This window comes from Oryzibacillus soli (genome assembly GCF_051594765.1).
Lineage (GTDB): Bacteria > Bacillota > Bacilli > Paenibacillales > NBRC-103111 > Paenibacillus_AR.
Map to the genome: position 1 here is coordinate 230,687 of NZ_JBPPGJ010000006.1, position 57,671 is coordinate 288,357.

The following is a 57,671-nucleotide window of genomic DNA, read 5'->3' on the forward strand; positions in this document are numbered from 1 at the left end:
CGGGCCTACGGCGTCAGCGTGGAATCCGTGGAGGAAGGGCTCCTCTGCTTGGAGCAGCCGGGCGTGCAGGCGCTGCAGGTCATCTTCAACCTCTTCAGGCAGAAGCCGCTGGAGCAGCTTTTTCCGCTGGCGCGGGAGCGGGGTGTGGGAATCCTGGTCCGGCTTCCGCTGGCCAGCGGTCTTCTGACGGGCAAGTTCACGGCGGCCTCCACCTTCGCGGCGGACGACCACCGGAGCTTCAACCGGAACGGGGACAGCTTCAACGTAGGCGAGACCTTCGCCGGCCTTCCCTTCGAGAAGGGCGTGGAGCTGTCGGAGGAGCTGCGCTGGATCGCCGAAGGGCGCGGCAGCATGGCAAGAGCCGCCCAGCGCTGGATTCTGGAAGCGCCTGAGGTCAGCTGCATCATCCCCGGCTTCAAGAACCGGACCCAGGTGGAGGAGAACCTGAAGGCGCTGGATACGCCCGGCTATTCGGAGGAAGAACGGCAGCGGCTGGCAGGCTTCTACCGGGAGCGGGTGCTCCCGCATATCCGGGGGCCTTACTGATCGGCTGAGAGGTGTATGGAATGAGAGAGGAGCTGGGTGACAACAGATGGACAAGAAACCGGTCCCCGCTTTGCGGGATACGTATAGGGAGTATTTTGACATCGGGGCAGCCGTTAATCTGGAGACGATCGTCTCTCAGAAGGATGTGCTGACGGCCCATTTCAACAGCATTACGGCGGAGAACGACATGAAGTTCGAGCGCGTCCATCCGGAGGAGGACGTGTACACCTTCGAGGCGGCGGACCGGATCGCGGACTTCGCTGCGGCCCACGGCATGAAGCTGCGCGGGCATACGCTGGTGTGGCACAACCAGACGCCGGACTGGGTATTCGCCGGCAAGGATGGGCGGCCGGCGGACCGGGAGACGCTGCTGGCCCGCATGAAGGACCACATCGACACCGTCGTGGGACGCTATAAGGGCATTGCCTACGCGTGGGATGTGGTGAACGAGGCGGTGGAGGACAAGGCGGACGTTTGGCTGCGCAGGTCCCCGTGGCTGGATCTCATCGGAGAGGATTTCATCGCCAACGCCTTCGAGTTCGCCCATGCCGCCGATCCCCAGGCCGTTCTGTTCTATAACGATTACAACGAGTGCCAACCGGAGAAGCGGGACAAGATTATTCGGCTGGTCCGCGGGCTGAAGGAGCGGGACGTGCCGATCCACGGCGTGGGGCTGCAAGGGCATTGGAACCTGTATGGCCCGTCGCTGGATACCATCCGTGAGGCCGTCGAGCAGTATGCTGCCCTGGGGCTGCAGCTGCAGATCACCGAGCTTGACCTCTCCGTCTTCGAGTTCGAAGACCGGCGGACGGACCTTCTGGCGCCGACGCCGGAGATGGTGGAGCGGCAGGAGGAGCTGTACGAGAAGGTGTTCGCCCTGTTCCGCGAATACAAGGAGGTGCTGACGGCCGTGACCTTCTGGGGCGCCTCGGACGACTACACCTGGCTGGACGGTTTCCCGGTCCGCGGCCGGAAGAACTGGCCCTTCGTCTTCGACGTGAACCATCAGCCCAAGGGCTCGTTCTGGAAAATATCGGACTTCCGGTAGACCGCCGGTTGTCCGACCCGCACCCCGGGACCGGAGAAGCCTCCGGTTGCGGATAAGGACGGAGAGTGCGCCGGCTTCAGCCTGCGGGACCGAATTTAAGGGAGGGATTGTAATGAAGTATCGGAATCCGGTGCTGCCGGGCTATTATCCGGACCCCAGCGTCATCCGGGTGGGTCTGGATTATTACATGGTGACCAGCACGTTCGAATACTTCCCGGGCGTGCCGGTGTTCCACAGCCGGGACCTGGTGACTTGGCGGCAAATCGGCCATGTGCTGACCCGACGGAGCCAAGTGGACCTTCTGAGCCGCAAGAGCTCCGCAGGCATCTACGCCCCGACGATTCGCCATCATAACGGGACGTTCTACATGATTACAACGGACGTTCGGGGCATCGGCAATTTCTACGTGACGGCGTCAGACCCGGCAGGCCCTTGGTCGGACCCCGTGCCCGTGCCACACGGCAATATCGATCCCTCCCTCTTCTTCGATGACGACGGGAAGGTGTATGTCACCACCCAGATGGGGGAGGGGCTCGACTCCCATATCATTCAGTACGAGATCGACATCAAGACGGGGGAAGCGCGGTCGGAGCCGGTGGCCATCTTCCACGGGGACGGCGGCGTATGGTGCGAAGGCCCGCACTTGTACAAAATCCATGGCGTCTACTATCTGATCGCCGCCTCGGGCGGTACGGGCAAGGACCACCGGGAGATCGTGGGCCGCAGCACTTCGCCCTACGGTCCCTTCGAGCCGATGTCCCGCCCGATGCTGACCCATAACGGATTGCCGGAGCATCCGTTCCAGAATCTGGGGCATGCGGAGCTGGTGGAGGACCACCGGGGCGGCTGGTGGGCCTTCTTCCTGGGCACCCGTCCGGTAGAGGGACGCTACAGCGTACTGGGCCGGGAAACCTTCCTGGCCCCGGTAACCTGGACGGAGGACGGGTGGCCGATGGTGGACTCCAACGAGGGCACCGTTGGAGCGTTGATGGAGGCGGAAGAGCTGCCGGAGCGGCTTCCGCCCGGGTATGATGCCGATGCGCCGTCGGTGCATCGGACGGTATTCTCGCCGGACCAGGAGCTGGGTCCGGAGTGGTGTTATGTGCGCCGGGAGCCGGAGGCGGGAGCCGTGTCCCTGGCAGCGCGGCCCGGGTGGCTCGCGCTGGCCGGGGGCCGGGACACGCTGTCCGCCGGGGCCGGACACGCGGCGCACTACCTCTGCCGCAGGCAGCAGCACCGCCGGGCCCGGCTGGAGACGGCGATGGATTTTCGCCCGCTGCAGGCAGGGGACCGGGCGGGGCTGGCGGTCCGCATCAGCGACCGGACCCACTACACGCTGACGCTGGGGCAGGCGGAGGAGCCGGGCGGCGGGTTAGCCGTCACGGTGGCGTCGTCCGTCCGGGGAGAGGTCCGCACGGAGGCCGTGGCCCCGGTCTCCCCGGGATCGGACGGCGCTCCGCTTCGGCTGGCCATCCGGGCTGATGCGGAGGTCTACGAGTTCCTCTGCTCCGGTGACGGGGAGACCTGGACCCGCTTATGCGCGCTGCCGGCCTGCCACCTATCCTCCGAGTATGATTCGGGCTTCACGGGCGTGACTCTGGGACTCTATGCGGTCAGTCCCGGGTCCGGCTCTGAGCGGGCCACAGCGTATTATCGGTACGCGGAGTACTTGGGCGCGAATGAGGATTGAACGGCGGGACGCCTATAGCGAGGCGCTTCCGAATCGATGGGGCTGAACCGGTGCTTGCCGGTTCGGCCTTTTTTGTACCTTCTCTGCGGGAAGCACGGTTCCGGGCCGAAGCGTAATCCAGCCAAAGGCATGAATGCCGTTGGTTGCCCGGTTCGATCACAAAGTCTGAGATCAAGGGCAAATATGCCGCTTGTCACCCTATAGAGTGAGAATGGGGATTCCCGCCACCTGATGAAAGGCAAAAATACCGTTCATCGCGTCCGCTGAAGGGGAACAGGATGAACGAGGGGCAAATATGCCGTTGATCCGACGGCAGAGCTAACCCGTGACCCTTCGCGGTGGGGAAGTCCCTTCAGAGCCCCTTCAGGTGACGGCCAGTCGGGTTGACCGAGTGTTTGCAGAACCTCCATTTGACGGGCCTCCCGGGCTTCCGCATAATGAGGAAGATATGGATGAAGATGGAGCGGAGCTGATGACGATGAAGCAAGCGGTTAACGGCACCAAGAGTATCCTCGACGTGATCCGGGTGCGCCGGTCGGTGCGGAACTTCGAGAACGTCCCGGTCACCCCGGAGGATTACCGGCGGATGGAGGCAACCCTTCGGGATGACGCCCTGCTGAAGGGGCCGCTGGGTACCCAAGTGCGAGTGGAGCTGGTACGGGTCACCAAGGACGTGTCGGATAAGGGCGTCAAGCTGGGCACGTATGGCATCATCCGGAACCCGAAGGCCTATCTGATCGGCATCATGACCGGCAAAGGGAGGAAGGAGCTGCTGGACTTCGGCTGGGCGTTCGAGCGCCTGATTCTGGCCCTGACGGAAATGGGCATCGGCACCTGCTGGATGGGAGGCACCTTCAACCGGAATTCCTTCGAGAAGGAGCTGGAGCTGGCCGACGGGGAATGGATCCCCTGCATCACGCCCGCCGGGTATACGAAAGAGCAGAAGGGGCTGCTGGAATCCGCCATGCGCTATATGGTGAAGGCGGATCAGAAGAAGGAATGGAGCGAGCTGTTCTGCCTTGGCTCCTTCGGTAATATACTGACCGAGGAACTGGCCGGACCATGGGCGGTTCCCGTCGAGATGGTGCGGCTGGGACCCTCCGCATCCAACAAGCAGCCCTGGCGGCTGGTGGTGGCGGAGGACCGGAAGGCGGTCCACTTTTATCTGGCGCATACCCCTCGGTACAGTGAGGTCATGCAGCAGATTGACATGGGCATAGCCATGTGCCATTTCGAGCTGGCCTGCCGGGAGCTGGGGCTGGACGGCGCTTGGTCGGAGACTGACCCGGGCATCGGGCTCCCCAACGGACAGACGGAATACGTCATCAGCTGGAAGCAAATCTAGCATCGTCTAAAAAAGGAGAGGACGCGTCTATATGTTGCTCACCCGTGAAGAGACTCTGGCCTACCTGCGGAGGATCGGCATCTCCGGCATGGAAGCCCCAAGCCTGCCGTTTCTGTTCGAGCTGCACCGGGCTCATGTGTCGCACCTTCCGTGGCAGACCCTGGATATCTATGCCGGCCGGCCCGCCACCATGGACGTGAAGGAATCCGTCGGCCTGATCCTCTCCAACCGCAGCGGGTACTGCTTTCAGTTGAACGGCGCCTTCGGCACGCTGCTCCGGACACTCGGGTACCGGGTTGCCTGGCACCGAGCTGGCGTCCAGCCGCTTGGGAAGGAGCCCCGCGTGGATTCCTTTCATCTGGGCATGACCGTCGAGCTGGAAGGGCAAGACGGAGGGACCGAGAGATGGATCGTGGATGGGGGGCTGGGCGATATGCCTTACGAGCCGCTCCCCTTGAAGGCAGGAAGCTGCGTTCAGGGGCCGTTCACCTACCGGGTTGAAGACTCTGCCGCCGTCATGGGCGGCTGGCGCATGGTGCACGACCCACAGGTCTCGTACACGGGAGTAGACGTGGCGCCGGAGGCGGTGACCGACCTGTCGGTCTTCCATGAGAACCATGCTTTCTACAGCCGCTCCCCCCAGTCGCCTTGGGCCGATGTGTTCCTGCTGCGGCTCAGGAACGAAGACGGGATGAATGAGCTGCGGGGCTGCGTGTGGAGAAGCTGGAGCCGGGACGGTGCCGCCACGGTGGAGCTGGAGTCCAAGCGGAATTGGCTGGAGGCGCTGGGGACCGTGTTCCGGGAGCCGCTGGTCCGCTACGGCTCCGCCGACCGGGACGCCCTGTGGAACCGGGTCAGAAGCAGCCACGAGCGCTGGAAAAGGGAAGTGCGCTGACCGGTATGGACGCCTGATGTGGTTCGTCCGGAGGGGAGATGCCTGCATGAGGGAGCAGGACACCACCGGATCAATCAGAAGCAGCACTGGATACGTCCGGTGCTGTTTTTTTTCAACCTGAACGGTGGTACTTAGGGTCGTCCGGTTCCCGAATAAATGACAGAGGAACACTGTTTTTTGCATTGTAGGGGAGACGGGAGGCCGATACAATGGGGGTATCCTGTTCAAAGCTCAATTGCCGTATAATTCCAGAAACAAAGGAGACAACAATCATGAAGCGAGAATTCAAATTCGATTTCGGCACCGCCTCCGCAGGCGCGGCAGAAGGGTATACGAAGATCACGGCCGATACCGTCTACGATCCGACCGCAGGCTGCGGTTTTGTTGCCGGTGCCGGCCGCGTCTACGCTAAGGACCGGGGAGAATCCGCTGCAGCCTTGAAGCGTGACTTCGTCATCCCGCTCGAAGCGGTGTTCCTCGTGGACGTTCCGGACGGCACCTACCAGGTGACCCTGATGGCCGGAGACGACATCACAGAGACCGAAACCACCGTGAAGGCCGGCGAGGGACGTCTCATGGTGCTGAAGCACCGCACCTCCGCCGGGCAGTATGCGACCCATGCCTTCTCCGTGTGGGTGACCGACGGCAAGCTCCGCTTGGCCTTCAGCGGTCTGGCCCCTCGGGTGAACGCCGTGGAGATCGCGCCGCGGGACACAGCCGTGACCCTGTTCCTGGCAGGCGATTCGACCGTGACGGACCAGCCGGCCGAAGGGTGGCCGTACACCGGCTGGGGACAGATGCTCCCCAAGTGGCTCAAGGCTGACGTCGCCGTCGCCAATTATGCCTTGTCCGGCCGCAGCTCCAAGAGCTTCATCTCCGAGGGTCATCTGGACAAGATCTGGGCTCGTATGAAGCCCCAGGATTACCTCCTGATCCAGTTCGGCCATAACGACCAGAAGGCGGACGAGGAGCGTCACACCGATCCGTTCACCACCTACAAGGAGACGCTCAAGCTTTACATCGACGGCGCCCGGTCCCGCCAAGCCGTTCCGGTGCTGGTCACCTCGGTTCAGCGGCGCTTCTTCGATGCCGAAGGACGGTTGATCGACACCCACGGGGACTATCTGACGGCCATGCGGGAGCTGGCGCAGGAGGAAGGCGTTCCCCTCGTGGATCTGGCCGAGAAGAGCCGGCGCCTGTTCGAGGAGCTGGGGCCGGAGGAGACCAAGAAGCTGTTCCTCTGGGCGGTGCCCGGAGAGTATATCAACCATCCGAACGGCGTGGAGGACAATACGCACTTCCATGAGCTGGGCGGCATACGCGTGGCGGAGCTGGTGGCCGAGAGCTTGAAGGAGCTGGGGCTCCAGCCGCTCCGGATGTATCTCAGATTCTGACAAGGAGGATTAGGGGGTCTTCCGTTGAAGAAGATAGGAGCGTCCGAAGGCACCGCAGCCGCGGACCCGGAAAGGAGACAATCCCTTGAAACGCTCCCTCTTCTCCATCGGCCCCTTATTCCGGAACATGAGAATCAAGCATAAGCTCTTCGTTCTGATCCTGTTCATCATGGCCTTCAGCTACGCCATGACCTATACAGTGCTGCAATATGCTTATTCCATCTATGACGAGCAGCTGTACGGCAAGTCCTCCCAGGTGCTGAATCTGTCCTCCAGCAGCATCGAGAACGAGCTGCGCCGCATTGAGAACCTGACCTTCAACATCGTGACGGACCCGACCATCCAGACCAAGCTCCTCGAGGTCATGAATACGCCTTCCGAATATGAGCAGTTCAAGTATCGTGAGAAAACCGTGGAGCGCCTCGCCCAATTTGCCGGCACCGAAAAATACGCCATCTCCGCCAATCTGTTCGATCTCGAGGGCTATGTCTACACGGGCGGCCGGGTGCCGAACTGGACCGAGGAGATGAAGAAGGACATCTGGGATGCGGCCAACGCGGCTTCGGGCGGCATGGCCTGGGTCTACCCGGAGGATTCGGATACCGGCCTGTTGGCCGTCCGGCTAGTCCGCTCCTACAATTCCAACCTGTCCTTGGACCTGCAGACCTTGGGCGTGGTGGCCATCCGGGTTCGGTTGAGCCAGATCGCCGAGGATGTGCTCCGGGGCACCGAGGTTGGCTCAGGTGAGCTGCAGATCGCGGCCGGGTCCCGATACATCTATCCCCGCGGGACGAGCCAGACTCCGTGGCCCCTTGCCGCGACGGCGAGCCAGCCCGGCTCCGGCTATGAGATCAAGCATATCAACGGCCACCAGGTTTTCGTGTCCCGGGTGAATTCTCCCTATACGGGGTGGACGTACTACAGCACGATCCCTTTTGACACCATATTCGAACGGATCGTCTGGATGAAAAGCATGCTGGTTATCGTCTTCTCTATCAGCCTGGTGGTGATGATTGTCATCGCCATGCGGGTGGCTCGTAATATTACCGTGCCCATCGAAGGCTTGATCGGGCGGATGAAGCAGGTGCAGAAGGGGGACTTCACCCTGGCGGATCTTCAAGAGCCGGCACCGGGGACCCCGCTGCCGAAGGACGAGGTGGGCCAGCTCCACCGGACCTTCCGCATCATGATCCAGCAGATCGACGAGCTGATTACGGAGAACTACGCCAAGCAGCTGACGATCAAGGACTCTCAATTCAAGGCGCTCCAGGCGCAGATCAATCCCCACTTTCTGTACAACACCCTTGAATCCATCAACTGGGAGGCCAAGGTGGCGGGCCAGCAGCAGATCTCCCGGATGGTGGAATCCTTGGGCTTCCTGCTGCGCAGCTCCATCAGCCAGAAGCAATCCATCATCACGGTGGGCCAGGAGCTGGATATCATCCGCCACTACCTGACGATCCAGATGACCCGGTTCGAGGACAGGCTGGTGTTCGAGCAGGATGTGTCGCCTCTTGTCTATTCCTGTCCGATCCCCAAGCTGACGCTCCAGCCGCTGGTGGAGAACGCCATCGTCCATGCGCTGGAGCACATGGTGGACCCTTGTACGATCTCCATCCGCTCCTACGAGCGCGAGGATGGGGTAATGATCAGCGTGGAAGACAACGGACCGGGCATGTTTCCCGAGCAGCTGGAGCGGGTGGCCCGGGGCGAGGTCCAATCCAAGGGCAATGGCATCGGAATGTCCAATATCCGGGACCGGCTCCAGCTGGCCTTCGGGGAGGCGTACAGCCTCCAGATCGAGAGCGAGCCGGGCCGGGGAACCCGGGTTTCCATCCTAATCCCTTATGAACGGAGTGATTCGTGATGTACCGAGTACTCCTCGTCGACGACGAGAAAATCATCCTGAACGGCATCTCCCGTATCGTCAACTGGGAAGCCTGCGGCACCGAGCTGGCCGGTACGGCACGCAACGGGCTTGAGGCCTTCGACTTCATCGGACAGTCCGCGCCCGACATCGTGATCAGCGATATCCGGATGCCGGGGATGGACGGACTGGAGCTGGCGGCGAAGATCCGGGAGCGGCATCCTGAGATCAAGATCATCCTCTTGTCCGGGTTCAGTGAATTCGATTACGCCAAGGCCGCTATGCAGTACGGGGTGCGCCATTACCTGCTGAAGCCCTGCAATGAGAACCAGATTGAAGAGGCGCTGCGGGAAGTCGTGGAGGAGCTCCGGCAGACGGAGGGGCGGGAGCAGTTCATTCAGAACCTGAAGTACGGTCTGGAGAAGGTCATGCCCCACGTGAAGGAACAATTTCTGAAGGAATTCGTGACCAATAAGACATATGGAAGCCGGGATTGGGAATATTATTGTAAGCTGTTCGATTTGAAGGTGGACGGCCGTAAAGTCCGGTTGGCGCTTTTTCAGCTGGAGGGGAGCTTCGAGTTCGAGCATCTGTTCGCGGTCAAGAATATTGCGGAGGAGATTCTGGAGCGCCCGCTGCTCAGCTCTACGGTGGGCGAGCACGTGCTGATTCTGCTGGAGGACGAAGGCCCGTCCTCGGATCTGCTGCAGCGGCTGTCGAAGGTGCGGGATACTTTCCGGCAGTACTACAAGATCGATCTGACCATTGCGCTGAGCGAGCCGGGAGAGATGTCCCGGACGCGCAGGCTGTATAAGCAGACGCTGGAGTGCTTGAACCACCGCTTCTATCTGGGCGAGGGAAGCCTGATCACGGCCCGGGATATCGAGATTGCGGATACGGGGGTGCCCAAGGAGCTGATCTTCGACGAGGAACAGCTGCTGCTGGCCGTGAAATCCGGCCACTGGGAGGACGCGGAGGCCGAGCTGGACCGGTTCTTCCGGCAGCTGGCGGAGCTGCGGCTCGACATGCATACGGCCAAATCCTATGTGATCCAGACCTACACGGCGGTCATCCGCTTGTCCGGACAGGAGAACATCAACCGGTACATGGCGGAGCTGGTGCCGCTGCTCGGACTGGATACGCTGCAGGGCATCCAGCAGCTGTTCAAGGGAGTGGCGAAGGAGATCTCCCTCCGCTTTTATGAACAGAACCGGACCAAGCATTCGGCCATCATCGACAAGGTGCTGGACATCATCGGGGAGCACCTGGGGAACCCGGAGCTGTCGCTCAATTGGGTGGCGCACAAGATGCTCTATATGAATGCCGATTACCTCGGGAAGCTGTTTAAGAAGGAGACGGGGGAGAAGTTCTCCAACTATGTGATCAAGATGCGCGTCGCGAAGGCGGCTGAACGGATCGCCCGGCAGGATGATATCCGGATTTTCGAGCTGGCGGAACAGCTGGGATTCGGCGACAACCCCCAATATTTCAGCCAAGTGTTTAAAAAATATGTCGGATGCACCCCCTCCGAATATATGAAATCCCCCTCACAACTCGGTTTTTTAAACAAGGATGACGGTTTTTTGGATTAAAAACGGTGGCGAAATCGGGGATAATAAGGACTGTAAGCACTTTCAACAAACGAAGCGCCTATTACGGGGGAGGAATGAAAGTGAAAAAGACAATAACGGCACTGGTATCTGCAGCCTTGCTGGTAACAGCTGCAGGCTGCGGCAGCAGCGACAAGAATGATAAATCCGCAAGCAGTGCGGCTCCGGCAGGTACAGCAGCAGCTACGAAGGCACCTGACAAGAAAGAGCCCGTCAAAATCCGCATTGCCTGGTGGGGAGGCCAATCCCGCCACGATTATACGTTGAAGGTTATCGAGATGTACAAGCAGTTGAATCCGCATGTGACCATCGAAGCGGAATACGCACCTTTTGATGACTATTGGAAGAAGCTTGCCCCCCAAGCGGCGGCCAACCAACTTCCCGACATCATCCAGATGGACGTCTCCTACCTGACCCAATACGGCGGCCGGGACCAATTGGAAGACCTGACCCCCTACATCAAGAGCGGCTCCTTGAACGTCGCTGACGTCAGCGAGAACGCCCTGTCCGGCGGTAAAGTCGGCGGCAAGCTGGTCGCAATGAACCTGGGCGTTAACGCGCTGTCCACCATGATGGACACCACCCTCTTGAAGAAGATCGGCGTTGACGTACCGAAGGAAGGCTGGACTTGGGACGATCTGGACAAGATCGCCGAGAAGACCAAGGCGGCGGGCAAGATCATGGGCGGCATGCGCCATGACGTATTCTTCCCGTACTACCTGCGGACGCAAGGCCAGAAGATGTATGCAGAAGACGGCACTGCGCTGGGCTACTCCGACGACAAGCCGTTCGTGGAATACTTCAAGCGTTACCAGAAGTGGTATGATTCCGGCGTGCTGCTGACCCTGGACAAGGAAGCTACCAAGAAGGGCACCCCGGAAGAGGACGAAATGGTTATGGGCAACTCCATCTCCTCCGTCCAATGGTCCAACCAGTACCTGGGCCTCGTGAACGCTGCCAAGCGCGAAGGAATCGAGCTTCTTCCGATGGCGGGTCCGAATGCCAACAAAGGTTTGTACCTGAAGCCGTCCATGTACTTCTCCATCACCAAGAACTCCAAGGTGAAGGAAGAGGCCGCCAAGTTCATCAGCTACTGGATCAACGACGTCGAAGCGAACAAGATCATCAAGGCGGACCGCGGTATTCCGGTTTCCTCCAAGGTGAAGGATGCTCTGAAGCCGACGCTGTCCCCTGCTGAAGCCAAGGTATTCGACTATGTAGCATGGGCTGACAAGAACTCCAGCCCGATGGATCCTCCGAACCCGGTCGGTTCCATTGAGGTGGAGAAGCTTCTGAAGGATATCAGCGAGCAGATCCTCTACAAGAAGATCTCCGTCGAAGACGCTGCCGCCAAGTTCCGCAAGGATGCCAACGCCATCCTGGCGAAGAACAAAAAATAATCGCGCCGCCCGGTTCCGGGCGCGTACAACAAGACGCCTTCGTCCCCAAGGGGATGAAGGCGTCTTTGTTTGTGCGCCGTGAGGGGGGCGGTGGCGCGGGACAGCGGGATGCAGTCTCCGCTGCTCGCAGCGGAAGCGGGGGCGGAGCTTGGTGCAGGCGAGTAGGCGCCCGCGCTGTAGGTGCTGCGCAGGCTGTACGTCGGCGGGAGCCTCGTGCCAGAGGGCGGAGCGCACCCTTTTTCGGACCGTCGCCGGGCGTTGCGATTATTGTTGCGCGTGTGGAGGGTGCTAACGGTTGTGAGCGTGGCTATTTGGCCGATGGAGGCCCGTTCGGATGGCTAACGGTTGTGGGAGGCGCTATTCGCATGATGGCACGAGCTGGATCGTGCCGGAGTCATGAATAAGCGCTGCTGCAACCGTTAGAATCCGAAATCGCCTCCCACGGGGCAAATAGCGATCCTAGCAACCGTTACGCAGCCTCCCGCCACGGAGAGGGCGGGGAAGCGGGGCCAGGTCAGCGCGCATGCCAGCCGCAGCGGCGCCTGCTCAGCGCTCGATCAACTGCTGGCGGTCCGGGCCGACGGAAACCCAGCGGATGCGGACGCCGATCCGGCGCTCCAGCTCCAGGACATAGTGCTGGGCCGCCGGCGGCAGGTCCTCGAAGCGCCGGGCTTCCCGGATGTCCGTTCTCCAGCCGGGCAGATGCTCCAGCACCGGCTGCGCTTGGTCCAGCTCGGCCGTTACGGGGAAGCGGCTGACGGTCTTTTCGCCTAGGCGGTAGGCGGTGCAGATGGGGATCTCGTCCAGGTACCCCAGGACGTCCAGATTGGTCAAGGCCACCTCCGTCGCCCCTTGGAGCATGCAGCCGTATCGTGTGGCCACCGCGTCGAACCAGCCCACCCGGCGGGGGCGTCCGGTCTTGACCCCGTACTCCCCGGCGTCGCCGCCTCTTCTCCGAAGCTCCTCGGCTTCCGCACCGGCCAGCTCCGTTACGAAGGGGCCGGCGCCGACGCAGCTGGAGTAAGCCTTCGTCACGGCTACGATGCGGCGGATGGACTGCGGCGGCAGGCCGGCTCCAACGGCGGCATACCCGGCGAGCGTGGAGGAGCTGGTGGAGTACGGATAGATGCCGTGGTCCGGGTCTCGGAGAGCGCCCAGCTGCCCCTCCGCCAGGATGGTTTCCCCCCGGGCCAGAGCATCCTGCAGCAGCTCCGTCGTGTCGCAGACATAAGGCTTAATCCGCTCCGCCTGGGCGGTGAGCTCCGGCATCAGTCGATCAGAATCCAGCGGAGGCTGGCCGTACAGGTGGGCCAGCAGGGTGTTTTTGGATTCGAGCGCGGCCTCGAGCCTGCTCTGCAGCCGGTCGGTGCGATACAGGTCCGCCACCTGGATGCCCAGCTTCAAGTACTTATCGGAATAGAAGGGTGCGATGCCGGACTTGGTGGAGCCGAAGCTGCGTGCCCCCAGCCGTTCCTCCTCCAGCCGGTCAAAGAGCAGATGGTAGGGGAGCACCACCTGGGCTCTGTCGGATACCCGGAGTTGGGGCTCTGGCACTCCCCGGCCGATTAAGGCGTCGCGCTCCTCCAGGAGCTGGCCCATGTCCAGGGCGACCCCGGGGCCGATAACGTTGCACACGCCGGGATAAAAGACCCCGGACGGAAGAAGATGCAGGGCAAATTTACCATACGGGTTGATGATGGTGTGCCCCGCATTGCTGCCCCCTTGATACCGCACCACATAGCGGGCCTCTGCCGCCAGAACATCCGTCATCTTGCCCTTGCCTTCGTCTCCCCAGTTGGCTCCTACGATTGCCGTTACCGTCATCGGTTAACACTCTCCTCTTGCTCATGTTCGAACAGCATCAGTATAATCAGGATATTGACATAAGAAAAATGAATATATCTGATATCTGATATAAGCGGAGGTTATGACATGCTGGATTATCTGGAAGGGTACCGGGTCTTCTACCGGACGGCCTTGGCCGGAAGCTTCACGAAAGCGGCAGAGCAGCTGTTCATCTCGCAGCCCGCCGTTACTCAGGCCATCAAGCAGCTGGAGAGACAGCTGGGCGGGCAGCTTTTTTTCCGGACGTCCAAGGGGGTCAGGCTCACGGCGGAAGGGGAGGTCCTGTTCCGCTATCTGGAGCAGGCCTTCCATCTGGTGGAGGAGGGCGAGCGCCGGCTGGCGGATATGCACCAGCTGGTGAGCGGGGAGATCAAGCTGGGAGCGGGAGATACGCTGTGTAAGCATTTTCTGCTGCCTTATCTGCAGGAGTTCCACGCTGCGTATCCGGAGATCAAGATCCAGGTGGCCAACCGCACGACGCCGGAGACGGTGGCGCTTCTGAAGGCAGGGCGGATCGATCTGGGCATCGTAAGCTTGCCCTTGTCCGACAGCCAGCTGGAGATTCGGAAATGTATGGAGATCCGCGACGGCATGGTGGCCGGTGCTTCTTACCGGAGGCTGCAGGAGGATGCTCTGACGCTGGCAGAGCTGACCGACTATCCGATTCTAACACTGGAGCGGGGAAGCCATTCCCGGTCCAGCCTGGATGCTTATGCCGCCGGCCAGGGGGTGCCGCTTCAGCCGGAGATTGAGCTCGGCAGCTTGGACCTGCTGGTGGAGTTCGCCCGGGCCGGCTTCGGGATCGCCCATGTCATCCTGGATTTCGTGCGCCGGGAGCTGGAATCAGGCGAGCTCTTCGAGATTCCCCTACGGGTACCGATTCCGCGGCGGCAGGTCGGGGTGGCCTACCTAAGGGACGTTCCCCTGCCTTCCGCGACAAAGGAATTTCTCCGCCGGCTGCCGGACCGGACCGGCGCTTAGCCCCCTCCGGATAGTCCCCAAATTGGTCACGATTGGAAGTTCGGAAATATGGTACAATCAGGGGCAAAGGTGGCATTCGGGGGGACGGAAATGGGCTGGAGCAGCATGGTTATACGCCGGGCGTTGTCGAGCGACAGCCGGATCTTGACGGAGATATCCTACGCAGCCAAGAGAGTTTGGAGCTATCCGGAGGAATATTTCCGCATCTGGGAGAAGGAGCTTACCATTACGGAGGAATACATCGAGAACCACTGGGTGTATCTGGCGGACGTGGTGGGACGGACGGCAGGGTATTATTCCATCGGGAAGGTGGATGCGGACTTCTGGGCAGGGCGTACCTTCGTGCAGGCGGGCTATTGGCTGGACCACGTGTTCCTGGACCCGGATTATATGGGCAGAGGGCTGGGAACAGCGCTAATGAAGCATGCCATGGAGCTGTGCAGACAGGAGGGCGTCCGGAAGCTATATATCTTCTCCGACCCGAACGCAAGAGGCTTTTACGAGAAGCTGGGCGCCGTGTGTCTGGGTGTGTCCCCTTCCAGCATCGAGGGCCGGCTGATCCCGCTGTTTGAACTGGAGGTCCGGTGAGGAAAGCCGAGATGTGGGATGCCCATCAGCTTCTGCAAGGGCGAACAAACATTCTGTCCAAAGCTGGATGATTGTGGTAAAATGGGTTCGTGCCCGTACTGCTGTTCCTAAGCCGAGTGCCTGCGCACTCGGATTTTTTGGTATAAGGAGGTTTCAGACATTGGATTTTTTTTGGGATCCGGTAGGGGTCGTGCCCCTGCTATTCATCGTGTTCTACTTGTCGATGCTGGGAATTGGAATCTATTGCATAGTGCTCTTTATCCGCCTCGCCCACAGAGGCATCAAGGCCTTGGACCTATATATCGCGGATAAGTCGAACCGGTTGAAATAAGGGAGGGAGCACAACCGATGCGCAAGAAATCGGAGCTGGACCTGGTGATCTTCGATATGGACGGCTTGATGCTCGACACGGAGAGCGTCTCCTTCTACGCTTGGCGGGAGGCGGCCCGGGGATTCGGATATGAGATCACCATGGATCTCTTCAGGTCGACCATCGGCACCAATGCCGCGATGACGCAGGCGTTCTACCGGAGCCAATTCGGAGAAACGTTCCCGGTGGAGCAGGTCTATGAACAGAGAGTCCGCATTGCGGAAGAGTGGATCGAGCAGAATGGACTGAACGTCAAGCCCGGGCTCTTCGAGCTATTGGATACTCTGAAGGAAGCCGGCATCCGGCGGGCGGTGGCTACCTCCACCCACCGGACGAAGGCGAAGCGGCATCTGGCCGCGGCAGGCATCGCGCCTTACATGGAAGCGATGGTATGCGGTGACGAAGTGACAAGATCCAAGCCGGATCCGGATATCTTCCTGAAGGCCGCATCCCTGCTGGGGTGTCATCCCGGCAGATGCCTGGTCCTGGAGGATTCGGAGGCGGGTATCCGGGCGGCCAGTCTGGCCGGGATGGTCTCGATCATGGTTCCGGACCTGAAGCAGCCGGATGAGACGACGAAGGCTCTGGCATTCCGGCTGTGCAGCAGCCTGACGGAGGTTAAGGCGCTGCTGGATGGGCTGGAGTAGGAGCGCCCGGATCGGGGGCCAGCACGACCTCCACTCCCGCATCCATGATGGCCGTAAGCTCCTCGTCCAAGGCCTCCCAATCGGTGATGAGCAGATCGAACCGTTGGGCATCCACCACCTTTACGAACCCTTCGAAGCCGATCTTGTTGTGGGTGGCAAGACAAATATTTTTGCGGCTGCTCTCAATCACCGCCCGCTGGAACGCAGCCGTTTCATGGGTGCCGTTGCTCAGGCCGAACTTGGCCGAATAGCCGGCTCCCGTCATGAAGCAGAGGTCAAGGCGCATGTTGCGGATGAACTCGACCGCCAGGGAATCCACCATGTGGCCTCTGCGGCGCATCTTGCCGCCGATGACGTAGATCTCGATATTCTCCCGAAGCTTCAGTTCGTCCGCAATGACGATGGAGTTGGTGACCACGGTGAAGGGGATGTCGGACGGAAGATACTTGGTCATCAGGTAATGGACCGAGGCGGAGCCCAGATAGACGGTGTTGTCCTTGCGGATGTACTCCGCCGCTTTCCGTGCCACTGCATTGTAGTGGACGGTACCTTCGCCGATATCGCGAACGCTGCAATGATCCGGAATCTTGATTCGGACGTCCGTTGCCGGAATGGCGCCTCCATGGGTTCTTTTCAGCAAGCCCTTTTCCTCCAGGATCCTCAGGTCCCGTCGGGCCGAGTCCAAGGAAACCCCGAAGCGCTGTACGATCTCCGCAACCGAGATGCGGTGCTGCTCTCCTAGCAGGCGCATAATCTCTTGATGGCGTTCATCGATAAACATGATATCATCTCCATTGGGAATTTTTTCCGGCAGGTTAAGAATACGTCTTTTATTCATGTTTGTAAATGTTCATTCACGAAATTAGTTCATGATTATTCCTGTTTATTAACATTATGTGAACAGGTGGTGTTATTGTCGATGAAAATCAGAATTATAGGCCCTTGCGGCAGCGGTAAATCTACGGCAGCCCGAATCCTCTCCGAACAATACGGAATGCCGGCCTATGAGCTGGACAACATGGTCTGGGACCGAAGCACGCCGGTGAACAAGCGGTACCCCGTTCCCATCCGGGATGCGCTGCTGAAGGCGGCCATGAGCCAGGAGAGCTGGGTGATTGAAGGGGTGGACAGCGGCTGGACGGGCGATACGTTCCGGGAAGCGGACCTGATCTTCGTTCTGAATCCGCACGTGCTGGTTCGGGATTACCGGATCGTCCGGAGGTTTGTCCGGTCCCGGACCGGGGTGGAACCTTGGAACTACAGGCAGAGCTTCCGGAATCTCTGGAAGATGATCTTCCAGTGGAACCACGGCTACGAATGGGACAAGGTGTTCGGCAGAACGGATGCGTTCTATCCGAAACGGTTCGTCGTACGTTCCCTGAAGGAGATGAAGACCCACATGGATGAATGGGTGCAGGAGGAAGGCTATGATCGCAAAATCGGTTGACGGTATTTCCTTTTCGCTGCAGGAGGATCATCCGTTCGAATGGCTGGCGCCGCTTGGACGGGTATTCCGGGTGTTCGATCTTCAGGATTCGGGGAATCTTTCGTTTGGTGTCGAGGACGGGGAGCGGCGGCTCTTCGTGAAGTATGCAGGCGCCCGGACCGTCCGATGCTCCGGTGAGCCGGAGGAAGCCGTTCGGCGGCTTAAGCAGGCGGTGCAGGTGTACCGAGAACTGAGCCATCCGTCGCTGGTGCGGCTGGTCACGGATCTGGAGATGCCGGGTGGATATGCGGCCGTCTTCGAATGGTTTCCCGGCGAGAATCTGTACATCCGGGCACCGCTGCCTGAAGAGCTGGACTCCGGGGAGGATCCCCCCTTTTGGAGGTTCAGGAGGCTCGACTTGGAGCATAAACTGAATGCGTTGGACACGGTATACGCCTTTCATACCTACGTCGAGGAGAAGGGCTATGCCGCGGTGGATTTCTACGATGGAAGTCTCCTCTATGACTTCGGTACCCATCGGTTGATGGTATGTGACATCGACCATTATCAGCCGATGCCGCTCATCAACACGATGGGCCGGATGTGGGGCTCCAAGCGGTTTATGTCCCCCGAGGAATTCGAGCGGGGTGCAGTGATCGATGGAGTCACCAATGTGTACGGGATGGGGGCGGCGGCTTTTTGCCTGCTGGGCGGGGGGACGGACCGTTCCTTCGGCAGCTGGGAGGCGGGAGAGCGGCTGTACCGGGTTGCCGCCCGGGCGGTTCAGGAGGAGCGGCAAATGCGATACGGGAGCGTAAAGGATTACGCCCTTGCATGGTCGGAAGCCCGGCGGGAGGCGGAGGCGGAATGGAAGCGCTGATGCTGCTATTGATCGTCATCCTGGTGATCGGGTTTGCGGGAATCATCGGCAACCAATATTCCGGCTTGCGCCGGATGGAGGAGCTGCAGCGTTCGCTGGACCAGCTCAACCAGAAGCTGCGGGAGTGGAAGCGCTGACCGGGGTAAGAGACATTGTATGTTCACATCGTGACGGAGAGTGATGAAGATGGCCGGGGAGATGGACGGCATGAAACGGATCGGTGCCGGACGGACGGCGGATATATACCTGACCGGCGGGGACAGGATCGTGAAGCTGTACAAATCAGAAATGCCGGAGGTAGCCATCCGGGAGGAGTTCGCCTTCAGCCGCGCCGTATTCGAAGCCGGGATCCCTACGCCGGAGCCCTACGAGCAGGTGATGCTGGAGGGCCGTCACGGCATTGTCTTCCGGCGGGTGACGGGAGGAACCCTTCTGAAGCGGATGACCAGGTTCCCGCTGCTGGTGGGGAAGCATTCCAGGAAGCTGGCTGCTCTGCATCACGAGCTGCACGGCCTGGAAGCAGACATGATCGTTCGAAATCAGAAGCCGGCCCTGAAGGAAGCCATCCTTGGCGCCCCATTCCTGAACGAAGAAGAGAAGAGGCGGATTCTGGAGGAGCTGGAGCGGCTGCCGGTGGGGAACCGGGTGTGCCATGGTGATTTTCATCCGGACAACGTGATGGTGGAGCCGGACGGGCGCGTGCTGGTCATCGACTGGATGACGGCCATGGCCGGCCATCCTGCCGGCGATGCAGCCCGATCCGTCGTGCTCTTCTCCTACGGGACGATGCCGGAGGGGACGCCGCGTCTGGTGACGGCTCTCGTGAATGGAATCCGCCGGAAGCTGACGAAGGAATACATCAAGCACTATCTGCGGGTGTCCGGTATGGAATGGGCCGAGGTGGACCGTTGGATCCTTCCGGTGGCGGCAGCCCGGCTTCGGGAGTGGCTGCCGCCGGAAGAGAAGGAGCTGCTCCTCCGTACGATCAGAGAGCGGTTGGACGGCTTGTCTGACGGAGTGAAGCCGCAATGAGGCGTGTAAGCCGGACGGCCGCGGTGCTGTCCTGCTGTTTGCTTATGCTCTTAGGGGCAGCGGCCGTTCCGGTGGTGCATATGGTCCGGTATTATCAGCTGCCGGTATACGAATGGGAAGCGGACAACAGGTTCACCAATGGAGCGGACCATTACCGCCCCAGTCCCGGCATGGGGGTACGCTATCATCAGGAGGGGTCGCCTCTATGGAACGGCCGGACCATCGGCCGCTTCAAGGATGACCGCCTCTTCGGCTTTAAGACCTGGATCTCGGAGCTGCAGGGAGCGGATTCCCGTTACGTGATCCTGCATGGCCTGATGCTGGAGGAGGTCTATGAGCGGGTGGACCCGTGATCATTCAATTGGCACCGAATGAAGGAGGAACGAGGATGATGGATGAGACGAAGCTGTCGGAGTGTGTTCGAATGGACGAGGCCACCTTGGCCGGATTGGCGGAGCTGTTGACGGAAGTGGTGGCGGACGGCGCTTCCGTGGGCTTCCTGCCACCGGTATCCCCGGAGGAAGCACGGCGGTATTGGTCCGGTGTGCTGGAGCCGGGCGTCCATCTGTGGATTGCTGCAGACGGCGGGAGGATTGTCGGCACGGTCCAGCTGCAGCTTGCGATGAAAGCGAACGGCTCTCACCGGGCCGAGGTCGCCAAGCTGATGGTCCTCCCGGAGGCCCGCCGAAGAGGGCTGGCCCGGCGGCTGATGCTGGCGGCGGAGGAGAAGGCTGCGAAGCTGGGACGCACCCTCCTGGTCTTGGACACCCGCGAGGGGGATCCCTCCAATCTCTTGTACCGCTCCCTCGGCTATGTGGAGGCGGGGCGGATTCCGGGATATGCCCGGTCCGCCGGGGGGAAGCTGGACGGAACCGTCATTTATTATAAGGTGCTTTGACACCAGAGTCCCGAATAGCCCTGATGAGGGCTCTTTTTTTTTGCCAACGGGTGGCTGTGGGGTAAGTGCTTCGATTAGAACGAAGACTTGCAGCCCTGAAGCAGGGAGGTTATTGGAGGGTGACCGCTCGGCATATAACGGCATGATTCAACAAAGCGGATCACCCGTTTGGAATGATCCGGCTTTATACCCAATTCCAGATAAGAATGCAAGACCGGAGTCACACCTTCCGGGTTCAAACCCCCGGCAACTAATCGGTTTTTTATACAATGAGGACGGTTTTTTCGATTCAAAGGGAAGGCCGATTAGCGGATAATACAAGTATGGAAGCGGTTCACGATCAACACCGAACGACACCGCCAAAAAGGAGTAGAAGCCCATGAACCTCGCCAAAGCCAACATCAACGAGCGCGCTGTCGGACGTCAGTCGAGACTTTCCAAATTCTTGGATAACGATCATGTCGTCGGATATGTCTTTACAGCTCCCTTTATCCTTGGCTTTTTGATCTTTACCCTGTTCCCGATCATCTCGTCCTTGTACTACTCGTTCACCGACTATAACCTGCTGGATGCACCGAATGTGGTCGGCTTCGAGAACTACCAGAAGATCTTCACCGATGATCAGAAGATTATGAAGTCCTTCCAGGTGACCTTCACCTACGTCTTCTTAAGCGTGCCGCTCCGTCTGGCGTTCGCCCTGATCGTGGCGATGCTGCTGAAGGCGGCGATCCGCGGCGTCGGATTCTACCGCTCGGCCTACTATCTGCCTTCCCTGATCGGCGGCAGTGTTGCGGTCTCCATCATGTGGACCCAGATCTTCGGTGAAAAAGGCCTCCTGAACTCGGCCCTGGGCGCTATCGGCATCGACGCGACCACCAACTGGATCGGTAACCCCGGCACGGCGCTCTACACGCTCATCGCCCTGTCTGTCTGGCAGTTCGGCTCCTCCATGCTGATCTTCCTGGCCGGTCTGAAGAACATTCCCGTCTCCTATTACGAAGCGGCCAGCGTAGACGGCGCCGGCAAGCTCAGACAGTTCTTCCAGATTACCCTGCCGCTCTTAAGCCCGATCATCCTGTTTAACCTGATCATGCAGACCATCTCGGCCTTCATGACCTTCACCCCGGCCTACATCATTTCCCGCGGGGAAGGCGGACCGCTGGACAATACGCTCCTGTTCTCGTTGTACCTGTACCAGAAGGCGTTCCGGTTCTTCAGCATGGGTTACGCGTCCGCCATGGCATGGGTCATGCTGATCATCATCGCGGTCATTACCGTGACGATCTTCCAAACGTCCAAGTTCTGGGTCCACTACGAGTCGAAGGGAGAATAACAACATGGCGCTCAACAAAAAGCTGCAGCCCTACATTTACCATCTCTGCGTCGGTGTTCTGGGGATCGTGATGCTGTACCCGATCTTCTGGCTGATCTCCAGCTCGCTGAAGCCGAATGATGAGATCTTCACCAAAGCGTACTCTTTGATCCCGAGCTCCCTTGAATTCGGCAACTACAGCTCCGGCTGGGCGGGCTTCGCAGGCACCACCTTCGCCACCTTCTTCAAGAACTCGCTGACCATCGCTTCCCTGTCCACCATCGGCGCGGTGTGCTCCTCCGCTCTGGTCGCATACGGATTTGCGAGAATTCCTTTTAAGGGCAAGGCCATCTGGTTCACTTGCGTAATGGGCGTGATGATGCTCCCGAATGACGTTGTCGTCATTCCGCAGTACGTCATGTACTCGAAGCTGGGCTGGCTCGGCACCTTCAAGCCTGTTATCGTTCCGCACTGGTTCTCGACACCATTCTTCATCTTCATGATCATGCAGTTCATCCGCACCATCCCGCACGAGCTGGATGAGGCGGCCAAGATCGACGGCTGCAGCAAATACGGCATCTTCTTCAAGATCATTCTGCCGCTGGTCGTTCCGGCGATGGTGACCTCCACCATCTTCTCCTTCTACTGGAGATGGGATGACTTCTTGGGCCCGCTGCTTTACCTGAACCGTCCGGAGGATTATCCGGTATCCTTGGCTCTGAAGCTGTTCCTGGATGCCGAATCCGTCAACAACTGGGGTGGATTGTTCGCCATGGCGACTCTGTCGCTGACCCCGATCTGTATCGTATTCTTCATCTTCCAGAAGTACATCGTAGAAGGCATCAGCACCAGCGGTCTGAAGGGATAAGAGAGAGATATGGGAGGAGAAACCGACATGCCAGCCTTGCAGATAGACGAAGCGGTCATCAAGGACGCCATCGACCGGGTGGTGCAGCGCACCTTCCGGATGGACTTCAACTGGGATTGGCCGGCGGGAGTGGCGTTCTACGGAGTGTCCGAAGCTTATGAGGCGACGGGGAAACAGGAGTATCTGGACCTGCTGAAGGCCTGGGTCGACGAGCAGCTGGAGGACGGGCTGCCGAAGCTGACTGTGAATGCCGTCTCCATCGGGCATACGCTCTTGACCCTCTACAAGCATACCGGAGAGGAAAAATATATCCGCGTCGCCACCGACATGGCCGAGTTCCTGAAGCATGACGCCGAGCGCTTCGGCGACGGCATCTTCCAGCACACGGTCAACGGCGGCAAGTACAGCTTCCCGGAGCAGGCATGGGCGGACACCATGTTCATGGCCGGTTACTTCCTCCTTCGGATCGGGCATATGCTGAACCGGGCCGACTATTACGAGGATGGCATCAAGCAGTACCACGGGCATGAGAATGTGCTCCAGGATCCGGTGACGAACCTGTATTACCACGGCTGGGACAATATCGCCGGCAACCATATGTCGGGCATCTACTGGTGCCGCGGCAACTCCTGGGCCTCCATCACCATGGCCCGGGCATTGGGACTCATCGAGGTACAGAATCCCTCCTACATGGTCATCGACTGCTCGCTTCGGGACCAGCTGAGCGCCCTGGTGCGCTTGCAGGACGAGGAGTCGGGCCTGTGGCATACGGTGCTGAACGACCCGACGTCCTATGTGGAAACCTCCGGCTCTGCCGCCATCGCCGCGGCGCTCTTGACTCGGGGCCGCATCTACAACAAGTACGTGAACAAGTCCATTCAGGGTATTCTGAGCCGCATCGGCGAAGACGGCACGGTTCAGAGCGTATCCGCCGGCACCGCCGTGATGAATGACGCCCAAGGCTATAAGGAAGTGCCTAACAAGCGGATCCAGGGCTGGGGGCAAGGTCTTGCCTTAGTATTCCTTGCTTCCCTTGTGGGCAAGCAGGAAGTAACGGCCATCGGCTGACCGGCGAACCGGTCAGCTTCGGTAGAGATTCCGGTAGGAGCGGGGGGAGCGCCCCGTCAGCTTCTTGAAGATCTTCCCGAAGTGGGAGAAGTTCTCGAAGCCGGTGAGCTCCGAGATCCGGGTGATGCTTGTCTCGGTCTCCCGGAGCAGCCGCTCCGCTTCCTTCACCCGGGTCGTAGTGACGTATTCCGTAAAGCTGAAGCCGGTGATCTCCTTGAATACTCGGCTCAGATGGCTCTTGCTGATATAGAACTGCTTGGACAACGAGTCGAGGTCCAGCGGTTCCGCATAATGCGCATTGATATGACGGACGATGTCCGTCATTTTTTTTTGGACCGGGGAGGGCTCGTAGAGGGGGGCTTCCTCTTCTCTGCGGGCTTGCCGAGCGGTGAAGAGGAGCAGCTCGCCTGTCATATGCCGGACATGCAGACTATAGCCGGGCGGCTGCTCCTGAAGCTCCACTAGAAGCGAGCGCAGCAGCTCCTCCACCTGGAGCCGCTCCTGCAGATTGAGCCGCAGCACAGGGATGCCCTTGGAGAAGGGGGACAGGAGCAGCTCCCGTTCCTCCGGAGCATACGCCTCGAAGTAGGATGGCTCGAAGTAGAAGACGATCCGTTCATGGTTGGGCACGCCCATGTCCGAGGTTTTGTGGACGGCGGCGCTGTCGATGATGACCAGATCCCCCGGGTGGACGGGATAGGCGCTGTCCTTGATAAAATAATTCCGTTCACCGGAGAATAAATAATAGATCTCATACGCAGGATGATAATGATTGGTATCCATGGAATAATGCCCGGTCCGGCGGTCGAACTCGATGCGGAGCGGCCCTTGAGGGCCGCCGTAGCGGAGGGCCTTCGGCAGCTGCTGGATGCTCAAGAAAGGAGCCCCCTTTCGAATAACTTTTTGATTATTATAGCAAAAAAAGCGGGGTTTGTGGATAAATTGAGCGTAAAAGCGGAGAAATGATTCTCGCGTTGAGGTACATTGTAAGCGTACACGATGATCTATCGTAACGCGAGATCCGGAGAGGGGATAAGAGGAAATGGCGAAGAAAAGATATGTTCAAGTGGGTATCGGAGGGCGTGCCCAGTTTTTCTGGGGAGCCATTGCAGAGAGCTTCCGGGAAACCTCGGAGCTGTTGGCCTTCTGCGATATCAACCAGACCCGCATGAATTACGCGAACAAGCTCTTGACCGACAAATACGGCCATCCGGCCGTGCGCACGTATAAAACCGACGAGTTCGACAAAATGATCGAGACCGAGAAGCCGGACTACGTCATCGTCACCAGCGTGGACCGGACCCATCATACCTACATCATCCGCGCGCTGGAGCTGGGCTGCGATGTCATCACCGAGAAGCCCATGACCGTGGACGCCGAGAAGTGCAAGGAGATTCTCGACGCCGTAGAGCGGACGGGCCGCAAGGTTCGGGTCACCTTCAACTACCGCTATGCCCCGCACCACACCAAGGCCCGTGAGCTAATCGCTTCCGGCGTCATCGGCAATGTGACCTCCATCCACTTCGAGTGGCTGTTGAACACCCAGCACGGCGCGGACTACTTCCGTCGTTGGCACCGGGACAAGCGCAACAGCGGCGGCCTCTTGGTCCACAAGTCCACCCACCACTTCGACCTGGTGAACTTCTGGATCGGCTCCCAGCCGGAAACGGTGTTCGCCTTCGGCGATCTGCTCTTCTACGGCCGCGAGAATGCGGAGAAGCGCGGCGTAACCGAGTTCTACCAGCGCGCCACCGGCAACCCGGTTGCCAAGAAGGACCACTTCGCCTTACACATGGACGAGAACGAGAACCTGAAGGCCATGTACTTGGATGCCGAACATGAGGACGGCTACCAGCGCGACCAGAGCGTCTTCGGCGACGGAATCAGCATCGAGGATACCATGGGCGTTATGGTCCGTTACAAGAACAAGGCGATCCTGACCTATTCCTTGAACGCCTACATGCCTTGGGAGGGCTACCGCATCGCCTTCAACGGCACCAAAGGCCGCATCGAGATGGGCATCGTCGAGCAATCCTACGTCAACTCCGGCGGAGACAAGGCGCTGGAGGGCGCGCTGAAGGGCAAGCATATCACCGTGTTCCCCATGTTCGGCGCACCGTACGAGGTGGACGTGGTGGAAGGCGTAGGCGGCCACGGCGGCGGCGACCCGGTCCTCTTGAACGACCTGTTCGGCACCCCTTCCGAGGACGTGTTCAACCGCGCGGCGAACCACATTGACGGCGCACGCTCCATCATGACCGGCATCGCAGGCAACCAAGCCATCCGCACCGGACAGCCGGTTCGCATCAGCGATCTGATCCAAGGCATCTAAATATACAAGAGCCATCCGCTCCGGGACATAGCCCGGCCGGATGGCTCTTTATTTTCGGGAGGATTACCCTTCCTCTATGTAGCGGAACGGGCCCAGTGTGAAGTGGCGGGAAGCGTAGCTCACCGGAGCTTCAACGGTGCCGATATATTGAGGCTCCGCAACGCCTTCGATCAGGAGTCCGATCGCAGCGGAGAAGACCAGGTCCCCGCCCTCCGCTCGGAAATGGACGATGCTGCCGAATCCCAGTTCATCCCGGATGTGGGCTACTCCGTATTCCTTAACCATGTCGCTCAATGGAATCGTGCCGGTCCGGCCGCCGGCTTGAATCTGTCCCAACCATTCACCGTTCCGGCTTATCTTCTGAAAAACGATGGATTCCCGAATCGCCCCCAGGTATTCCTCCGGCTTAAAGATATGGTCGGCGAATGGCAGGGCTCCGGCAGCTTCGGCGCCCTGATATTCGATGAGATGGAGCTCTTCGACGGAAACTCCCGTTCCGGAGCCGATCGACAGCACCACGGCCAACTCCGCTTCTCCGTCAGCATCGTAATCGTGGACCTGCAAGACGGGAAGGACCCTCCTAGGAGTCGTGAAGATCCAGTTCATACGCCGCTCCTTGGAGCCAATCCGCAGCACGGCGCCCTCCGGCTCGGCTGGAAGCAGGCTGATGTCCTGCTCAGGCAGGGTGACGCCGAGACTCTCCGCCGCATCCGGCTGGGAGCCGGCCAGGCCGGCGGCGTCCAGCACGGAGTCTCCAGGCTCCGGTGACGAGGCCTCCGCGGTGGCGGCAGGCACCGATGGCGCCGATGCCGGACCCACGGCCTCCGGGCCGGTCCGGCCCGCCTGGCATGCCGCCAGCAGGATGCTTAAGGATATAACAGGAGTCAGCAGTCTCCCTAACGGTCTCATGAATGGACCCTCCTCTTTGGTTCTTCCATATGGACGGGTAATACCGGAATCCGGTTCACTTCCCGGTCAATGGGGTTGGAAATATGGGTTGGCTGTCTGCCGGCACGGCACATTGTCACCCTAGATTCAGGATGCTAAGATAAGGGCATCACCAATACGATTCCAAAAGGACGTTCATATGGCCCTAATAAGACGGATCCGCCGCTTGCTGTCCGGTGTTCAGCATATGAAGCTGCATCGGAGATTTATGGCCAGCTATATCTTGGTCTGTATTCTTCCGCTCCTAATCGTAAGTCTTATCATTTACTACCAGTCGGCAGACAGTCTGGAGGAAGCCTCCCAAGAATTCGCGTCGCTCTACACGTCCCAGATCGAGACCTCCATCCACGACTTCATCAATGAATACGACCGGGTGACCAAGTCCGTCTTGATCGATAACGACATTCTCTCCCGGCTGGGGAATGAGGAGAGTCTCTCCATGGAGGAGCTCATCGCCAACAAGAATACGATAAACCGGATCTTGATGAGGATGGCGGTCCTGAAGCCGGAGGTCGGCTCCCTCGTTCTGATCACCAGGGGGAATAACGTCTACCAGCATTCCACCAACTCCACCACGGTGAACGAAAGCCTCCTGCTCCAGATGAACTGGTACAAGCCGGGTCCCAACCCGGAGGATACCTTGTTCATCACTCCCCTTCACGACCGCTCCTACTACGAGGACAGGGGCGAAGGGGCCGTGCTCACCGTCGGCCGGGTGCTCTTGAACGCCAACGGCACTTATGCGGGGGTCCTGCTTCTGGACCTGGATCCCTCCAAGCTGCTGAAGCTGAACGAGAACTTCATGGTGGCCCGTGACCGCTACGACATGAGGGTGGTCATCCGCACACGGACCGGCGGTCTGGTGTACCATTCGGACCTGGTCAGCGGCCGGAAGACATGGAAGCAGCTGTCCGCAAGCGACCTGGAGGCCACGGAGGCCCCGGAGGACCGGAAGGATCTGATCGTGCTGACCGGCGGCACGGGCGAAGACAAGCTGGTCGTCACCACGGAGATTCCCCGGGAAAAGCTGCTCCTGAAGATCGGCAAGATGAAGGTGACGACGCTCCTCGTTATTGCCGTAAGCCTGCTGGTCATCATCGTCATCTCGTACGGAATGAGCTCCTACATCACACGGCCGATCATGAATCTCCGCAGAAGCATGAGACAAGCGGAGGCGGGACAGTACGAGCCAATCGAGAACAAGATGCCCAATGACGAGATGGGGAGCCTGGTTCACAGCTATAACAAGATGATCGTCACCATCAGAACCCTGATCGAGGAGGTATATCTGGCCGAGATCAAGCAGAGACAGGCCAAGTTTCTGTCGCTGCAGCATCAGATCAATCCCCATATGCTGTACAATACCCTGGAGTCCATCCGGATGAAGGCACTGGTGAAGGAACAGGACGAGATTGCGGAGATGATCAAGATCCTGGCCCGGATGTTCCGCCTCTCCCTGGGGAAGGATGCCCATCAGCACACACTTCGCCATGAGCTGGAGTATACGGTGAATTACCTGAAGCTCCAAAATATCCGCTATGCCGACCGGTTCAAGCTCCATGTCCATCTTAAGGAAGAACTGCTCGGCTGCTCCATTCTGCCGCTGGTGTTCCAGCCGATCGTCGAGAACAGCATGAATCACGGCTTCGTCGATTACAGCAGAGAAATGAACATCGTGCTGGAGGGGGAAGCGACGGAGGATGGCGACCTTCGGATCCGGATCTCGGATGACGGGCTCGGGATGGGGCCGGACCGGGTGGAGGCCCTGAACCGGAGCCTGCTGGAGGCGGGGGCGAACAAGAGGAAGCTGGAGGAGCTTCCGGACACCCCGGGCCGGAGCATCGGCCTGAAGAACATCGCGGAGCGGATCAAGCTTCAATATGGGGACCGGTACTACCTGACGGTGCAATCCGCCCAAGGCGAGGGAACGGTCGTGGAATTATTGATTCCAAGAAGAGACTAGAGAGGAGGCGATCCTTCTGAAGCTGGTAATCGTAGACGACGAGCTGGGGATCATCGAAGGCCTGCAAACCATCGTCCGCCGTTATCTGCCGCAGTGCGAAGTGGTCGGGACGGCGCATAACGGCAATGAGGGCCTGCAGACAGTGCTGGAGCTTGCACCGGATATCGTCATTACGGATATCCGTATGCCGCAAGCGGACGGGCTGGAGATGATCCGAAGGTTGAAGGCCGCCGGCTGCAAATCCAAGTTCATCGTCTTGAGCGGGTACGCGGAATTCGAATATGCCCGCAAGGGCATCGAGCTGGGCGTGAAGTTCTACATCAACAAGCCGGTGGAGGAGGAGGAGCTGGAGGAGTGCGTCACCAAGGTCATTGCCGAGATCGAGGGCGAGCGGGCGCAGAGCCGGCAGTGGAGCGAATACGTGCTCCGTGATATGCTGGACAACGGCTATGACGTGAATGTCCATGGGAGCGAGGTGCAGCAGCTTCGCTGGTTGGTCCCGGGAGGCTTCTATGCCTGTCTGCTTCTGGAGCCGGACCGGGAATCCGAGGGGATGAGGGAAGACCGCGCCGAGTCCCAGCTGACTCGTGTGGAGCAGATCTTCCGCCATTACGGACGGGTCCAAGCCATCCGCTATGCGGGCAACCGGCTGGCCGTCCTGGTCATGGAAGGGAAGGAGATGAATGAAGCGGCTCTCGTCCGGACCGTCCGGAAGCTGCAGGAAGCCGTCTCGGAGGAATGGGGCTGTCCGGTATCCGCCGGCATCGGCAGAGCCTATCCCATCTTGGGCGGAATCGGCCGCTCCTTCGAGGAGGCCCAGCAGGCGCTCCGCTACCGGGTGATCAAGGGGGCCGAAGCGGTCATCGCCTACGGGGACATCGAACGGCTGGCCTCCGGCACCAAGAGCGTGACCGAGGAGGATATCGGCTCCCTGGAGAAGTGCATCGACGAGATGGATGCTGCAGGCAGCGCCGCCGTCATCGGCCGGATCTTCCGGTCCATCGAGTCGGAGAGCGCCTTGAGCCTGGAGGCACTTCAGCAGATATGCTCGATGATTCTATTGGCCGGCATGATGCGGATGCCATATATGCAGCTGGGGGATTTTGACGGGAGGCAGCTGTTGACCTTGGAGGGTATTGCCCGCTGCAGGACGATGGAGGAGCTGAAGGCGGGAGTGACGCGGACCATTGACGGCATCATCTCCCAGAAGCTCCGCAGCATTCCGAGGAAGAAGGACGTCATCGCCGAGATCAAGGAATACGTGGCGGCCCATTATGCGGGCAACATCACCCTGGCGGATCTGTCGGCCCGGTTCTTCCTGAATCCGTATTACTTGAGCCAGCTGTTCAAGGAGAAGACGGGAGACACGTACCTGAGCTATCTGGTGGGAGTCCGGATGGCCAAGGCGAAGGAGCTGCTGGAGGAGACGGACCTGAAGGTGTACGAGATTTGCCAGACGGTGGGATACTCGGACACCAACCATTTCAGCAAGCTGTTCGAGAAGCAGAACGGCTGTACGCCCAGCGAATATAGAAAAAAATGCAAGCCGTAGAAAAAAGCAGGAGCGCCCCCTTCCCGTCCTATGGGAAATGGGGCGTTTTTTGTCGAAAAGCTTAAAAGTGGCATGGTGGAAACTTAAAAATCCCCCTTTGTGCTTCAAGGGGAATCCGGGTATATTTTAGACATGAAAACGGATTCACCTAGAAATAGAAATAAGAAGGATGGGGAGAAACCACATGCAAACCACACTGTCTGCCAAAGGCAAGCCGTCGGTCGGCCGGACCGCACTCAACCCTGCCGCAAGGCTCTGGGACAATATGAGGCGATTCGGAGCTCTCTACCTGATGGCGATTCCGGGGCTGGTCTTTATCGTCATCTTCAAGTACATCCCGCTCACCGGCTCGCTGATTGCCTTCCAGGACTATTCCGTCTTCAAGGGCATCATGGACAGTCCATGGGCCGGCTTCAAGCACTTTGAGACCCTGCTGCATTATCCGGACTTCGGACGGGTGTTCTCCAACACCCTGATCCTGGGCTTCCTGAAGCTGGTCTTCGTCTTTCCCGTTCCGGTCCTCTTGTCACTTATGATCAACGAGGTCAAGAACGCCTTGGTGAAAAAGGGAATCCAGACCGCCCTCTACATCCCGCACTTTCTCTCGTGGGTTATCGTGGCGGGCATCGCCTTCGACCTGTTTGCGGTAAACGGCCTGTTCAACGTCGTCATCGGCTGGTTCGGGTACGATCCGGTTCTCGTCATGCAGGAGAGCTCTTTCTTCCGTGTGGTCTATGTCTTGACCGGCTTATGGAGGGACGCAGGCTGGGGCACCGTCGTCTACATGGCGGCCATCAGCTCCATTGACCCCCAGCTCTACGAGTCGGCCATGATGGACGGGGCATCGCGAATCAAGCAGATCCGGTACGTCACGTTTCCGCTCCTGCTGCCAACGGTCCTGGTACTGTTCCTCCTCGAGATCGGCAACTTCATGGAGCTGGGCTTCGACCACGTCTACAACCTGCTGACGCCGATGACCTACAGCGCCGGCGATATCCTCGACACTTACGTGTTCCGGACGGGTATCCAGCAAGCGCAGTACAGCTTCGCCACCGCAGTGGGACTGTTCCAGTCGGTCATCGGCTTCGTTCTGGTGTTCACCTTCAACAGATTGTCTAGGAAAGTTTCGGACGGGGGGCTCTGGTAATCATGTTCATGTCCAGGGGAGAGAAGACATTCGGCTTCGGCATTCTGGTTTGTCTCAGCATCTTTTCGATCATCGCGTTAATCCCGCTTTTGTCGGTCATCTCCGTCTCGTTCAGCTCAAGCCGGGCCGTGGACCTGAATCTGGTCACCGTCTGGCCGAAGGAGTTCACCTTTGATTCCTGGTCCTACCTGCTGGAGCGGTCGGATCTGTGGCGGTCATTCTTCCTGACGCTCGCCACCACGCTCATCGGCACCTCCGCCGCCCTCCTCGTCACCGCTCTGCTGGCGTACCCGCTATCCAAGAAGGAGTTCCTGCCGAGCGGTATCCTGATGGTGGCCGTAGTGATCACGATGGTGTTCAAGGCACCGATCGTGCCCTACTTCCTGACGGTAAGGGGAATCGGGCTGTACAACAACCCGCTGGTTCTCGTGGTGCCCCATGTCTTGAATCCCTTCAATCTGATCATCATGCGGACCTTCTTCAAGCAGTTCCCGAAGGAGCTGGAGGAGGCGGCGTTTATGGAGGGCTGCGGCTACTTCCGGCTGCTGTTCCAGTTCGTGCTACCGCTGTCCAAGGCCGTGCTGGCCACCTTGGCCCTCTTTTACGGCGTGGTAGTGTGGAATCAGTTCCAGCATCCCCTCTTCTTCATCCAGAATCCCGATTGGTTCCCGCTGCAGATCAAGATCCGCCAATTCATCTCGGACCCGAATGAAATGCCATTCGTCGAGTCCATCATGGATATAAATTACAACGAGCGCACCCTGAAATCGGCCACCGTCGTGTTCGCCATCATCCCGGTCATTCTGGTGTACCCGTTCCTCCAGAAGTACTTCGTCAAGGGAGCCATGATCGGCTCCGTAAAAGGCTGATTCCAGCTTCGCCAGAACCGGTTTAGAAGCCCAAGTGCTTTTAGATATTGATTACATCCATCCTTAAGGGGGAACTCTCACATGTCTTGGAAAAAGATGAGCGCCGTTGCGTTAACGGCTGTTATGGCGGCATCCGTCTTCGGCGGCTGCGGCAAGAAGGAAGAAGCGGGAGAGACATCCAAGAAGCCGGCGGCAAGCGCCGGGCAAGAGGAAATCGTCGATCTGGAGATCTGGTACACGAATCTGGGCTACAAGCCCATTGAGAAGGGCAGCAAGCTGTACGAGTTTTATAAGAAAACGCTGGGCGTCGGCGTCCTGCATCCTTATGTGGAATGGAACGGCGGCACCACTTATCTGAACCAGCTGAATATGAAGATCGCCGCTAATGAAATGCCGGATATGTTCTTCCCGCAGCAGGGCATCGAGGCCAGCCTGGCGAAGAACGGCGCGATTGCGGACTTGACGGAGCTGCTTCCCAAGTATGCGCCTAACCTATGGAACGCCGTTCCGAAGGAAGTGTGGGAGATCGTGAAGGCCAACGACCCAACGGGCCAAGGCCGGATCTACTATGTGCCGGGCGTGCTGGATTACGGCAGAATGGGCGGCTTGATCCGCAAGGATTGGCTGGATAAGGCAGGCCTTCCCATGCCGAAGACCCAAGAGGACTTCGTTAAGGTGCTGGAGGCGTTCCGGGACAAGGATCCGAACGGCAACGGCCAGAAGGATGAGATTCCGACCGGGGGACGAGAGCAGGCGGCCTGGATGGACCACCTCTTCGCCATGTACGGCGTGGCTATGAACGAGGGCAAGCCGGATTGGGACATCTACGACGGGAAGCTGACCTACTCCGCCGTCACTCCGAACATGAAGGCGTCCCTGGAATTCATCGCCAAGCTGTACAAGGACGGCTTGCTGGATAAGGAAACCCTCTTGAACAACAAGGCCAAGTGGGACGGCAAGATCGATTCCGATAAGGTCGGCATCTATTACCACTGGGCGGAGGATGCAGGCGGCCACATCGAGAAAATCTTCAAGAACACCAACGTGAAGGGCGATTATACCGTTCTGCCGATTCCGGAGGTACCGGGCTACAAGGGCTTCTATACATTGAAGAAAACCCAGAACCCCGTCTGGGTCGTGAAGAACAACAAGGATCAGAAGAAGCTTCTGGCCACCATGAAGCTCCTGAACAACTTGTATGACAAGTCCAAGTGGGAGGATCTGTTCTACGGAGCGGAGGGCATGCATCATGAGGTGAAGGACGGCAAGAAGGTGTCCATCGTGCCGGACAAGAGCACGCAGGAGAACAAGCTCTTCGCGCCCTACAATGATCTGGATACCCTGGATTACAAGTCGAACCTGCTGAAGACGGCCACCTCGGAAGAGCGGGCGTGGGCGCTGGGTCAGAATACCCGGAACATGAAGGAAAACCAGAAGTACGTCAAAACCATTGCCGGCGACGGCTTGCCTGCCAGCATCTACGACGGCTTCGCCGATATTAACAACCGCACGCTCTATGTGGAGTATGCAACCAAGATCATCCTGGGCCAATACCCGATCAGCAAGTTCGATGAATTCGTCGAGAAGTGGAATAAGTCCGGCGGGGAAGAGGTCACGAAGCGCGCCAGAGAGTGGTACGCGAAGATCAAGAAATAAGAGCGGTCTGAACGCAATTCATAAGAGGCAGTCCACATCGCTGGACTGCCTCTGTGGCAGAGAGAGGAGTCTGGATGATGTACGGTCAATTTGCCAAGGGCGGGATGGAATATGAGATCCATACGCCGAAGACCCCGTCCCGGTGGTTCAACTACCTTTTCAACGATACCTATTACATGGAGGTTTCCCAGACGGGCCAAGGGAATAGCATGAGCTTTCTGCCCAATTACCGCGAGTTTAACGGCGAGGGGTACAAATATTTCTACATCCAGGATCAGGAAACGGGGGAAGTGTGGTGTCCTGCCTACCAACCCTTGAAGGGCAGACGGGAGTCGTTCCGGTGCACCCATTCCCTGGGATGGACGGAGCTTAGGTCTACGCATCAAGGGATTACGGCGGTGATCCGGGTCTTCGTTCCCCGGGAGGGCATGTGTGAAATCTGGAGCGTCACCTTGAAGAACGAGTCCGGCAGGGCACGCCGCCTGTCCTTGTTCTCCGCCTTCTCCATCGAGAACGGCGGGGTGATGGGCAGCAAGTGCCAATTCGACGCGGACAGTCAGGTGCTGGCCAGCTTCTCCTTCCCGTATCATGTCTTCTACGAGGAGAAGGAGAAGTGCGAAGATCATTCCAATCTCATCTATCTCTTCTCCGACCGGCCCGTGGAATCGTACGATTGCAGCGAGCGGCGCTTCTTCGGCACGGACGATCCGACGGAGGTTCCGGAGGCGCTGGAGAACGGACGGTGCTCGAATACGCTGGCCGAATCGGTGAACCCGATAGGGGCATTCCAGCATGTCTGGACCCTGGAGCCGGGAACGGAGGAGGGGGTCCATCTGGTTCTGGGCTGCGGCCGTACAATGGAGGACGTGAAGGCATGGAAGTTAAAGCTTCTGGAGAAGGGCTTCCCGGTCCTGCTGCAGGAGGTGGAGGATTATTGGAGGAAGGTATGTGAGCGTTTCCATGTGGAAACGCCGGATGAGGACCTGAATCACTTCATGAACTATTGGCTGAAGAAGCAGATCGTCATGCAGGCCCGAAACAACCGGATGACCAGCTACTGCCCCATCCGCAACCAGCTGCAGGATGCCTTGGGCTATGCCATGGTGGATCCGGAGGGCGCCTTGGGCTACATGGAGTCGGTGCTGAAGGATCAGGAGCGCAGCGGCTATATTAAGCAATGGATCATGACGGACGGCTCCCCGCCCCAGAAGCTTTGTCTCCTGAAGCACAAGGACGGACCGGTCTGGCTCCTCGTCTGCTTCCTGGTTCTCGTTCATCAAGCGGGCGAGCTCTCGTTGCTGGACCGTCAGGTCGGCTTCAAGGATTCGGAGGCAACCGCATCCATCTACGAGCATCTCCTGCTGGCCGCCGAGTACATGGCCGGTGACATCGGCGCCCACGGCCTATGCCTCATGGGGCATGGCGATTGGAACGATCCGATCAACGGACCGGGACGGCTCGGCCGGGGCGAATCCGCGTGGAGCACCATGGCGCTGCTCTATTCGATCCGCTCTCTCCTGCCGCTCTGCGAGAGGAGAGGAGATGCTGCCGCAGTGGACCGCCTCAGGCGGATCGCTGCCCGGCTGGACCAAGCCATCAACGATACTTGCTGGGACGGCTTCTGGTATGTGGCGGGCTTCGATGACGAGGGGGATCCCTTCGGGACCGCGAAGGATGACGAAGGCAAGCTTTTCCTGAACACCCAGACCTGGGCCATCATGAGCGGGGCCGCACGGGGAGAGCGCCTGGAGCAATGCCTGGCCGCCATCGACAGCCTGGATACCGCCGCAGGTCCGCTGCTGCTGGACCCGGCCTTCTCCGAGTGGAATCCCAAGTGGGGACGGATCAGCATCAAGCTGGCAGGCACCACCGAGAACGGCTCGATTTACTGCCATGCTTCCATGTTCAAGGCGTTCGCCGACTGCCGAGTGGGACGGGGTGCCCAAGCCTATGAGACCATCATGAAGACGCTGCCGACGAATCCGGAGAATCCTCCGGAACGGAATCTGCAGGTGCCGATCTTCGTCCCTAACTTCTATTTCGGTCTGAAGGATTCGCCCAACTTCGGGCAGTCCAGCCTGCACAACTCCACCGGTACGGTAGGATGGATGCTGTGGACCACCCTGGAGTACCTCCTCGGTGTCCGGTCCACCGTGGAAGGGGTTCTCCTCGATCCGTGCATCCCCGCCGAGTGGAGCGGTTATCAGGTTACCAAGGAGTTTCGGGGCGCCCGGTACAGGATCACCGTCGAGAATCCCGAGGGTGTGTCGGGTGGCCTGGCCAGCATCCTCGTCAACGGGCAGCATTGGCAGGATTCCCTTCTGCCATATGCGGAGGGAGAACAGTATGAAGTTCTAGCAGTACTGGGAAGCAGCACGCTCCCGGCTGCCGGAACAAGGAGGCTCTGAGAATGGGGAAGGTCGCAGGAAGACATCTGTCCGTCGCACTTATCGTATTGCTGGTAAGCAACCTGTTCGCCGGAATGGGCATCCCCTCCGCCCGGGCCGCTGCGCCGGAGCAGTATACCGTCCTACCGGTTCAAGACAATTACGTGAGAAAGACGAATCCGTCCAGCCCAACACCGGATTACAGCAATCAGATCAACGGCGGGGAGACGGCGAAGCCCGGCTATCTGAACGTCAAGGAGACCAGCACAACGTCGCCTCGGGAGGCCTATCTCCAGTTCGACCTGGCCAACTATCCGGAACATATCACCTCGGCGGTCCTCTACCTCTACGGGCGGAACGATGAGAACAATACGGCTACGGTCACCACTCGGGTCTATGGGGTGGATATCCCGAATGCCGATAACTGGACCGAAAGCACCCTTACCTGGAATACGAAGCCCGGACCGGGGAATACGCCCATCGGCTCCCTGACATTCCCCGGCAAGTCGACGCCAGGCTGGCAGAGCCTGGACGTGACGTCCTTCATCCGGAGCCAGCTATCCGGCGATAAGCGGGCCACCTTCGCGCTGGCCGGTGGAAGCGCGCTGCTCCGGGTCGAAGCCCGGACGACGGCCATCGAGGATGTTCCCGGCCATAAGGCGAAGCCCTATCTGGTCATCAACGGCACGCCTGCCTTGAAGACCGTGTCGCTAACGGCGGATAGGATGTCCCTGGGCATCGGCGAGACCGCCCATCTCTCCGTCACAGGAATGCTGGATACGAATACGGCGGCGAACCTGGCGGGGGCCGCCTTCACCTACACCAGCGACAGTCCCTCGATGGTTGTGGATGACCCTTCGACGGGGGTTGTCCGGGCTGTTTCCGGCGGGACGGCGGTCATTACTGCCTCCGTGACGCTGGAGGGCGTCACGCGTACGTCCTCCGTCCTTCTCTCCGCCGACGGTACGCCTCCGGCGGAGGTGACCTATCCGGCCGCCGGACTGGTCAACGGCGAGTACACGCTGACCTGGACGGATCCGGCGGATGCGGATTACTCCAGCGTCCGGATCTATAACGGTGCGGAGCTGATCGGAACCGTATCCCGTGGGGTCCAACGCATTCAGGTCACAGGACTAACCGCGGGCAGCACCTACACCTTCACGTGGAAGACGGTGGACGCGGCAGGCAATGTCTCCCCGGGGGCCGCTTATACGGCGGTCTACACGGAGCCCAATGTTCTGAAGGAGATCCTACTGTCAGCCGATAAGGAAGTGCTGAAGCCCGGTGAATCTATCGCCTTCACGGTGCAGGGCACCATGAAGGACGGCACGCCTGCAGACCTGTCCCATGCCACGGTCAGCTACAGCAGCAGCGGCGGCGGCTTGGTGTTCGGCGGCGCCGGCATCGGCGTGGCCCAGGCCGTATATGCAGGGCCGTTCCAGGTCCGGGTGTCCGCTACAATGGACGGGGTCACCCGCGATTCCGCACCGGTGCCGGTCCGGGTCTATCCGGCGGCGCAGGATGAGTACGACGCGCTTCGGATCAAGTATGTCCAGAAGCTGACCGGCTATAATCCCGACGACCCTTATGATCCGGACGATCCGGACATCCGGCTCATCATCTCGACCCAGGATGCCGATGCGAAGAGCTATTGGGATACCATGAACAAGAATACGTATTCCTGGCCGGATCTGATCTCGACGACCAAGTCGGGGGAATTGGCGACAGCATCCAGCCGGCTGCGGACCATGTCCAAGCAGTGGGCGACCTACGGCTCGGCCTATTATCAGAATGAGGCCATGCTCCATGACATTCTCGAGGGCTGGAACCAGTTCTATACGGCACGCTACAACGAAACCAAGAGCATGTACGACAACTGGTTCGACTGGCTCGTCAACGTGCCGAACAACATCAACGATTCGATGATTTTCCTGTACGAGACCATATCGCACAGCCCCTACCCGGATCTGGTCGGCAAGCTGAACCGGGCTATCGACAAGAATAACCCGACGGTTACGCGGACAGGGGCTAACCGGGTCTATATCAGCAAGGTGCTGATGCTGCGGGGCATCACCGGCAAGGACGGCGCAAAGATCCGGATGGGCTCCGACGGCCTGAACGAGGTCTTCCCCAATGTGAAGGCGGGAGACGGATTCTACGATGACGGCTCCTTCATCCAGCACGATTATTTCCCTTACGCAGGCGGGTACGGCAAAGCGCTGCTGTCGGACATCTCCGAGACGCTGTGGCTTGTCAGCGGCAGTACCTGGGATAACACGGATCCCCGGAAGAGCAACATCTTCGATTGGTACTTCCAGGCTTTCGAGCCCAATCTGTACAAGGGGCAGATCATCAATGCCATCGACGGCCGGGAGATCTCGAGGGACTATTCCTTCGGCGGCTTTGCCATTGTCAATGCGCTGCTCCTTCAAGTGGAGATGGCGGGCAATCCGTATACGGACCGGCTTAAGAGCGCCATCAAGTACCATATCGAAGAGGCCAGCACCAACGCATATCTCAGCACGGCCACCATCTGGAACATGCAGAAGGCCAAGCAAATCCTGGGCGACTCGTCCGTGGAGCCGTACAGCCCGCCCCAGGGCAACTTCAGCTTCTACAACCAGGACAATGTGGTGCATCGGGGGGCGGATTGGCTCTACAGCATCTCCATGCACTCTGACCGGATGGCCAACTATGAAACGGTGAACAACGAGAACCTGAAGGGCTGGTATGAAGCCGACGGGATGACCCAGCTGTATCTGGATCCCCTCGATTACCTGTCCCTCTTCTGGATCACGGCGGATCCCAGCCGGCTGCCCGGCATTACGGTGGACCGCGATGTGAACCGTCCTGCCTCCAGCACCGCCAACCGTCCCTATGTGGACGTGAGCAAGTTCCAGGGGGACGGAGAGCTGATGTCCACCAGCTGGACCGGCGGAGTATCGCTGGACCGCCAGTACGGCACGGCCGGTATGGACTTCAAGCAGCATCATTATTCGGATATGGATGTATCCGCCAAGAAGTCCTGGTTCCTGTTCGATGATGAGATCGTCGCCTTGGGCGCAGGCATCAACAGCAGCTCCGGCCGGCCGATTGAGACCATCGTGGAGAACCGGACCTTGAATTCCGCAGGCGACAACGCCTTGACCGTGGACGGGGCTTTGAACGCCGCGCCGATGGGGCAGGAGACCGGGTTGAACGGCGCCGGCTGGGCTCATCTGGACGGTACGGGCGGGTATGTGTTCCCCGGGGGAGCCGATCTGCGGATGCTCCGGGAGGAACGGTCCGGCAAGTCCAAGGATATCAACGAGCGCTTCATCATCTCGGGCAACGACGAATTCAACAGCACTACCCGGTCGTCCTATTGGGGCTGGATCCGGGAGGATAAGACGCATTACGCCTTCACGGGCAGCCGGCTCAGCATCTCTACCCAGCCGGGTACCTTGAAGGGACCGGCCAATTCCACGGCCAACCTGTTCCAGACCGCAACGCCCAAGGAAGACTTCTATGTCACGACGGCGGTAGATTTCACCCCATCTGCAGCGGGCCACGAAGCGGGGATTCTTATCCGCAGGGATGACGACAACTACGTTTACCTGGCGAAGGGCATGACGTCGCAGGGGATCGGGATCCTCGCAGTCAGTGAAGCGGGCGGCGTGGAGGAGACGCGGGAATTCCCTCTTGCCGTTACAGGGGACGTGTTTCTGAAGATCGACAAGAGCGGGGACCGCTACACGGTTTACGCTTCCGGCAGCGAATCCGATTGGGGAGCGCCTCTCGGCACCTTCATCAATCCCATGGCAGGGGCGGACCGCCTGAACACCGGGTTGAAAATGGGGCTGTTCGCCCAAGGCGGAACCGGTCCGGCATCGGAAGCGGCAGCGGGCTTCGATTTCTTCCACCTCTGGCATACCCGAAATTACATGACTCTATGGTTCGACCATGGGGTCCAACCTCAGGATGCGGCATACAGCTACATCCAGCTGCCGAAGAAAACGTCCGGGGAGGTGGCCGCCTACAGCGCCCATCCGGACGTCACCATTGTAGCCAACACCAAGGAGGTTCAAGCCGCTAAGGACACCCGATTGGGAATCACGGGCATGAACTTCTGGCAGCGGGGCATCTTGGGCATGGTGAAGGCCAACCACGCCTCCTCGCTTATGATGAAGGAATCGGGAAACAGCCTGCAGCTGGCGGTTTCCGATCCGACCCACAAGCAGGGAAGCATCAGCTTCGAGATCAAGAAGAAAGGCACGGGGGTACTCCGTGCAGACAGCACGGTCCACGTGATCCGGCTGTTCCCGACGATTCAATTCGTAGTGGATACGTCCGTGGAGCTGGGGAAGACCCACAATGTGGTCTTCACGTATGATGCGGCCGCCGCCGAGCCCGAGTTTGCGGCTCCGTCGCTGGCGTCGGCTTCCTTCGATACGGAATTCGCTGTCGTGAAGGCGGGAGAATCGTTGTCTCCGGTACTGACCGCCCGGATGGACGATGCGGGAGCCGCCGATTTGACCGGGGCGGAGATCGTCTACTACAGCAGCAATGACTTGACGGCGGCGGTTGATTCCTCCGGAACCGTCACCGGCGCAGGAGCGGGGACCGCCCGCATCACGGCTGCCGTTACGCTGGGCGGCGTCACCCGGGCGGCGGTCCTCCAGGTCCTGGTGCCTTCCGCCCAGCCGGCAGTCGTCACGCTGAGCCCGGTGAAGGACACCTTCGTCCGGTCCGGTGTCTATGACAAAGACGTCTACGGCGCCGATACGAAGCTGAATGTGAAGAACGCCGGAGGAGACGATTACCGGGAGGCGTATTTCACCTTTGATCTGAGCGGCATCACGGGCGACATCGAGTCGGTGAAGCTCTATGCCACAGGTAAGCTGGATGATTCCAGCGGCACCTTCGTGGATACGGTGCTGAAGCCGGTGCTGGGAAGCTGGGAGGAAGGCTCCGCCCGCTACAGCACCAAGCCGGCGCTGGGGAGAGCGGTAACCGGCCCCGTCCGGTTTACGAATGTGGAAGCTGAGAAGGCCTTCGACGTGACGGCTTACGCCAGAGAACAGCTGCAGAACGGCACGGCGCTGGACCTGGCGCTGGTCCAGGAGGTGCTGGTGGGAAGGAAGCTGTACGTCTATTCCAAGGAAAATGCAGTCAAGAAGCCGTATCTTGTCGTCATCACCCATCCTTCCGGCAGCGTATCCGCGAATGCGTCGGTTACACCGGCGACGGCGGTCTTCGACCGATATGCGGAGGGGCCGGACCATAAGGACATTACTGTAAATGCGGTCTTCAACGGAAACGGGTGGCTGGCCATACGCAACGGCACCACGGCTTTGGTTGAAGGGACCGACTTCACGGTATCGGGCAACCGGTTTACGCTGAAGAAGGAGTATTTAGCCGCACAGCCCGCCGGGGCACTCCGGCTCACCTTCGACTTCAGCGGCGGCTTGGATCCGGTAGTCGTGGTCACGGTTGCGGATTCGACCCCGGACGGAGGCGGCGGGAATGACGGAGGCAGCGGCGGCAACGGTGGGGGCAACGGCGGCGGGGGCACGGGCGGAGAACCGGAGGGACCGGCCAGCGGCCAGCCGGGGAATCTGCCTGGAGGCCAGCCGGGCACTGAGCCGGGAGGCCAGCCCGCTGGAACATCCAACGGTCAGCCCCATGGCAATCCGCCGGGCTCCTCACCAACCCTCGTGCTTGTGAAGGTAGCCGGTGGAGTGAAGGTGACCGGCACAGCTGCAGTCGAGACGCAAGCGGACGGCTCCAAGAGCTCCAAGATGGAGGTTCCCGACGCAGCGCTTCAGCAAGCCTTGGATATGATTAGCGGGAAATCTCACCCGACCATCACGATCCATGCCGAGGCATCGGAAGGCCCATTGACGGCGGTGCTGCCTGCCGGCCCCGTGCTTCGTGCGGCCAAGAGCGCTCCGGATGCCTTCCTCTACATTGAAGCTGGTGCGGTCGGCTACCGGCTGCCGGTCCAAGCGGTTCAGCTGGAGAGCCTGGCCCAATCGCTGGGAGCCGCCCTCGAGGACATGCAGCTTGCCATTACCCTGGGCCCCGTAAGCGGCTTGCAGAAGAAGACCATGGAGGAGAAGGCGGCCCAATCGGGCATCAGGCTGGCCGGAAGTCCGGTGGACTTCAGCGTTCATGTGGAGGCTAACGGCAAAAGCCTGTCCATCCGGGATTTCGGCACCACCTTCGTAGCACGCACCGTATCGGTCCCTGCGGAGCTGGACCCGGATCGGGCGACGGCACTCCTCTATGATCCGCTGACGGAACGCTGGTCCTTCGTGCCGGCAGCGTTCACCGTCGGACACGGACAGACGACAGCCACCATCATCCGCAACGGAAACAGCATCTACACCATCGCGGAGCGGCCCAAAACCTTCTCCGATTTGTCCGGACACTGGGCGAAGCAGGAGGTGGAGCGGATGGCCTCCAAGATGCTCGTGAACGGAGTAAGCGGAACGGACTTCGCCCCGGAGCGGGCCATCACGCGGGCTGAATTCACGGCGCTTCTGGTCCGGGGGCTTGGTCTTGCGGAACAAGCGTCTGCCGCCCGGTTCTCAGATGTGTCCGAGGGAGACTGGTTCGCCGGTCCGGTAGGCGCCGCCGTCAAGGCAGGATTGGTCCAAGGACTCAACGATGGGGCCTTCCATCCGGATGAGCTGTTGACCCGCCAAGAGATGGCCGTTATGGTGATCCGGGCCGTCCAAGCGACGGGTATTGGCCTGAAGCCCGCTGCGCAGGCAGACCAGAACCCGGCAAGGTTCCGGGATCAAGGTGCCATCGCAGGCTGGGCCCAGTCCGCCGTCGCGGAAGCCGTCGAAGCCGGTATCCTTCACGGCGTGACGGAGACGACCTTCGAGCCGCAAGCTCAAGCGACCCGGGCCCAAGCTGCAGTCATGCTGCTGCGGATGCTGCAGAAGCTCGGTTGGATGAATTAAATCTTGCGATTACGGATACGGGCTTCGGAAGAGAGGGACGGCCATGTGCCGTCTCTTTTTTTTGCTTGAAACAACAGGAAGGGGCTGGTAATATAGGTAATGTAAACATAACATAATTAATGATTTTATTAACAACACAATCTGGGAGGCGGTTGGAGAATGCTGAAGGCGAAGATGGTGTTGGACCGGGATTTTAAGCTGGCTCCGGTAGACAAGCGGATCTACGGTTCCTTTATCGAGCATCTGGGACGGGCGGTGTACGGGGGAATCTACGAGCCAGGACATCCTGCGGCGGACGGGAAAGGCTTCCGGCAGGACGTGCTCGGCTTGGTGAAGGAGCTGGATGTTCCCATCATCCGGTATCCCGGCGGCAACTTCGTGTCGGGCTATAACTGGGAGGATGGCGTGGGTCCCCTGAATGAACGTCCTAGCCGGCTGGAGCTGGCCTGGAGAACCATCGAGCCCAACCAGGTCGGCACCAACGAGTTCGTGGAGTGGGCGAAGCAGGCGGGCAGCGACGTGATGATGGCGGTCAATCTGGGCACAAGAGGCATAGATGCGGCGCGGGATCTGATCGAGTACTGCAACATCGAGGGCGGCAGCAAGTACAGCGATCTCCGCCGTTCCCACGGCTATGCGAAGCCTCATAACATCAAGACCTGGTGCCTCGGCAACGAGATGGACGGCCCCTGGCAGATCGGCCATAAGACGGCGGAGGAGTACGGACGTCTGGCTGTGGAGACGGCCAAGGTCATGCGCTGGGTCGATCCCTCCATTGAGCTGGTGGCGTGCGGCAGCTCCCACTCCAACATGCCCACCTTCCCCCAATGGGAGGCGACGGTGCTGGAGCATACCTACGATGCCGTCGATTATATCTCGCTTCACCAGTACTACGGCAATCAGGAGAACGATACGGCCAATTTCATCGCCAAGGCGGTGGATATGGACCGGTTCATCCAGACCGTCGTTTCCACCTGCGACTACGTCAAGGCCAAGAAGCGCAGCAAAAAAACGATCCACCTGAGCTTCGACGAGTGGAACGTCTGGTACCATTCCCATACGGCGGACAGCAAACGGGAGCCTTGGAGCATCGCCCCGCCGCAGCTTGAGGATATCTACACCTTCGAGGATGCCCTGTTGGTGGGCTCCATGCTCATTACCTTCCTGAAGCATGCCGATCGGGTCAAGATGGCTTGTCTGGCCCAGTTGGTCAACGTCATCGCCCCGATCATGACGGAGACCGGGGGCCGCTCCTGGCGGCAGACCATCTTCTATCCGTACCTCCATGCCTCCCGGTACGGACGGGGCACCGCACTGAGTCCGGTCCTCTCCTCGCCGCTGCACGACACCAAGGACTTCTCCGACGTGCCGTATCTGGACGCGACGGGAGTCTACAATGAAGAAGCGGAGGAGCTGACGATCTTCGCGGTCAACCGGCATCTGTCGGAGCCGCTGCTTCTGGATTGCGACGTGCGCAGCTTCGAGGGCTTCCGGATCCTCGAGCATCTGGTGCTGGAGCACGACGACCTGAAGGCCGTCAACCGCGCGGGGGAGGAGCGGGTTGCCCCGCATGCAGGCGGCAAATCCACGCTTCAAGCGGGACTTCTGGAGGCGCAGCTGCCGAAGGCGTCCTGGAACGTGATCCGTCTCGGGAAACAAAAAGGATAGTCTGTAAGGGCGGTTGGCGCGGGAATGTCCTGCACCGGCCGCCTGTTTTACTTTCGCAGGAGTCCCCGGTATGATGAATTTGAATGCCCGATCGGATCGGGGTCGGGACCACAGTTGATGAGGGGAGAGGATGGCATGGACAGCAAGGAGCGGTTTTCGAGCCGGGTGGAGACGTATGTGAAGTACCGGCCTGCATATCCGGAGGAGGCCTTGGATTTCTTATATCGGACGGTCGGTCTCCGGCCGGGGGCCGAGGTGGCGGATGTGGGAGCGGGCACGGGGATTTTCTCCCGGCTGTTATTGGAACGGGGAAGCCGGGTGTGGGCCGTGGAGCCCAATAAGGACATGCGGGAGGCTGCGGTCGCGGCACTGGGAGGAGCTCCGGAATTCCATGCCATACCCGGGTCGGCGGAAGCGACGGGTCTTGGGGATCGCTCCGTGGATCATGTGGTCTGCGCCCAGTCCTTCCACTGGTTCGACCGTACCGCCGCACTCGCGGAGTTCCGTAGGATCCTGCGACCGGGCGGGAGGGTAGCGCTGATCTGGAACTCCCGGCAGACGGCAGGCACTTCGTTCCGGGAAGGCTATGAACGGCTGCTTCAGACGTACTGCACCGGTTATGAGCAGGTCGGTCACAAGAGCATTACCCAGGAGACGCTCCGGTCCTTCTTCCGGAACGGGGGACCGGGGCTATCGGACTATCCCTTCTGCCAGCTGCTGGACTTTGAGAGCCTGAAGGGAAGACTGCTGTCCTCCTCTTACTGTCCGCTTCCCGGACAGCCGAACTATGAGCCCCTGATGGAAGAGCTCCGGGAGCTGTTCGATGCGAATCAGGAAGACGGCAGGATCAGCTTCGATTACCGGACCGAAATCTATTGGGGCGAGGTTTGACACGGGCAAAAGCCCAAAAAAAGAACACCTGGCCGAAGCCGGGAGCCCTAGGTCTGTCTATTCAACGAATCCACAAGTAAGTCAAGACCAGCGCCCAAAAAGGAATGCACATCAGCGTGCCCAGCAGCCAACCCCGGAAAAGAAAGATACGTTTTGTTTCCATTTTGTCATCCCTCCTATCGCCATGATACAACATTTATCGAAAAGAATCGACAAATGATTTAGGGATTTTATATGAACATTTCGGAGGTGCTGAGGATGAGGACGATCCGGTTGGATACGGAACCCGGCGGGCTTCGGATTGCCCGGGCTTCAGAGGAGGAGCTGCCAGCCGTGCTGGAGCTGTGGCTGGAGGCGGCGGATTGGATATGGTCCAAGGGGATTCTTCAGTGGAGACCCGGATCTTTTACGATGGAGACGGTGAGGGAGCATCATGCGAGGACGGAATTGTATACGGCCTGGGGGGACGGCGGGAACGGAGAGCTGGCAGGCACCTTCTCCCTGCAGTGGTCCGATCCCTTCATCTGGCAGGAGCGCAACGACGCGGAGCAGGCCGGCTACATACACCGGCTGGCGGTCGCCCGGGGCTGGAAGGGGCGGCGGATCGGAGAGCGGCTGCTCGCCTGCGCGGAGGACTTCATCCGCGAAGCGGGCCGAAGCAGGGCGCGGCTGGATTGTATGGCGGATAACGCCCGCTTGAACCGCTTCTACCGGGAAGCCGGATACGTCTATCAGGCCCGAATGGACCGGCAGCATTGGAGCGCCAGCCTGTTCGAGAAGATACTGTGAAGTCTACGGCATGGCGGCGCGGTCCGTCATGCCGTTTCCCTGTGTCTGCATGCTCCGGAATTCGGCTGGAGTCGCCCGCATGATCCGCTGGAACACCTTGATGAAATAGCTGATGTGGTCGAAGCCCACCTCCATGGCGATGTCGGACACTTTCCGGTCCGTATGCCGGAGAAGCTCCACGGCCATCTTGATCCGGTACGCGTTCAAGTACTCTACGGGCGTCTGCCGGGTCATTGCTTTGAAGAACCGGCAGAACTGGCTCTCGCTCATGGGGATGAGCCCGGCCAGCTCCCGGATCCGGATGGGGCGGCCGTAATGCTCCTGCATGTAGAGGAGCGTCTTCTTCAGTCGCTCCGTACGGGCTCCGCCCGGGGAGGCTTGGCTCCGGTTCGCGGCCCGGCCTTCTTCGGCAATTCGGGACAGCATGAGGAACAGATGCCCCTTGATGGCGGTCTGAAAGCCGGGCCGGCCCTCGTGGTAGGTCTGAAGGATGGCTTCGACCGAACGGAGCAGCGCCGTCTCCCAATCCGTGCCGGGACGGATGCGGCGGGGGAAAGTCAGGGTTCGTTCCCGGAGCGGAGCCACGGACATTTCCTGTACGGCATCATAATGCAGGCCGTCCAAGAGGCGCATTTCGAAGACGATGGCGTAATAAGTGCAGGGGGAGGCGTCTGGAGAGAATGCCGCATGGATATCTCCCCCGTCAATGAAGGCGGCCTCCCCGGTCCGGAGCGGGAAGGTTTCCGTATCCGCCTGGAACAGCACCTGCCCCTCTGCCACGTAGAAGAATTCGGCCTCGTCATGCCAGTGGCAATCCAAGACCGATTCTCCCCGTCCGATGTCCATCCGGTAGACCATCAGGGGGAAGCGGTCGTCCCCATGGGCCCGGTTCTCCCGGAGCAGCAGCCGGGTATTCGCATCCATCGCGCCACCTCCGTCAAAATTATGCTATATACTGCTGGAATCGTGATACTTCCGTCCATCAAGTCAGCATTATAATGCTATTATAGTGCGGCTCGGTCCAATGGCACAACCTGCTTACGCATCGGCAGCCGAATTCCAAGCGGAAGGACGGAAGATCCATGAAATTTACTGACGGCAATTGGCTGATTCGGGAAGGCTTTACAGTGCAGGGGGCTCAGATGGTTCATGATTTCGAGGTGCGGGAGGGAGTTCTGACGGCCTATGCCTCTCCCCGTCCTATCGTAAACCGCTCCAATATGCTGGACACCATGCTCCTGACCGTTCGGTTCCACAGCCCCATGCCGGGCGTCATCGGTGTGAAGCTGGTTCACCATGAAGGGGTTCGGGAGCGCGGTCCGGCCTTCGAGCTGACGCCTGCAGCAGATGATCCGGTCAGCATCCTGGAGACCGAGGAAGCGGTGGTTCTGACCAGCGGCAGTCTCTCCGTGCGTATTCGCAAAGGGCCCGACTGGGCCGTGGACTTCCTTCGCGACGGCGAGCGTATTACCGGAAGCGGTACCAAATCCATGGCTTACGTGAAGGAAGGCAAGGAACGGGCCTACATGCGCGAGGAGCTGGACTTGGGTGTGGGGGAATATATCTATGGCTTGGGCGAGCGCTTCACCCCTTTCGTGAAGAACGGGCAAACCGTCGATATCTGGAACGAGGATGGCGGAACCAGCTCGGAGCAGACGTATAAGAATATTCCGTTCTACGTAAGCAGCAAGGGCTATGGGGTCTTCGTCAACCAGCCGGAGCGGGTCTCCTACGAGATCGCATCGGAGAAGGTGAAGAAGGTACAGTTCAGTATTCCCGGCGAATCCCTGGAATACTTCATCATCGACGGCCCGACCCTGAAGGACGTGCTGCGCAGATATACGGATCTGACCGGCAAGCCGGCCCTTCCGCCGGCCTGGACCTTCGGCCTGTGGCTGTCCACCTCCTTCACGACGGACTACGACGAAGCGACCGTCAGTTCTTTTGTAGACGGCATGGCGGAGCGGGATCTGCCCCTGCGCGTCTTCCACTTCGACTGCTTCTGGATGCGGGAATTCCATTGGACGGACTTCAAGTGGGACGAGCGCGTCTTTCCCGATCCGCGAGGGATGCTGACCCGTCTGAAGGAGAAGGGCTTGAAGATCTGCGTCTGGATCAATCCTTATATCGCCCAGCGCTCCCGGCTCTTCCGGGAGGGCATGGAGCACGGTTATCTGGTCCGCAAAGCCAACGGCGACGTCTGGCAGTGGGACCTGTGGCAGCCGGGCATGGCCTTGGTGGACTTTACCAACCCTGCCGCCTGCGATTGGTATGCCGGGTACCTGCGGGAGCTGGTGGACATGGGGGTGGACAGCTTCAAAACCGACTTCGGCGAGCGGATTCCGACGAACGTGGTCTACCATGACGGCTCGGATCCGGTGAAGATGCACAACTATTACACCTACCTGTACAACAAGGTCGTCTTCGGCGTCCTGGAGGAGAAGCTCGGCAAGGGCCAGGCTACGGTGTTCGCCCGTTCGGCCACCGTCGGCGGCCAGAAGTTCCCGGTTCATTGGGGCGGTGATTGCTATGCCGACTACCCGTCCATGGCGGAGAGCCTTCGCGGCGGACTGTCCTTGGGACTGACCGGCTTCGGCTTCTGGAGCCATGATATCGGCGGCTTCGAGAATACGGCGCCGGCCCATGTCTTCAAGCGTTGGCTGGCCTTCGGGCTGCTGTCCAGCCACAGCCGGCTTCACGGCAGCCGTTCTTACCGGGTGCCGTGGGCGTACGACGAGGAGGCGGTGGAGGTAACCCGATTCTTCACCAAGCTGAAGGCCCGTCTCATGCCTTATCTGTGGGAAACCGCCCACCAGGCCCATGAGGAGGGACTGCCGTCCATGCGGGCCATGGTGCTGGAGTTTCCGGAGGATCCCACCTGCGAATTCCTCGACCGCCAATACATGCTGGGCGAGAGCCTGCTGGTGGCTCCGGTCTTTCAGGAGAACGGCCAAGTCTCTTATTATTTGCCCGAGGGCAGCTGGACCTGCCTCCTGACCGGGGAGAACGTCCGTGGCGGGAGCTGGAGGAAGATGACCTGCGGCTACCTGGAGCTTCCGCTCTTCGTCCGTCCCAATGCCTTCCTAGCGATGGGCCAAGAGGAGAACCGGCCCGATTACGATTATGCCGACGGGGTGGAGCTGGGCCTGTACGCCTTGGAGGACGGCCGTTCCGCCCAGGTAACGGTCCGCAATACCGGCGGTGCGCCGGAGCTCACCGCAACCGCCGTCCGTGCAGGCAGCGCTGTGACCCTGCAGGCGGACACCGCCGGCAAGCCTTTCCGCTTGGCGCTGAAGGGGATGGGCACCGTCGTCTCGGTGGACGGCGAGGGGGCTGAGCTGGAGAATGGAGAGGTCCGCATCTCGGCGGGGACCACCCATGTGCGGCTGACCATCCGTTTGGGCTAATTCGTCTGCATGGAGGAAGGAGAGAACGTCATGGCATTCCCGCAACAACCGGATCCTGCGGCATCTTCCCTCAAGCCCTGGCGGCTGTGGTACCGGCAGCCGGCCTCCGTATGGGAGGAGGCGCTGCCTCTCGGCAACGGCCGCTTGGGAGCTATGGTATTCGGAGGCATCGAGAGGGAACGGATCCAGCTGAATGAGGATACGCTGTGGTCCGGCTTCCCCCGCGATACGGCCAATTACGAAGCGCTTCGCCATCTGAAGCGGGTCCGGGAGATGATTGCCGGCGGCCGTTATGCGGAGGCGGAGCGGATCGTGGAAGCGCATATGGTCGGGGAAGCGGTGGCCGCTTACCAGCCTCTGTGCGACCTGATCCTCACGCAGGAAGGGCTCCCGCAGACAGTGGACTATGTCCGGGAGCTGGACCTGGAGGAGGCTTGCGCCCGCACCCGGTTCCGCACATCAGAGGGTGCCGCCTATGTCCGTGAAATGTTCATCAGTGCGCCCGATCAGGTCCTGGTGATTCGGGTTGAAGCGGAGGGGGAGGAGCCGCTCCATCTGTCGGCGGGGCTGGAGTGCCCCCATCCCGCTGCGTTCCTAGAGCCTGCTGAGGCGGACTCCGGCAGGCCCCTCCAGCTGATCCTGCAGGGACGGGCACCGTCCCATGTCGCAGACAATTGGAAGGGAGACCACCCCGATCCGGTTCTGTACGAGGCAGATCGGGGCCTCTCGTTCCAGGTCCGTCTGGCCGTTAAGACGGACGATGGCGGGACGGTTGCGCTGCGCGACGGAGCCTTGCAGGTGAAGGGATGCCGGTGGGCCACCTTCCTCCTGTCCGGCGCAACAGATTACTGCGGCTTCGACCGGGAGCCCGGGACGGGGCCGGTTTCTCTCTGCGATCGGGCCGCCGGGCCGCTGCTCCCTGCTCTGGACCGGGAATATGCGGAGCTTATGTCCCGGCACCTGGAGGAGCACGGAGCTCCATTCCGCCGGGCGGTGCTGGAGCTGGCCCGTACGCCCCAATCGGAGCTGCCTACGGATCAGCGTTTGGCAGCCTACCGCGAGGGGGCGCCGGATCCAGAGTTGGCCGCGCTGTACTTCCAATACGGCCGCTATCTGCTGCTGGCCAGCTCCCGCCCGGGCACCCAGCCCGCCAATCTGCAGGGAATCTGGAATCCGCACGTCCAGCCGCCCTGGAACAGCGATTACACGACGAATATCAACACCCAGATGAACTATTGGCCGGCGGAGGTGGCGAACCTGGCGGAATGCCATCTGCCGCTTCTGGACCTGATCCGGGATCTGGCCCGGAGCGGCGCCAGAACGGCTCGGATCCACTATGGCTGCCGCGGCTGGACCGCCCATCATAATGTGGATCTGTGGCGGCAGGCCGGTCCCTCGGACGGCCGAGCCATGTGGGCGTTCTGGCCCATGGGCGGACCGTGGCTGGCTCTGCATCTCTACGAGCATTACGAATTCCAGCCGGACCGGGCTTTTCTGGAGGAGGTGTATCCGATGCTCCGGGATTCGGCCCGGTTCTGCCTCGATTGGCTTGTGGAGACACCGGAGGGGGAGCGGACCACCTCCCCCTCCACATCGCCGGAGAATACCTTCCTCACGCCGGACGGGGAGGTGGCCAGCGTGACCATGGGCTCGGCCATGGACCTGTCCATCATCCGGGAGCTGTTCGACCGGGTGGCGGACGCTGCCCGGCTCTTGGATGCCGATCCGGAGCTTCTCGAGGAGCTCCATGCGGCAAGCGTCCAGCTGGCGCCTCTTAAGATCGGACCGGACGGGCGGCTCCAGGAGTGGCAGACCGGCTTCCGGGAGTCGGAGCCTGGGCACCGCCACGTGTCCCATCTGTTCAGCCTCTATCCGGGAAGCCGGATCGATCCGGATACGACGCCGGAGCTGGCCGAAGCCTGCCGGCGCTCGCTGGAGCACCGTCTCGCCCATGGCGGAGGCCATACGGGCTGGAGCTGTGCCTGGCTCATCCATCTCTTCGCTCGATTACGGGACGGGGAAGCCGCCAACCGGTACATCCGGACGCTCTTGGCCCGCTCGTCCTATCCGAATCTATTCGATGCCCACCCGCCCTTCCAGATCGACGGGAACTTCGGCGGAACGTCCGGCATCGCGGAGTGCCTGCTCCAGAGCCATGCCGGAGGCCTGCGCCTGCTGCCCGCGCTGCCTTCCGAATGGCCCGGGGGCCGGGTCTCCGGCCTCCGGGCCCGGGGCGGCTATACGGTGGGCATCCGCTGGGCCGGCGGGCAGCCTGTGGAGGCCGTCATCGCAGCCGCGCGTAGCGGGACGTGCCGCGTATGGGCCTCCTCCGCGCCGGCGTCCATGCGGACGGCAGATGGGGAAGCCGCAGCGTATCAAGTCCTGGCGGACGGCTGGCTGGAATTCCAAGTGTCCGAAGGAGCCGAGTACACGATGTCGTTCTAACAGCGGGCGCTGGATGCGCCCGAACAGCCGCTCTCCTGACCCATGCTGTCGTTCAGCATGCCGGAGAGCGGCTTTTTGGGCTTGAATCAAGGCTCTTCCGCCGTCACCGGAATACGGTCACCGCATCACCGTCACCGAGACGCCGTTCGCCGCAGCGTGCAGGAGCGCCCGCTGGAGCAGCACGCGTCCGGCTGAGCCGGGTGCGGCACAGAACGCGGACGGGGGGAGCTGGACCTCGGACCGGCTCGTCCGCACGGCGTCGGCCAGATCCCCTGCGGCTCCGAAGAACCGGTCTGAGGCGGTGCCGGAGGCGGTTCCCGGGGTAAGCGGAGCTGCTTCGCCGGGGGGCCCCCGATCAGCCTCGCCTCGCCCAGCTTCGCCCTCCGCAGTCTCCTTTGGAGAACCGATCCCGCCGGCGGCAGCGTAACGCTCCATGTCCCGTTGGAAGCTCCACTCCGCATCGAGGGCGGATAGGCTCACCGGGGCGTGAGGTTTCACGACGTCCCCAGTATCCGTTCCCGGGCATGCATCCGGAGCGGCATCCATGGGACCGGCCGCCTCCAGCGGCGGACCTGCCGCAGTCAGAGCCGGCAGGAAGATGTCCCTGCCGGAGACGGCAGCTATTGCGCGAAGCTCCGGGGAGACGGCGGCGACGCGCCCTCCCGCTTGTTGTATGTCGGCCTCGTAGCCGGCCGGCAGGCTTTGGTCATACGCGATGAGGTAGAGCGTCTCCTGCTCCTGAGCGGAGACCCCCCACATCGGAAGCAGGACAGCGGCGCAGCCTGCGAGGGTGGCTGCCAGGAGGGAAGTGCGTAGGTTTCGTCGCTTCATGATCCGGGACCATCTCCTTCCGGGGGCTGGAAAAGGTCATTCCAGCTTATGGATTAAGGGGTTCTACATCGGGCTTCCAAGCTCCTTTGATGTAAAATGGGAACCTTTGGGGAAGGATGGGGGATAGGGACGAACCCTGTTGAGCCGGACTGGAAGAACGGAAGAGAACCGATCTGTCACCGGTACAAGGAGGAGATGGGCCAGCTGCGGAGAAGTAGAATAGAACCGGTTCGCCGGTCAGAAGAAAGGCGGTGCTCGAGATGCCAATGGCATTCATCTATGTAGGGAAGGACCTCCCGGTAAGCGAAGAGCAGACCGAGAAGCTGATGGGAGCCTGGAGCTCCTTGGCGAAGATCAGCCTGAAGGATATTACGGTAACGGTCATGGAGCATGTGCACCAGGCGGGCAAGGCCTATAAGGCCATGGTCCGGCTGTGCCTGCCCAGCCGATGGGAGGAAAGCGACGTGCGCCGGATCACCATGTCGCTTCATGAAGCGATGGTCAAAACTTTCCACCTTCCGGCGGAAGATATCGTCATTCTGACGTCCTTGCTCGAATCCGGAAAAATTCTGGATCGCGGCAAGATCATCGAGTGGTAAAACACAAAGGGGCTGTTCCGCTTGCCGGTGTATATACCGGCAAGGGACGGCCCCTTCTCGCATTCTAGAGTCAAGCACAGGTGATCTGCTGGGTGAAACGCCGGATCTTCTCCTCCGACAGGGTGGAGGTGTCCGTTTCGATCTTGGCCACCTTCCAAGCGATGAACCGGTCCAGCAGGCTCATCCGCTTGAAGATGAACTCCCCGCCGAAGGGTTCCTTAGCGGATGCGTGGGCTGCAAGCTCCGCCGGGAAGCTCTGCAGGAGCTCCCGCTCGGCAGTCTCGCCCTCCTGCATGCAGCAGATGAAGAGGCCGATCCTCTTCTGCAGCAATACAGGCAGGTGGGTGGCACAGAAGGAGCGGACCTCCTTCTGAATGCCTCCGGCATAGATGGAGCCCCCGATAATGACCCGGTCGTACCGGCTCAGGTCCGGCAGTCCCATCTTCTTCAGATTCACGCAATCCACTTCTCCGGACGGAGCAAGCTCGTGCTTCAGCAGTCCGGCGCATTTCTCCGTACATCCGTATTTCGTCGCATAGACGATCAAGGTTCTCATGGATTCAATCCTCCTCGAATGGAAGGGACCGGACCGGATCATCCGGGGGAAAGCGGTCCCAATAACCCTTGAAACAGCAGTTCAAAATGCCGCTCGATCAGGCGTTCCGTCTGTTCCTCCGTCACATTCTTCTCCAGGATCAGCTTCATCAAGAGCCCGAAGGTGGAGGTCCAGAGGATCTGGGCAGTCAGCTCCGGATCCGCTGCGGCGAACCGATTCAGGCGGATCCCCCGTTCGATGACCTGGCTGAGCGCCTGCATGGTGGGACTCGTCTCGGAGATGCCTCGTGCAAGCAGACTGGTCCGGCTCAGCACGGCTGGGTCCTCCTGCAGCATGAAGGCCTTGTATTCCTCCGGTGCCTCGAGAGCGGCCCGGATGTACCGGGTGAACATCTCCTTCAGCTCAAGCTCCGGCTCAGCGATATTCTTCGGAAGCGTGCGGATGGAATCCAGGATCTTGGCATAGCCCTCTCCGACCAGAGATTCCACGATCTCGTTCTTATCCTTGAAGTAATGGTAGATGATGGCGGGCGAATATTCGATGGCGCTGGTAATCTTTCGGATGGACAAGCCCTGCACCCCTTCACGGAGCACGATCTGCCGGGCGGCGTCCAGGATGGTCCGGCGGATCTCCTCCTGCTTGCGAAGCTGCCGCTGCTTGGTCATAGGGACACCTCCATCATATATTAAACGAAGTTTATGTTTTGAACACTGTTCAACATTAGTTTATCCCATCCCGATCCGTCCGTCAAGATGAGAGTCTCCGGCCAACTTCACTTTCAAGGCAGCCACTGATGTGGTCCCCATATGTTCGCCAAATTCTCTAATTTCCATATGATTTCATGTATAATAACTCCTGTATCCGGTCGCGTCCGTTCCAGGTTATGGTAAAGGCAGCTTCGTCGTTAAGGACGGTCCGGCCCGCTAACATTCGATTAAGAAAACGCTTACCAGGAGGCCCCATGCCAGGCAAAGCCAATCTCTTGCTCCGCCGGACCAACGACATCCGGTTGAAAAACAAGCTGATGATCTCCTTCATCCTGGTCGTCTTCATCCCGGTCATGATCGTCGGCGTCTTCCTGACGGTGCAATACCGCCAGACGGTGCTGAAGCAGGCCACCCAGCAAACCCTGAACAACGTGGACAAGATCAAGACCCGGACCTCCAACATCCTGCGCATGCCCATCGAGATCTCCAACAATCTGCTGGTCGACAAAAGGCTTACCCGTGTCGTCAACACGGACTATGAATCCACCTTCGAGCAGGTGAAGGCGTTCTGGGATTATACGGATTTCAAGGAGCATGTCCGCGCCTATCAGGAGATTCACAACATACGCTTCTATACGAACAATCCGACCATGATGAACAACTGGGATTTCCTTCATCCGGACGAGGCGGTGCAGTCATCATTCTGGTATAAGGAGGCGATGGAGCTTAAGAAGGACAACATCGGCTGGTACTTCATCCCGGACGAGACCAAGGGGAACCAGCGCTTTCTGAGCCTCGTGCGCAAGATCAATTTCCCGGAATACCGGACGAATGGACTCGTGGTCATTGACTTCGACCAGGATGAGCTGAACGATATCGTGAAGCAGGAGCCGTTCGATACGATGATTTTCGATGCCAGGGGCATCGTCGTGGCCGCAAAGGACACCAGTTGGGTGGGGAGGGATATCGGCAGCCTGGATTTTGCCCGGAATCTGCTCGACAAGCCGAAGGGCACGTACGAGATGGTGGTGGACGGCAAGCCCTCCAAGCTGGTCATCGAGGAGCTGCTGCCGGGGAATAGCCACAACGGTCTGAAGATCGTATCCGTGTTTGCCATCGCCAGCATCGCAGGAGAAGCGGAACGGATCAGCAAGCTGGGGTTTACCATCATCATCATCAGCCTGGTGATTGCGGTGGTGCTGATTTATTTTACCTCGTCGTTCCTGACCCGGAGGCTTCTGCTGCTGAACAAGGTGCTGTCCAAGGTGGCATTGGGGGACTTGAACGTGACCTCCACCGTGGACGGCGGGGATGAAGTGGGGCTTCTGGCCCGGCAGTTCAACCACATGGTGGCCAGCATCCGGGGGCTGATGCACGAGGTGGCCGAATCCCACCGTCAGCAGAGCCGGATGGCCCTGCGCCAGCGGGAAATCAAGCTGAAGATGATGGCCAGCCAGATCAACCCCCACTTCCTTTACAATGCGCTGGAGTCCATCCGGATGAAGGCCCATGTGAAGGGGGAGACGGAAATTGCCTACATCGTCAAGCTGCTGGGCAAGCTCATGCGGCGCAGCATCGAGATCGGGGCCAGGCGGATCGAGCTCCGGGAAGAGCTGGAGATCGTCCGCTATTACCTGGAGATCCAGAAGTTCCGTTACGGCGACGGGCGGCTGACGTTCGAGATCGAGGCGGACGAGGACAGCCTGCAGGTCTATATTCCACCGCTCATCATCCAGCCGCTGGTGGAGAACGCCGTCGTTCACGGTCTCGATAATGTGGAATTCGGCGGCTTTGTCCGCATCTCGGCCCGACTGATGGACGGCTGTCTGCAGGTGCTTGTGGCCGATAACGGAACGGGCATTGAGAAGGAACGTCTGGAGGAGATCGAGTCGTCCTTGAAGGATATGGAAGAGGAGGAGACCTACCGGATCGGGCTCCGGAACGTGCACCAGCGCTTGGTGCTGTCGTACGGGGAACAGGTGGGGCTTCGGATAGACAGCGGCGCCGGAACGGGGACACGGATCTCCTTCCGGGTGCCGGCGGGAGGAGCGGGTAGCGATGTATAAGGTATTGCTGGTGGATGACGAGCCGGCCATCCGTGCGGGGCTCCGCACCATCGTGAATTGGGCTGCGCACGGCTTTGCAGTGGCCGGCGACGCCGCCAACGGGCGTGATGCGGTGGCGAAGCACGCCCAGCTGGAGCCGGATCTGATCGTCATCGATATCCGGATGCCTGGTATGGACGGACTGACGGCCATCGG

46 protein-coding genes (2 of these 46 running past the window's edge) are annotated in these 57,671 nt (G+C 60.0%); 38 read left to right on the plus strand and 8 right to left on the minus strand.

The window, feature by feature from the left end:
• From ACSEXW_RS10375 to ACSEXW_RS10415, 9 genes are all read left to right on the plus strand, one after another.
• Window positions 1-546 carry the 3' portion of an aldo/keto reductase gene (locus ACSEXW_RS10375; RefSeq protein ID WP_438446060.1) on the plus strand. 438 nt of this gene lie to the left of the window's left edge, so 546 of the gene's 984 nt are visible here — the last part of the coding sequence; the start codon falls outside the window, past its left edge; its stop codon occupies window positions 544-546.
• Window positions 547-592: 46 nt separating this feature from the next.
• Window positions 593-1,594 carry an endo-1,4-beta-xylanase gene (locus ACSEXW_RS10380; protein ID WP_438446061.1) on the plus strand — a complete coding sequence of 334 codons (1,002 nt, stop codon included), beginning with the start codon at window positions 593-595 and terminating at the stop codon, window positions 1,592-1,594.
• Between the two features lie 112 nt (window positions 1,595-1,706).
• Window positions 1,707-3,284, plus strand: a complete 1,578-nt coding sequence (locus ACSEXW_RS10385; RefSeq protein ID WP_438446062.1) for a glycoside hydrolase family 43 protein — start codon at window positions 1,707-1,709, stop codon at window positions 3,282-3,284.
• A gap of 448 nt (window positions 3,285-3,732) precedes the next feature.
• Window positions 3,733-4,629: a nitroreductase family protein gene (locus tag ACSEXW_RS10390; protein WP_438446063.1), complete on the plus strand. Its 897-nt coding sequence runs from the start codon at window positions 3,733-3,735 to the stop codon at window positions 4,627-4,629.
• A gap of 31 nt (window positions 4,630-4,660) precedes the next feature.
• Window positions 4,661-5,524, plus strand: a complete 864-nt coding sequence (locus ACSEXW_RS10395; RefSeq protein WP_438446064.1) for an arylamine N-acetyltransferase family protein — start codon at window positions 4,661-4,663, stop codon at window positions 5,522-5,524.
• 272 nt (window positions 5,525-5,796) lie between these two features.
• Window positions 5,797-6,918, plus strand: a complete 1,122-nt coding sequence (locus tag ACSEXW_RS10400; RefSeq protein WP_438446065.1) for a rhamnogalacturonan acetylesterase — start codon at window positions 5,797-5,799, stop codon at window positions 6,916-6,918.
• Window positions 6,919-7,003: 85 nt separating this feature from the next.
• On the plus strand, window positions 7,004-8,785 hold the full coding sequence (locus ACSEXW_RS10405) for a cache domain-containing sensor histidine kinase (protein ID WP_438446066.1): 1,782 nt from the start codon (window positions 7,004-7,006) through the stop codon (window positions 8,783-8,785).
• Entirely contained in the window at window positions 8,785-10,377 is a 1,593-nt protein-coding gene (locus ACSEXW_RS10410; RefSeq protein WP_438446067.1) for a response regulator, read from the plus strand. Before ACSEXW_RS10405 ends, ACSEXW_RS10410 begins: the two co-directional genes overlap by 1 nt.
• Window positions 10,378-10,457: 80 nt before the next feature.
• The gene (locus ACSEXW_RS10415; RefSeq protein WP_438446068.1) at window positions 10,458-11,795 is read left to right on the plus strand and encodes an ABC transporter substrate-binding protein; all 1,338 of its coding nucleotides are present in this window, start codon (window positions 10,458-10,460) and stop codon (window positions 11,793-11,795) included.
• Between the two features lie 546 nt (window positions 11,796-12,341).
• Here the strand turns inward: ACSEXW_RS10415 and ACSEXW_RS10420 are convergent.
• Window positions 12,342-13,619, minus strand: a complete 1,278-nt coding sequence (locus tag ACSEXW_RS10420; RefSeq protein WP_438446069.1) for an adenylosuccinate synthase — start codon at window positions 13,617-13,619, stop codon at window positions 12,342-12,344.
• A gap of 108 nt (window positions 13,620-13,727) precedes the next feature.
• On the opposite strand from ACSEXW_RS10420, the gene ACSEXW_RS10425 reads away from it, so the two are divergent.
• From ACSEXW_RS10425 to ACSEXW_RS10440, 4 genes are all read left to right on the plus strand, one after another.
• Entirely contained in the window at window positions 13,728-14,621 is an 894-nt protein-coding gene (locus ACSEXW_RS10425; RefSeq protein WP_438446070.1) for a LysR family transcriptional regulator, read from the plus strand.
• Between the two features lie 90 nt (window positions 14,622-14,711).
• Entirely contained in the window at window positions 14,712-15,209 is a 498-nt protein-coding gene (locus ACSEXW_RS10430; protein ID WP_438446071.1) for a GNAT family N-acetyltransferase, read from the plus strand.
• A gap of 160 nt (window positions 15,210-15,369) precedes the next feature.
• A complete protein-coding gene (locus ACSEXW_RS10435; RefSeq protein WP_438446072.1) occupies window positions 15,370-15,540 on the plus strand; it encodes a hypothetical protein in 171 nt (56 codons plus the stop codon).
• Between the two features lie 17 nt (window positions 15,541-15,557).
• Entirely contained in the window at window positions 15,558-16,226 is a 669-nt protein-coding gene (locus tag ACSEXW_RS10440) for an HAD family hydrolase (RefSeq protein ID WP_438446073.1), read from the plus strand.
• On the opposite strand, the gene ACSEXW_RS10445 is transcribed toward ACSEXW_RS10440, so the two are convergent.
• Window positions 16,198-17,007, minus strand: a complete 810-nt coding sequence (locus ACSEXW_RS10445; protein WP_438446074.1) for a DeoR/GlpR family DNA-binding transcription regulator — start codon at window positions 17,005-17,007, stop codon at window positions 16,198-16,200. The genes ACSEXW_RS10440 and ACSEXW_RS10445 overlap by 29 nt on opposite strands.
• A 138-nt stretch (window positions 17,008-17,145) precedes the next feature.
• On the opposite strand from ACSEXW_RS10445, the gene ACSEXW_RS10450 reads away from it, so the two are divergent.
• The 9 genes from ACSEXW_RS10450 to ACSEXW_RS10490 all read left to right on the plus strand — a co-directional run bounded on the left by ACSEXW_RS10450 (window position 17,146) and on the right by ACSEXW_RS10490 (window position 23,710).
• Complete coding sequence (locus ACSEXW_RS10450) at window positions 17,146-17,673, plus strand: P-loop NTPase family protein (protein ID WP_438446075.1); 528 nt, start codon at window positions 17,146-17,148, stop codon at window positions 17,671-17,673.
• Window positions 17,654-18,532: a serine/threonine-protein kinase gene (locus ACSEXW_RS10455; protein WP_438446076.1), complete on the plus strand. Its 879-nt coding sequence runs from the start codon at window positions 17,654-17,656 to the stop codon at window positions 18,530-18,532. Before ACSEXW_RS10450 ends, ACSEXW_RS10455 begins: the two co-directional genes overlap by 20 nt.
• Window positions 18,520-18,669 (plus strand): hypothetical protein, encoded by a 150-nt coding sequence (locus tag ACSEXW_RS10460; RefSeq protein ID WP_438446077.1) that lies wholly within the window; start codon window positions 18,520-18,522, stop codon window positions 18,667-18,669. The genes ACSEXW_RS10455 and ACSEXW_RS10460 overlap by 13 nt, the downstream gene beginning before the upstream one ends.
• 49 nt (window positions 18,670-18,718) lie before the next feature.
• Window positions 18,719-19,564: a phosphotransferase enzyme family protein gene (locus ACSEXW_RS10465; RefSeq protein WP_438446078.1), complete on the plus strand. Its 846-nt coding sequence runs from the start codon at window positions 18,719-18,721 to the stop codon at window positions 19,562-19,564.
• Window positions 19,561-19,917, plus strand: coding sequence for a hypothetical protein (locus tag ACSEXW_RS10470; RefSeq protein ID WP_438446079.1), 357 nt, complete (start codon window positions 19,561-19,563; stop codon window positions 19,915-19,917). The genes ACSEXW_RS10465 and ACSEXW_RS10470 overlap by 4 nt, the downstream gene beginning before the upstream one ends.
• 35 nt (window positions 19,918-19,952) lie before the next feature.
• Window positions 19,953-20,462, plus strand: coding sequence for a GNAT family N-acetyltransferase (locus ACSEXW_RS10475; protein ID WP_438446080.1), 510 nt, complete (start codon window positions 19,953-19,955; stop codon window positions 20,460-20,462).
• A 379-nt stretch (window positions 20,463-20,841) separates the two neighbouring features.
• Window positions 20,842-21,795, plus strand: coding sequence for a carbohydrate ABC transporter permease (locus ACSEXW_RS10480; protein WP_438446081.1), 954 nt, complete (start codon window positions 20,842-20,844; stop codon window positions 21,793-21,795).
• A 70-nt stretch (window positions 21,796-21,865) separates the two neighbouring features.
• On the plus strand, window positions 21,866-22,642 hold the full coding sequence (locus ACSEXW_RS10485; RefSeq protein ID WP_438446132.1) for a carbohydrate ABC transporter permease: 777 nt from the start codon (window positions 21,866-21,868) through the stop codon (window positions 22,640-22,642).
• Window positions 22,643-22,669: 27 nt separating this feature from the next.
• Window positions 22,670-23,710, plus strand: a complete 1,041-nt coding sequence (locus tag ACSEXW_RS10490; RefSeq protein WP_438446082.1) for a glycoside hydrolase family 88/105 protein — start codon at window positions 22,670-22,672, stop codon at window positions 23,708-23,710.
• Between the two features lie 12 nt (window positions 23,711-23,722).
• On the opposite strand, the gene ACSEXW_RS10495 is transcribed toward ACSEXW_RS10490, so the two are convergent.
• Window positions 23,723-24,586: a helix-turn-helix domain-containing protein gene (locus tag ACSEXW_RS10495; protein ID WP_438446083.1), complete on the minus strand. Its 864-nt coding sequence runs from the start codon at window positions 24,584-24,586 to the stop codon at window positions 23,723-23,725.
• 166 nt (window positions 24,587-24,752) lie between these two features.
• Between ACSEXW_RS10495 and ACSEXW_RS10500 the strand changes: the two genes are divergently transcribed.
• A complete protein-coding gene (locus ACSEXW_RS10500) occupies window positions 24,753-26,042 on the plus strand; it encodes a Gfo/Idh/MocA family protein (RefSeq protein ID WP_438446084.1) in 1,290 nt (429 codons plus the stop codon).
• A gap of 63 nt (window positions 26,043-26,105) precedes the next feature.
• On the opposite strand, the gene ACSEXW_RS10505 is transcribed toward ACSEXW_RS10500, so the two are convergent.
• Window positions 26,106-26,951, minus strand: a complete 846-nt coding sequence (locus ACSEXW_RS10505) for a hypothetical protein (RefSeq protein ID WP_438446085.1) — start codon at window positions 26,949-26,951, stop codon at window positions 26,106-26,108.
• A 178-nt stretch (window positions 26,952-27,129) separates the two neighbouring features.
• Here ACSEXW_RS10505 and ACSEXW_RS10510 point away from each other — a divergent pair, with 178 nt between their 5' ends.
• The 10 genes from ACSEXW_RS10510 (at window position 27,130) to ACSEXW_RS10555 (ending at window position 46,865) form a co-directional block, all read left to right on the plus strand.
• Window positions 27,130-28,953 carry a sensor histidine kinase gene (locus ACSEXW_RS10510; RefSeq protein WP_438446086.1) on the plus strand — a complete coding sequence of 608 codons (1,824 nt, stop codon included), beginning with the start codon at window positions 27,130-27,132 and terminating at the stop codon, window positions 28,951-28,953.
• 28 nt (window positions 28,954-28,981) lie between these two features.
• Complete coding sequence (locus ACSEXW_RS10515; RefSeq protein ID WP_438446133.1) at window positions 28,982-30,505, plus strand: helix-turn-helix domain-containing protein; 1,524 nt, start codon at window positions 28,982-28,984, stop codon at window positions 30,503-30,505.
• 265 nt (window positions 30,506-30,770) lie between these two features.
• Entirely contained in the window at window positions 30,771-31,652 is an 882-nt protein-coding gene (locus tag ACSEXW_RS10520; RefSeq protein WP_438446134.1) for an ABC transporter permease, read from the plus strand.
• A gap of 2 nt (window positions 31,653-31,654) precedes the next feature.
• Complete coding sequence (locus ACSEXW_RS10525; protein ID WP_438446087.1) at window positions 31,655-32,521, plus strand: carbohydrate ABC transporter permease; 867 nt, start codon at window positions 31,655-31,657, stop codon at window positions 32,519-32,521.
• An 81-nt stretch (window positions 32,522-32,602) separates the two neighbouring features.
• Entirely contained in the window at window positions 32,603-34,177 is a 1,575-nt protein-coding gene (locus ACSEXW_RS10530; protein ID WP_438446088.1) for a type 2 periplasmic-binding domain-containing protein, read from the plus strand.
• A 77-nt stretch (window positions 34,178-34,254) separates the two neighbouring features.
• A complete protein-coding gene (locus ACSEXW_RS10535; protein WP_438446089.1) occupies window positions 34,255-36,585 on the plus strand; it encodes a GH36-type glycosyl hydrolase domain-containing protein in 2,331 nt (776 codons plus the stop codon).
• Window positions 36,586-36,587: 2 nt separating this feature from the next.
• Window positions 36,588-43,517, plus strand: a complete 6,930-nt coding sequence (locus tag ACSEXW_RS10540; protein ID WP_438446090.1) for a polysaccharide lyase family 8 super-sandwich domain-containing protein — start codon at window positions 36,588-36,590, stop codon at window positions 43,515-43,517.
• Between the two features lie 159 nt (window positions 43,518-43,676).
• Complete coding sequence (gene arfA / locus ACSEXW_RS10545; protein WP_438446091.1) at window positions 43,677-45,185, plus strand: arabinosylfuranosidase ArfA; 1,509 nt, start codon at window positions 43,677-43,679, stop codon at window positions 45,183-45,185.
• 135 nt (window positions 45,186-45,320) lie between these two features.
• A complete protein-coding gene (locus tag ACSEXW_RS10550) occupies window positions 45,321-46,076 on the plus strand; it encodes a class I SAM-dependent methyltransferase (protein ID WP_438446092.1) in 756 nt (251 codons plus the stop codon).
• Window positions 46,077-46,334: 258 nt separating this feature from the next.
• A complete protein-coding gene (locus tag ACSEXW_RS10555; RefSeq protein WP_438446093.1) occupies window positions 46,335-46,865 on the plus strand; it encodes a GNAT family N-acetyltransferase in 531 nt (176 codons plus the stop codon).
• Window positions 46,866-46,868: 3 nt separating this feature from the next.
• Here the strand turns inward: ACSEXW_RS10555 and ACSEXW_RS10560 are convergent, their stop codons facing one another.
• Window positions 46,869-47,789, minus strand: coding sequence for an AraC family transcriptional regulator (locus ACSEXW_RS10560; RefSeq protein ID WP_438446094.1), 921 nt, complete (start codon window positions 47,787-47,789; stop codon window positions 46,869-46,871).
• Window positions 47,790-47,947: 158 nt separating this feature from the next.
• On the opposite strand from ACSEXW_RS10560, the gene yicI reads away from it, so the two are divergent.
• Together yicI and ACSEXW_RS10570 are read left to right on the plus strand one after the other, a co-directional pair.
• A complete protein-coding gene (yicI, locus tag ACSEXW_RS10565) occupies window positions 47,948-50,272 on the plus strand; it encodes an alpha-xylosidase (RefSeq protein ID WP_438446095.1) in 2,325 nt (774 codons plus the stop codon).
• A gap of 30 nt (window positions 50,273-50,302) precedes the next feature.
• Complete coding sequence (locus ACSEXW_RS10570; protein ID WP_438446096.1) at window positions 50,303-52,717, plus strand: glycoside hydrolase family 95 protein; 2,415 nt, start codon at window positions 50,303-50,305, stop codon at window positions 52,715-52,717.
• Between the two features lie 117 nt (window positions 52,718-52,834).
• Here ACSEXW_RS10570 and ACSEXW_RS10575 read toward each other — a convergent pair whose 3' ends face one another.
• Complete coding sequence (locus ACSEXW_RS10575) at window positions 52,835-53,548, minus strand: hypothetical protein (protein ID WP_438446097.1); 714 nt, start codon at window positions 53,546-53,548, stop codon at window positions 52,835-52,837.
• 260 nt (window positions 53,549-53,808) lie between these two features.
• Here ACSEXW_RS10575 and ACSEXW_RS10580 point away from each other — a divergent pair, with 260 nt between their 5' ends.
• Window positions 53,809-54,147 carry a hypothetical protein gene (locus tag ACSEXW_RS10580; RefSeq protein ID WP_438446098.1) on the plus strand — a complete coding sequence of 113 codons (339 nt, stop codon included), beginning with the start codon at window positions 53,809-53,811 and terminating at the stop codon, window positions 54,145-54,147.
• 70 nt (window positions 54,148-54,217) lie between these two features.
• On the opposite strand, the gene ACSEXW_RS10585 is transcribed toward ACSEXW_RS10580, so the two are convergent.
• Both ACSEXW_RS10585 and ACSEXW_RS10590 read right to left on the minus strand, forming a co-directional pair.
• On the minus strand, window positions 54,218-54,703 hold the full coding sequence (locus ACSEXW_RS10585) for a flavodoxin domain-containing protein (protein ID WP_438446099.1): 486 nt from the start codon (window positions 54,701-54,703) through the stop codon (window positions 54,218-54,220).
• A 38-nt stretch (window positions 54,704-54,741) separates the two neighbouring features.
• The gene (locus tag ACSEXW_RS10590; protein WP_438446100.1) at window positions 54,742-55,368 is read right to left on the minus strand and encodes a TetR/AcrR family transcriptional regulator; all 627 of its coding nucleotides are present in this window, start codon (window positions 55,366-55,368) and stop codon (window positions 54,742-54,744) included.
• 296 nt (window positions 55,369-55,664) lie between these two features.
• On the opposite strand from ACSEXW_RS10590, the gene ACSEXW_RS10595 reads away from it, so the two are divergent.
• Complete coding sequence (locus ACSEXW_RS10595; RefSeq protein ID WP_438446101.1) at window positions 55,665-57,476, plus strand: sensor histidine kinase; 1,812 nt, start codon at window positions 55,665-55,667, stop codon at window positions 57,474-57,476.
• Window positions 57,469-57,671, plus strand: the start of a protein-coding gene (locus ACSEXW_RS10600; protein WP_438446102.1) for a response regulator transcription factor. Its footprint extends 1,384 nt past the window's final position; 203 of the gene's 1,587 nt are visible here — the first part of the coding sequence; it begins with the start codon at window positions 57,469-57,471; its stop codon lies off the right edge, out of view. Before ACSEXW_RS10595 ends, ACSEXW_RS10600 begins: the two co-directional genes overlap by 8 nt.

Coding starts and splice junctions, on each gene's coding strand:
- ACSEXW_RS10380 (WP_438446061.1), top strand. CDS start 593: ATGGACAAGAAACCGGTCCCCGCTTTGCGGGATACGTATAGGGAGTAT.
- ACSEXW_RS10385 (WP_438446062.1), top strand. CDS start 1,707: ATGAAGTATCGGAATCCGGTGCTGCCGGGCTATTATCCGGACCCCAGC.
- ACSEXW_RS10390 (WP_438446063.1), top strand. CDS start 3,733: ATGGATGAAGATGGAGCGGAGCTGATGACGATGAAGCAAGCGGTTAAC.
- ACSEXW_RS10395 (WP_438446064.1), top strand. CDS start 4,661: ATGTTGCTCACCCGTGAAGAGACTCTGGCCTACCTGCGGAGGATCGGC.
- ACSEXW_RS10400 (WP_438446065.1), top strand. CDS start 5,797: ATGAAGCGAGAATTCAAATTCGATTTCGGCACCGCCTCCGCAGGCGCG.
- ACSEXW_RS10410 (WP_438446067.1), top strand. CDS start 8,785: ATGTACCGAGTACTCCTCGTCGACGACGAGAAAATCATCCTGAACGGC.
- ACSEXW_RS10420 (WP_438446069.1), bottom strand. CDS start 13,619: ATGACGGTAACGGCAATCGTAGGAGCCAACTGGGGAGACGAAGGCAAG.
- ACSEXW_RS10425 (WP_438446070.1), top strand. CDS start 13,728: ATGCTGGATTATCTGGAAGGGTACCGGGTCTTCTACCGGACGGCCTTG.
- ACSEXW_RS10430 (WP_438446071.1), top strand. CDS start 14,712: ATGGGCTGGAGCAGCATGGTTATACGCCGGGCGTTGTCGAGCGACAGC.
- ACSEXW_RS10440 (WP_438446073.1), top strand. CDS start 15,558: ATGCGCAAGAAATCGGAGCTGGACCTGGTGATCTTCGATATGGACGGC.
- ACSEXW_RS10445 (WP_438446074.1), bottom strand. CDS start 17,007: ATGTTTATCGATGAACGCCATCAAGAGATTATGCGCCTGCTAGGAGAG.
- ACSEXW_RS10450 (WP_438446075.1), top strand. CDS start 17,146: ATGAAAATCAGAATTATAGGCCCTTGCGGCAGCGGTAAATCTACGGCA.
- ACSEXW_RS10455 (WP_438446076.1), top strand. CDS start 17,654: ATGATCGCAAAATCGGTTGACGGTATTTCCTTTTCGCTGCAGGAGGAT.
- ACSEXW_RS10460 (WP_438446077.1), top strand. CDS start 18,520: ATGGAAGCGCTGATGCTGCTATTGATCGTCATCCTGGTGATCGGGTTT.
- ACSEXW_RS10465 (WP_438446078.1), top strand. CDS start 18,719: ATGGCCGGGGAGATGGACGGCATGAAACGGATCGGTGCCGGACGGACG.
- ACSEXW_RS10470 (WP_438446079.1), top strand. CDS start 19,561: ATGAGGCGTGTAAGCCGGACGGCCGCGGTGCTGTCCTGCTGTTTGCTT.
- ACSEXW_RS10475 (WP_438446080.1), top strand. CDS start 19,953: ATGATGGATGAGACGAAGCTGTCGGAGTGTGTTCGAATGGACGAGGCC.
- ACSEXW_RS10480 (WP_438446081.1), top strand. CDS start 20,842: ATGAACCTCGCCAAAGCCAACATCAACGAGCGCGCTGTCGGACGTCAG.
- ACSEXW_RS10485 (WP_438446132.1), top strand. CDS start 21,866: ATGCTGTACCCGATCTTCTGGCTGATCTCCAGCTCGCTGAAGCCGAAT.
- ACSEXW_RS10490 (WP_438446082.1), top strand. CDS start 22,670: ATGCCAGCCTTGCAGATAGACGAAGCGGTCATCAAGGACGCCATCGAC.
- ACSEXW_RS10500 (WP_438446084.1), top strand. CDS start 24,753: ATGGCGAAGAAAAGATATGTTCAAGTGGGTATCGGAGGGCGTGCCCAG.
- ACSEXW_RS10505 (WP_438446085.1), bottom strand. CDS start 26,951: ATGAGACCGTTAGGGAGACTGCTGACTCCTGTTATATCCTTAAGCATC.
- ACSEXW_RS10510 (WP_438446086.1), top strand. CDS start 27,130: ATGGCCCTAATAAGACGGATCCGCCGCTTGCTGTCCGGTGTTCAGCAT.
- ACSEXW_RS10520 (WP_438446134.1), top strand. CDS start 30,771: ATGAGGCGATTCGGAGCTCTCTACCTGATGGCGATTCCGGGGCTGGTC.
- ACSEXW_RS10525 (WP_438446087.1), top strand. CDS start 31,655: ATGTTCATGTCCAGGGGAGAGAAGACATTCGGCTTCGGCATTCTGGTT.
- ACSEXW_RS10530 (WP_438446088.1), top strand. CDS start 32,603: ATGTCTTGGAAAAAGATGAGCGCCGTTGCGTTAACGGCTGTTATGGCG.
- ACSEXW_RS10535 (WP_438446089.1), top strand. CDS start 34,255: ATGTACGGTCAATTTGCCAAGGGCGGGATGGAATATGAGATCCATACG.
- ACSEXW_RS10540 (WP_438446090.1), top strand. CDS start 36,588: ATGGGGAAGGTCGCAGGAAGACATCTGTCCGTCGCACTTATCGTATTG.
- arfA (WP_438446091.1), top strand. CDS start 43,677: ATGCTGAAGGCGAAGATGGTGTTGGACCGGGATTTTAAGCTGGCTCCG.
- ACSEXW_RS10550 (WP_438446092.1), top strand. CDS start 45,321: ATGGACAGCAAGGAGCGGTTTTCGAGCCGGGTGGAGACGTATGTGAAG.
- ACSEXW_RS10555 (WP_438446093.1), top strand. CDS start 46,335: ATGAGGACGATCCGGTTGGATACGGAACCCGGCGGGCTTCGGATTGCC.
- ACSEXW_RS10560 (WP_438446094.1), bottom strand. CDS start 47,789: ATGGATGCGAATACCCGGCTGCTGCTCCGGGAGAACCGGGCCCATGGG.
- yicI (WP_438446095.1), top strand. CDS start 47,948: ATGAAATTTACTGACGGCAATTGGCTGATTCGGGAAGGCTTTACAGTG.
- ACSEXW_RS10570 (WP_438446096.1), top strand. CDS start 50,303: ATGGCATTCCCGCAACAACCGGATCCTGCGGCATCTTCCCTCAAGCCC.
- ACSEXW_RS10575 (WP_438446097.1), bottom strand. CDS start 53,548: ATGAAGCGACGAAACCTACGCACTTCCCTCCTGGCAGCCACCCTCGCA.
- ACSEXW_RS10580 (WP_438446098.1), top strand. CDS start 53,809: ATGCCAATGGCATTCATCTATGTAGGGAAGGACCTCCCGGTAAGCGAA.
- ACSEXW_RS10585 (WP_438446099.1), bottom strand. CDS start 54,703: ATGAGAACCTTGATCGTCTATGCGACGAAATACGGATGTACGGAGAAA.
- ACSEXW_RS10590 (WP_438446100.1), bottom strand. CDS start 55,368: ATGACCAAGCAGCGGCAGCTTCGCAAGCAGGAGGAGATCCGCCGGACC.
- ACSEXW_RS10595 (WP_438446101.1), top strand. CDS start 55,665: ATGCCAGGCAAAGCCAATCTCTTGCTCCGCCGGACCAACGACATCCGG.